Consider the following 57,671-nt stretch of genomic DNA (forward strand, 5'->3'; position numbering starts at 1 on the left):
CGGGTCAATCTGTAATAGTAGTAAATCCATCTTCTGCTCCTCTCAATATGTCATTCACATACTTTAGTTCACAACTGTTTAATCATCTAACTCATCATTAGATGAAATTACTTCATCTAAACGTCTTGAAAACTCCTCTGCTGCGTTTACGCCCATTCTCTTTAAGCGGTAATTCATCGCAGCCACTTCAATAATAACGGAAACATTCCGTCCTGGTCTTACAGGAATCGTTAGTTTGGTTAGTTCCGTATCAATTATTTTCATTTTCTCTTCTTCTAAGCCTAATCGATCATAAACTTTTTGCGGGTCCCAAATTTCCAGCTCAATAATGAGTGTAATCCGTTTATACGGACGCACTGCACTTGCACCAAATAGCGTCATAATGTCAATAATGCCGATTCCGCGTATTTCCAATAAATGCTCTAGTAAAGGTGGGGGACTACCAATTAAAAGGTTTTCTGATTCTTGACGAATTTCTACACAATCGTCTGCTACTAAACGATGACCCTTTTTAACAAGCTCAAGTGCTGTTTCACTCTTCCCAACGCCACTTTTACCAATAATAAGCACACCAATTCCATACACATCGACAAGCACGCCATGCGCTGCTGTCATTGGTGCTAAGCGTCCCTCTAAATAGTTTGTTAATCTACTCGAAAATTTGGTTGTCGTCATATGTGTTTTAAAGACAGGAACATGCTTTTCGTTGGAAGCCTGAATCAGCTCCTCGGGGACTTCTAAATCTCGAGAAATAATAATAGCAGGTGTATCTTGCGAACAAAGTAAACGCATACGCTCAAGCTTGACATCTGCTGGCAGCATTTCGAAAAAAGACAGTTCCGTTTTGCCAAGCAATTGGACGCGATTTGCCGGATAATGTGTAAAGTATCCTGCCATTTCAAGTCCTGGTCTTGAAATATCACTAGTGACGATCGTTCTTCCAATTCCTTCCTCGCCAGCTAATAACTCTAACTTAAATTTCTCCATAACATCTCTTGTTAATACTACGACCAATGAAAAAGCCTCCAATCAATGGATAAGGTTCTTCTTATTTTAGCATGTCTATGTCTAAAAGGAATGTATTTACTCTCAACACAGCGTTTACCTCCATAAAAAAACTAGCGGCTCTCCAGCCCGCTAGTTTTATAAATACTATTTTTGAGTTGCCAACCATTTGGCTACTGCCTCAGCATCTGCCCCTTTTACAACCCCTGGAGGCATACCGTTTTTACCATTATTGATAATATCTAAAATTTCTGATTCAGATAAACGAGCACCTACGTCATTTAATGCTGGACCACTTGCACCTTGTAACTCGCCACCATGGCAAGAAACACAAGATTTCATGGCAATCGCTTCACCATCTGGCTCTGTAGCACCTTCATTATTACTTGCAGTTTTATCTCCGCCACCACATGCAGCTAAGAAGATTGCTGATCCGAACACTAATGTTAACATTGCTTTTTTCATTAGTACCCCTCCTCATAATAAATACCTTACGCCGCCATTATACCAAAATTATGCACGTTTGAAACCTTCTCCTAATACCTCATAAGCATCAGAAACGATGACAAACGCTGATGGGTCAACGCTTTTAATGAGTTGTTTCAGCTTTGTGAATTCTGTTTGATAAACAACAACCATGAGAACTGGTCGTGCTTCTCCTGTATAGCCACCGATTGCTGGTAACTTAGTTATACCACGATTGATTTCAGCATAAATGGCTTCTCTTACCTCATCTTGTTTCAATGTAATAATATAGACCATTTTAGATTGGCTAAAACCTAACTGAATGATATCAATCGTTTTTGTTGTAACATAAAGTCCAATCAGAGCATACAAACCTTTTTCTAAATCAAAAACAACTGCTGCACTAATTGCGATGATTCCATCAATTAACAGTACACTTGTTCCAAGCGACAACCCAGTAAACTTCGTTATGATTTGCGCTAGTAAATCAGTGCCACCAGTTGAAGCATTCCCTTTAAAGACCAGTCCTATTCCTAAGCCAACAACAATTCCACCAAAAAGAGCTCCCAGTAAAGCATTATCAGTCCAAGGCTCCCAGCTATTCGTTAACAAGACAATAAAAGGTAACGTAATGGTACCGATAAATGATTTAATCCCAAATTTTTTGCCTAGCAATAATACACCAGCAATAAATAATGGTACATTAAATGCATATTGAACAATTCCCGGATTCCATCCAAACAAACCATGCAAAATCGTACTAATGCCACTTACCCCACCTGAAGCGACTTGATTTGGTAATAAAAAAACATTAAAACCAATAGCAATTACTGCCGCTCCAACAATCACATACACATACTCCACAATGTTATCTCTCACATCATGTCTCATTTCCCCACGCCCACTTCAACTATCAGAATTTTTTAAAGACGAGATGATTATAGCAAATACTCTTCATATTGAGAACTTCATCTTGATGAAGGGAATATGCCATTGTGGAAATATAAAAAAAGCTATCTTAAATGAAACGTTAAGATAGCTTTTGCACAGTTTAAAATGATTTTTCAGCCCATTCCATGGCTTCATAATATAAATGATCAATATCAACTAGTGGAATATTCAACTGTGTCGCTAGCTCTTCTAGACGTGGCCAATCTAACTTCCCTAGTGCGATACTAAACTCTAGATAGGGTGTCATATCCGTTTCAATGCCCAAAATGGTGCTCGTAATATCCTCTGAGAACGGTAATTGTTGTAAAATGACCTCTATAGGTCTTTGAAGCAACGTATCAATGAGTGAAAACATGCCTACTAAGAAATATTCTGAGAAATTCTTTTTGTAAGAAAGCTTCGCTAGCTTTTCACAAACCTTTGCTCGGAATAAAGATGTACACAGCACTTCTTTAAAAAGATCAGAATTGGCGTCTATATCGATTTCTCGCATGGCCAATAAATAGATCCATTTTCGTAAATTTGATACGCCCAGTAACACAATGGCTTGTTTAATGGAGCGTACCTTCGATTTAGATCGTTTAGATGAATTATTAATCATTTGTAATAATTTATACGTCAATGAAATATCTCGTTCGATATTTTCCGCTAATAATTGGATATTTGGCTCTTCTTCTTTTAATAAAGAGATGATGTGAATATATTGAATTGTATTCGCTGGAATGTCTGTTGCTCGTATTATTTGAGGTTGTTCAAAAAAATAACCTTGAAATAACACATAGCCAGAAGATTTAGCTACTTCAAACTGATGACGCGTTTCTACTTTCTCAGCGAGTAATTGAATGTTTGGAAACTTATCCTTTACTTTAACTTCAATTTCCATTCGTTTAACGATAGATGATGCTAAAAAATCAACCTTAATATAATCAATCTGCTCAAATAATTCATCATAAATTTCCACATGCTCATCCATAATAAAATCATCTAAAGCAATTTGGAACCCATGTTTTTTTAGCTCAATTACACGTTCCACTAACTGAGGAGTAAGCGGAACATCTTCTAGTATCTCAATCACAACCTGTGAAGGATTTAAAAATTCATGAATGGAGCTCATCAATAAGTTTTCAGTAAAATTAACAAAACCCGGTTTACCTTTTGTTACCTCTTCAAAACCAATTGAAAGAAATGAGTTCACAAGTACGTCAATCGTTGCTGCATCTGAATCGACCATTGGAAAGCCATTGACGTTTTTGCCACGATATAATAATTCATAAGCAACTACCTGCTCATGAAGATTAAAAATAGGCTGTCTGCCAATAAATACTTCCATTTCGCTGCCCCCATTTCTTCATATTCTAGTAATATATAGTATATCATTTTTACGACCTGTTGTTTATACTTCACACTAATTTAGTATGGTCACTATTAGACATATAACACAAGAAAGGACAGTCCTAGTGATGATCCATTGACCACTTTAGGACTGTCCTCATTATTTACCTACTCTAGATTTGATAGCACCAATAACTGCAGGCACAACTGATATAAAGATAATCAAAATAAGGACAACCGAGAAGTTATCTTTAATAATAGGAATATTACCAAAGAAATAACCTAGTAATGTACAGCTGAATACCCATAATATTGCACCAAAGATATTATAAAATAAGAAATAGCTATATTTCATTTTACTTGCACCCGCCACAAACGGGATAAATGTACGAATAAATGGCATGAAACGAGCTATAACAATCGTTTTCCCACCATGTGTATTAAAGAATTTTTCAGCTGCCTCCATACGTTCTTTTTTAACAACTCTTCCGAGGAGGCTCTTTGGAGGGATTGATGTTCCTACCTTATGACCAATATGATAGTTCATCGTATCTCCTAAAATAGCTGCTGCTAAAAATACAGGAATTAAAATCCACATATCAAAGGCACCCATTGCAGCTGCTAATGTTCCACTTGCAAATAGCAATGAATCACCAGGTAGGAATGGGAAAATGACAACGCCTGTCTCTACAAAAACAATCGCAAATAAAATCAGATAACTCCAATTGCCAAAATCACGAATAATTTCTTCTAAATGCACATCGATATGCACAATAAAGCTTATTAACTCCTTAATGAGTTCTAACATGTTTTTGTATGCTCTCTTTCAATAGTATTTTTACCTAAAAGCTTTGACGTAGCTTCACATCAAAGGGTTCCAGTTTTGTACGTCTTTTTACATTACTTCCTCACTATATGACAAGCTCTTGAAAAGTATGTAGAAGATTTCACATGTTTGATTTTATCACTTACAGACAACTACTCTCAACTGATTTTACTATTATACGAATAATGTACATAAAAAAAAGCTACCATTTTTCAATAGTAGCTATACTCGTTTAAACTTTTTCTTTTAATGAACGTCGTAATATTTTCCCTGTCGTGTTTTTCGGAAGTTCATCCAGTATCTCAATCATCTTTGGCACCTTGTATTTCACCATATGCTTGGCACAATAAGATAGCAGATCTTCTGTCGTAGTGGCTGCTACTTCTTTTAACACAACATATGCATGTACAGCTTCCCCTAAGTTAGGATCTGGAAAGCCTACCACCGCCGCCTCTACAATATTATTATGGGCAAACAGCACTTCCTCAACCTCACGAGGATAAACATTAAAGCCACCTACAATAATCATATCTTTTTTGCGATCGACAATGTAAAAATAGCCTTCTTCATCTACCCTAGCTAAATCCCCTGTATAGAGCCAGCCGTCGCGAATGGCCATGGCCGTTTCTTCAGGCATTTTATAGTAACCCTTCATCACATTAGGGCCACGTACAATCAGCTCGCCAACTTCGCCAACAGGTACTTCCTGACCGTTCACATCAACCACTCTATTCTCCACATTGCTTATCGATGTACCGATAGAGCCAGCTTTTCGATCACGATCAAGTGGATTAAAGCATGTAACAGGCGAAGCTTCCGATAAGCCGTATCCCTCTGACACACGCACATTAAATTTCTGTTCGAAATTATGTAAGAGTGCAACAGGTAAAGATGCCCCACCTGAAATGGCCAAACGAATTGTCGAGAAATCTTCAGGATCACCTTCAGGTAATTGATACAAGAAATTATACATGGTTGGAACACCAGCAAATACCGTTGCTTTTTGCTCTCTCGCTAAAGCAAAAATTTCAGTAGGGCTAAAGCGAGGTGTAAGTAAAACTGTTGCTCCGCTTAATAAAGGCGCATTGACCACAACCGTTAAGGCAAATACATGAAACACTGGTAATGTAGCAATGACGCGATCATCTGCCTTGATTCCTAAATAATGGGCAACATCACGAGCATTTGAATACACATTGCCATGTGTCAGCATAGCACCCTTTGGACTACCTGTAGTTCCTGAAGTGTATAAAATAATAGCATTGTCATTATCTGCAACTTCCACAGGCTCTAAAGATTCAGCAGCAGTGGCAATGACCTGTGTAAATAAATGCGTTTTTTCTTGTGCTTGCGGTGATAACGCTGCCATTTTTTCCGCTATATCTGGCGTGGTTTCACAAACTATAAATGTGCTTACTTGTGGAAATGCTTGTACACCCTTTTCAACTAATGGAAGCAAAGCGTCGAGTGCAATGACTGCTTTTACATCCCCGTTATGCAAAATATAAGAAATTTCATCTGGTGTATAGATTGGGTTAACTGGTATTGCTGTTGCCCCTAAACGCATTGTTGCATACAAGGCAATTAAATAGTGTGGCGTATTGCCGAGTAAAAACGCCACATGGTCCCCTTTTTCAACACCTAAATCTTGTAATCCCTTTGCAAAACGACCAACTGTATGCTCAAATTCCCCGTAAGTTGTATCTTTCCCCATAAAATGATACGCAACTTTTTCCGGCTGCTCTGTTGCCTGTTGGCGAACACGTGAAACTAAATTCAATTACACCATCCCCTTATCGTATAAAATGAATCGTTATTCAGTAATATTATATAAGAAATGTATCTAAAAGACAATGAATCTTTTTATTTCATGTCATAAATTACGTTAAATAATTCATTTTTTTCTCTTTTAAACAAAGACATCATGAGCGGATATGTGAGATGTAACGCCAACGAATTAAATAAAAGTAAACTACTTGTATTAACACAAAGAAGCCAAAAGCAAAGAATACTTCTTTTACAATCGAAATATTTGCTATGTCTCTCAAAATACCTTGTACCATTAGAAAAGCAAAGGCACTATGCATCATTGCAACACCCCAAGGCAAAAAGAATTGAGGAAATAAATGACGATTAACAAGCTTTTTCAGCTCCGCATCAGTTAAGCCCATGCGCTTTAACACATCAAATTTACGCTTTTCACGTTCAAGTGATGTATGCAATTTAAAATAGATAAAGCTCCCAGCCGCAAGTAAAAATACAGTGGCAACCAATACACCCACTAAAGTAAATAATGAGTAGGTAGCTAGTATATAAGAATAATTTAATCCTGCATTTTCAAAGTAAAATGGACTAAATTTATCCTTTTTAAGAAAATATAAATTGGATTCTAGATGGTCTATAGCCCTCCCGATATCTTTTGTTTCCATCCATTGTGGTATAACGAATGTAAATAGATGATAACTAGGTTGAATAATATCTTGATCAGAGATCGGATGAATCAGCTTTGCGAAGTCCTCATCACTAATGACAATTGAATTGACACTTACAATTGAACCTGGAAACACTATTTTTGGATAGACACTATCGATGGTAATCGGAATATTATTCTCTTCTAAAACGGTGTGCACAATTCTATTTTTTAATTTTTTTAACGAATCCTCTGAATAAGGGATAAATACTGCCTCACCAGCTCCCAGGTTCAGTAATGGATAACTATACGAAGAAAGCAAAACATTCATATCGGACTCTCGAAATACCTCCACTTCATTTCGAGTGAAAGAAGAGGTTTGCTTCACTACAATAAAACGGGACAGCTGATAAGATAAACCTTTCTCCTCTAATTGCAGTCGCAATGAATTGATATGCTCTCGCTCAAATGGATTATCCACATCTCCTTTATAAACCAGCCCTAATGGATTTAAGCGATCATATTGAGTTGTATAGGAGGACATAGTCGCTAAAACGCCCACAGACAAAAAGGCAAGTGTTGATACCATCGTAACAACGAAAAACATTTTCACATTATCCATCATAATATGGGTTTGTTCAGCTAGTGAGAGAAGACGGTAACGTTGCCAATGAAACTTGCGTTTTCCACGTGCTAAATCTAAAAAGCACGGGACGGAATCACTGAAAAAATAATATGTGCCGAATGTTGCTGAAAATGGTATTAATAAAGTTAGCCAGATGAATGCCGTATGTCCTACAACAAACGCTAAAATATACGTCGTTAAAATTAAAGCAATACCGTAAATAGCTCGGATTTTGGAATAGGTTGTTAAGCTATTTACATAATCACTGCCTTTAATAAGATCTCGTAATTTTCTCTCTCGTGTAAAATACACACTAATAAATGAAATGACGACAAACGCACTTGTAAAAACACCAATTGTTAGTAAAAACGGCTGCCAGGAAACATATAATGGTAATTCATCTAAATGCAAAATTTCTCGTACGATCATAAAAAAGAATTTTGAAAACGAGAAGCCAAACACGATACCTACAATAATAGAGCCTGACCCAATAATCATTGTCTCTAAAAAGACAAGTCTATTCATCTGGCGCTTTTCCATTCCTAAATGCAATAAAATGGCGAATTCATGGGATCTTGCCTCTAAAAAGGCACTCATGGAATAATACAAAAAGAATAATGTAAAGAGGACGAGAACAATTTCAGCACCCACCATCCCGATAAGTGATACCTCTCCTAATATCCCGCGCTCAATATCAGGATGAAACATTAGCATTGAATAGATAAAAAATACAGCCACAGAAAAAAAGCTTGCCATGAAAAAGGCACCATATATCCGGCTGTTCCGCACGACATTACGGTAAGCGAATTGTCGAAAGGTCACCTACTTGCCCTCCTCCTAGTAAGCTCAAAACATTTAATATACGTTGGAAAAACATTTGACGACGATCATCTCGATAAATTTCATTGAAAAATTCACCGTCTTTAATGAACAACACCCGATCACAATAGCTAGCTGCAATCGGATCATGTGTGACCATTACAATCGTCGTTTGTTTATCCTGATTGACTTTTGTTAGCAGTTCGAGCACATCACGTGAAGAATTCGAATCTAAATTACCCGTAGGCTCATCCGCTAAAATCAGACTCGGATTATGGATAAGTGCTCGACCAATAGCCGTTCTTTGTGCCTGTCCACCAGATATTTCATTTGGACGTCTATGAAGGAAAGAAGTTAAGTCGAGCTTTTCTACAATACTAGCTAGACGTTCCTCCATTACTTCTAAAGGCTGTTGGTCTAATGTTAGTGGCAGCACGATATTTTCCTCGACCGTTAGCATGTGCAAAAGATTGAAATCCTGAAACACAAAACCGAGCTGTCTTCTTCTGAAGTAAGCAAGCTCAGTTGCATTTAATTTATGTGGATTCATGCCATCCAGTATGATTTCACCGCTAGTAGGCTCATCAATTGTCGAGATAATATTCAGCAAGGTCGTTTTGCCACTTCCGGAAGGTCCCATAACAGCTAAAAACTCCCCTTCTTCTACATCAAAGCTCAACTGATTTAATGCCCTATGTGTCACTTTACCTTCATATACTTTTGTCACATCTTTAATTTGTAAAATAGGCATACGTCATTCACCTTATTTCTTCATTAATTCTAAGGATTGTGGTAAAAGCCACTGTAATACGACCTCAAAGCCGATTTGAAAATGAGGCTCTGTTAATGTCAGAACGGACTCTTCCTCTACTAAACTAAAGCAATGCTCCCCAACAATCACATCCCAAGCATCTATTTCTCCCTCTAGGATCTCACCGCACACAGTATAATACCCACTGTACATCATCTGTTGACCTTCGATAGGAAATGCATTCAATAATGTAGGTTGCTGTAAGTTTAACCCAAGCTTATTTGAAAAATGCAATAGTTCTTCATCGAGCCTCTCATTTGCCTTCAAGAAATTTTGATAAGCAAAATGATCCCCCTCTTGCATTTGTGTCATATAAAGAGCTTTTGTTTTCTCCTTATCAATAGTTAATACCCAATCTTCTATACGTACTTCTCCCATCCTAGCGCCCCCTAATTTGTAAATGTCACTGTCACAATTGTCCCTTTTCCTACCTCTGATGTAATAGCCAATTCATGTCCTAGCTTTTCACAGATTTCTTTGGCTAAATAAAGGCCCATCCCAGTAGATTCCCCTGTTTTCCGCCCATTTTCACCAGTAAAAAAGGCTTTTGTAACACGTGAAAGATCGGAAGCTGGAATCCCAATTCCCTCATCGCAAATGGCTAGCTGTACATAGTCATCCTTTTCAATGGCAGAAATCACAATTTTTTTATTGCTTTCAAACGTGTATTTCACCGCATTTGTAATAAATTGGCCAAGAATGAAGCGAAGCCATTTCGAATCACTGGCAACAATAAGATCATCCTCAATATGAATTTCTGGGAAAACTCTTTTCGTAATAAATAAACGTTTATTTTCATTAACAGTTGCAGTGACAATTGCTTTCAACGCAACCTGTTCCACTTGCATATCATCCTCAAAATTTTCTAAACGTGCATTAACAAGCACCATGTCCAAGCCTCTACGTAAACGATCAATTTCCTCCTGTACGTTCTTTTTATCAAGAGGTCGGTCATCCTGTAATAATAATTCAATGACTGAAATAGGTGTTTTCATTTGATGCACCCATTGGTTCATAAACTGATCATGTCTTTTTTGACTTGCATATAGCGCATGCAGCTCATGCTGATAAAGGCGATACAACTCGTGCATGTACTTTTCGGTTTGCATAGCTTCTGGCGTTTTTGCGTTTTTTTGTAGCACATCCTCCATTGCTGTTGGGAGATGAGTGATTTTCATCAAATAACGTTGGCGCATTAAATAACGCACAAGTAAAAATGAAGCTAATAAGACAAGGCTAATACAGAAGGAATAAATAGCTGTATCAATATTTCGAAAGCCATCTAGCATATAAATGACCATAATGAAGCCAACTAATAAGAGCTGGAACACAATAAATGATGCATAGTCACGTAAGAATAATTTCCAGCCCACTATAGCTCACCTGCGCTTAATATGAACCGATAGCCCGCACCACGTACAGTTTCAATTGTTGATGCTATGTGATAATCTGCTAACTTTTTTCGTACGCGCGTCATATTAACATTCAACGTGTTCTCATCGACAAATGCCTGATCGTCCCAGAGTTCCTCTAGTAGCTGTTCACGCGTCACGACTTTCGGTGCATTTCCCATAAGCAGCTCTAAAATGATGCATTCTTTTTTCTGAAGTGGAATTTCTAAATCATTTTTATGTAGCTCCATTCTTTCTAAATGAAGTACAAGCTGTCCTTGCTTGATTGTCCGTTCCTCTTGCCTTGCTGCATACTCACCATATGTACGGCGTAGATGACTACGGATTTTAGCCAAAACAATTTCATAGTTAAATGGCTTGGTAATGAAATCGTCGCCCCCATTTTCAAGCGCAAAAATTTGGTCCATTTCTCCAGAGCGAGCAGAAATGAAAATAATCGGGCATGTTGTAAGCTGGCGTAGCTGGCGACACCAATAATAGCCGTCATAAGCAGGTAAATTTATATCAAGCAGCACCATATGTGGATTAAATGCTGTAAATTCTTCGATGAGATGATCAAATTCTTGAATTGTTGCAACTTCGTATTGATATTTTCTAAGCGTTTCCGCTAGTAATGATGCAATCTTGACATCATCTTCTACTATGAATATTCGATGCTTTTCCATATCAACACTCCTTTCTTTCTATATTGTATCAAAAAAAGGTTCGACGACATAATTGTCAGCGAACCTTTAGGCTAAAACATTACACGAAACCGTATTTTCCTTAATAAATTAATTGTAAAAAGTCCTCAGTTGAAATTCCACCAAAATATGTAGGAATATCGATATCTGCTAATGCCTTAGCAATGGCAGCTCTATCATAGTTTGTCCCAACTAAAAGCTGTTCTATATCAGCCATATCCCCTACACCAAAGAAGTCACCAAAAATATGTGCCTCTTCAATCACACCATGATTAACTTCTAGGCGGATATCAATGCCACCTGTTGGGAAACGATGTGTTTTTTGAATATTAAAGCGTGGTGATTTCCCAAAATTCCACTCCCATGTTTGATAACGCTCTGCGGATAACTTGTGTATATTTGCCCAATCTTCCTCTGTTAACTCATAATAGCGAATATTTTCTTCCCCACCGAAAATGGATTTCAAAACTTCAAGACGGAATTCTTCTACTGTCATTTGTTCTTTTAAAAACTCCGAAATATTTGCTACTCGTGAACGGATGGATTTGATACCTTTTGATTCAATCTTATCTTTTTTGACTTTCAAAGCTGACACTACTGCATCAATTTCTGTATCAAACATTAATGTGCCGTGACTGAACATACGTCCTTTTGTAGAGAACTGAGCATTTCCAGAAACCTTTCGCCCTTCTGCTAGAATATCATTACGCCCTGAAAGCTCAGCATTGACACCCATTTTAGCTAGAGCATCTACTACTGGCTGTGTGAATTTTTTATAATTCATAAAGCTATTACCATCATCATTTGTAATAAAGCTGAAGTTAAGATTCCCTAAATCATGATAGACAGCACCACCACCTGATAAACGACGCACAACAATAATGCCATTGTCCTCTACGTAGTCTGTATTGATTTCTTCAACTGTATTTTGGTTTTTACCGATAATAATGGACGGTTGGTTAATATAAAAAAGAAGCACTGGCTCTTTCTCAACGTCCATTGTTTTTAATAAATACTCCTCAATAGCAAGGTTAATACGTGGATCATGGATCCCTTTATTATCAACGAAAATCATAGTTCACATTTCCTCCTTCACAAATTATCCATATTTATTTTAACGTAAATTAGGCATTTTGTGTTGACGAAAAGCATCTGTTATAATACACTAGGAAATATCAAAACAGTAATAGTACAGATGAACTTAAAGGAGGAGTCCACAATGTTAGAAAACGTAGTTGAATTTTTCAAGAATTTACCTGCAAAGCAATGTACTGAGTGCGGTGAAAAAATGGAAGAACAAAGCGAATGCTACAGCAACACTTGTGAAAAATGTAACCACCTATAAGCATTTGCCTATACTGTAATTTGTCATATACGTGCCCCACACGTAGCAATCATGACACACTTCATCACATTTTGATGAACCCTTAATTAAATCTCTTACACTTACAAAAACAACAGCTGATACGCTCACATCAGCTGTTGTTTTATGTTATTGAAAAAAGGTGGTGTCAAGGGCGAGGGATTACTTTCCGTTCCGTCAGCGTCCTTTCCAAGGGGTGTCCGATGAGCCGCTTCACTCACTGCGTTCGCTCCAATCAAGCATGTGGAGAAGTGCTGCGTGACAACACCCCTCTATAAAATGAGTAGTGAACATCTTCCCTTGAACCTTTGCTAAAAAGTTAACATTTTTATAGATTGGCGTGGAAGGCTACTTGACTCCCGTGGGATAGCGAGACAGGCGAGCCTCTAAACGGAGCGGTTGCGGAGGAAGCAGCTCGCCCACAGGAAAGCCAACGGAAATCTATTTTCACCTTTCACAACTATGCTATTGATGGTTTTGTTTTTATTTATATAGAGAGATATTGTGCATTTAGTGGAGACTCCAATAGGGCTAGCGTGCAAGGAAAACGCCAATTCATAGAGAAAACCAATAGTTGCCTATATATCCTTTTACCAAAAGAAGCACTCACCGAATAGTCGATGAGTGCTTCAAGTGTATTATTAGTTTTCTTCTGCTACTTTAGAGTAACGTTTGTTGTGAAGTAGCATGAAGTAACCGAATGTAATGGCTAAGAATGCTACTAAGAATCCAGCTAGAACACCATAGTTTTGCATTAAGAATGTCATATCGCCAGTTGAAATACTTGATTTAAATGCTTGAACCGTATATGTCATTGGTAAAAGCTTGTTAAATACTTGTAATGGTGATGGAATTAATTCTAGTGGGAACGTACCTGCACTTGTTGTTAATTGTAAAATTAACACAACAATTGCGATGAAACGTCCTGGATCACCAAAGATCGAAACAAGCATTTGAATTAAGGCTAAAAATACATAGCTTGTTAATAATGCCGTTATGATAAAGTAGCCCATGTTATTTACTTCAAGTCCTAGACCCCATTTTACAATACCTACTGTTAGTAATGTTTGCACTAAACCTACAACGGCTAATACAGTCACTTTACTTGTAAACCAAGCTGCACCATTTTTTGGTCGGATAGCTGGTTCAACAAATGGGAACACAATCGAAATTAATAATGCCCCTACGAATAAGCCAAGAGAAATGAAGTATGGTGCAAAACCTGTACCATAGTTTGGAACATGGTTTACAGACTCTTTTTCAACCTCTACTGGACTACCTACCATATCATACGTGTCTTGATTTGCTTTGACCTCATTTGCTTTTTCACTAGCCTCACCTAGTTTGCTAGATAACGTTGTCGTACCATCTGCAAGCTCTGTAGAACCATCTGCAAGTGTTGCGGAACCTTGTGCTAGCTCACCAGATTTCGAAGCAAGCGTAGAAGTACCTTGATTTAATGTTGTTGTACCATTTGCTAATTCATTTAATCCAGATGCTAATGTTTTTGAACCTGTTACAGCTGTATTCACACCTGCATGTAGTTCACCTAATTTTGTAGCTAATGTCGCATTACCTGCTTGTAGACCTTTTGCACCTTCCATTAAAGCATTGCTTTTAGCCGTTAATGCGTTTGCACCAGCTAATACTTCTGCCTGACCTGCTGCAATTTGACTTGCACCAGAGCTTACTTGATTAGCACCAGCCTGTAATTTTTCTGTACCAGCAGATAAAGATGTTAAGCCGTTATGCACGCTAGCACTACCAGCTTGCAGCTCTGCTAATGTTTGCTTTAATGCTGCTGCTTGTTCCTCAGGCATTGAAGCCATCATCGTTTGTAATTGGCTAGATAAGGCTGTAATGCCTGCCTCCACTTTCGCAGAACCAGCTGTTAATTGGTTGGCTGCACCATTTAATGCACCTGCATTTTCAGCAATAGAAGCTGCGCCTGCACTAATTTGTTGTTGTTTATCGTTTAAAGTGTTTAAACCTGCCCCAACTTTTGCAACACCTTGAGTATATTGTGATAACCCTTGTTCAAGACTAGTTGCACCATTTGCTGCTTGCTGTGCACCTTGTTGTAATTGGACAGTACCATCTTGTAGTTTGACTAAACCGCTTGATAAATCATTCGCACCTTTCGCAGCATCTCCAGCACCTTTTGTCAGTTTATCTGTCCCATTCGACAGTTCAACTGTGCTTGAAGCTAATTGCTCTAGATAGCCTTTTAAATCTTTTGCACCATTTGCTACTTTTTGTGCACCCTCATCTAACTTATTCGAGCCATCAGCTGCCTCTGTAAAGCCATCTCCAAGTGTTGCAATGGAATCAAATAATTTTTCAGCATACGTTGCTGATACTTGTGAATTTACTTCAGCACGGACACGATCCATTGCAGTCTCACCAATTTGAGCACCAAGGAAGTTAAGACCTTCATTTGGAATGTAGTTCATCACTAATTTCGAAGGTTTGTCATCTAATAATGTTGTAGCATGCTCAGAGAAATTTGTTGGAATTTCTAAAATCATATAATAATCACGACTATTTAAGCCTTTTTCAGCTTCATCTTTTGAAACCTCTATAAAGTTAAATTGTTCGCTATCTATCAATTTATCAACTAAGGTATCCCCCAAGTCTAATTTAACGCCATCCATCTCAGCACCAGTATCCTCATTAACTACAGCTACTGGGAGATTAGGAAGCCCTGCATAAGGATCCCAAAACGCCCATAAAAACATACCTGCATACATTACTGGAATAAATAATACAGCAATGATTGAAACAAGCATTTTTCTTGTTTTAAAGATCTTCAGCCACTCAGCTTTAATCATATAATATCCTCACTCCTAAACTATTTGACCGAAAACGTCATTTGGTCATTTTCATTCAAAAAAAATAGTCAACCTCGGCAATTTTGCAAAAAGACACTTGATTCGACACTTTTATATCTGTCTTTTACCGAATCAAGTTAGAATCAAACCTCGAAAGATTGTTTCCTTGAAAAGATTAAGAATCTTTTCTTCAGGGATTACATCACCGTGTAACTCATGCCAATCGACAACAAAAGCAAGATATGCCTTTAACAATAAGTAACCGACCAGTTCTGCATCGCAATCTCTAATTTCACCTTTTTTAATACGACGCTGTATTAACTCTGAAACATACGATAAGATTTCTGTTTCGATGCGAAGTAGCACCTGTTTAACAGCTGGTGTTCGTAATTCTTTTTCTTCCTCGATTAGCTTTGCAAATAAAAGATGTTTTTCACGGAACTGTAGCATTTTCATTAAAGCATTATGCGCATTATCCATAAAGCTTGCTGATGCATCCAACACTGCATCTGCTTCCGCCTTCATCTCTCGTACAAGTGACATAGCAATCTCTTGAAATAAAATTTCTTTATTTGCAAAGAATGTATAAATCGTACCTTTACCGACATTAGCGATTTTCGCCACTTGCTCCATCGTTGTTGCTTTGTAGCCAAACAATGTAAAAGATTTTGCAGCTGCTTCAAGAATTTCCTGCCTACGATCCATTAGTAACATCCTTTCTTGTTAGGTTATGTACCTCTAATGTACACTTCAATAAAAATGACCAGAAAACCATTTCGGTCATCTGGTCATTATCATATTCCTATTTTTAAAAAAATGCAAGCATTTAATGATGATTTTTTTCATCTTTTTCTTCGTCATCATGATCAGCATCATTTGACGTACCATTACCATGATTCATCATATTGTTATCCATGCTGTTATTAGATTTCTCATCCTCTGGTAAAACCTGTGTCATATCTGGGCTACCAGCAATAATTTGCTGCTTTGGCATATTATGAACACCATTAGCTGTAGTATGTGCATACATATAGTAAACACCGTCATGATCGAATGTAGTCGTTGCTTTATAGACGCCGTCTTTTTCTAATTTCCCATCAATCATTTGTCCTTCATCACGTTTCCCTGATTCCCAAACTTCGAATTCTACTACAGCATCATCAACGTTTTCTCCACCTTGTTCAACGTGTGCCGCCAGCTCAATTGTTTCATTGAGTACTACCTCTTTTGGTGTTAAAATCTCTACCTCTGGAATTTGAGGTACAACTGGTTCTGGTAAAGCCTCTTTTTTTTCTCCACATCCTACTAATAATGTAGGCACTGCAATTAGCGCGAATAACCACTTTTTCATCTTTTAATCCTCCATTAATGGCAACCGGATTTTAACGGTTGTGCCTTTTTCAACAACACTTTCAATTTCTAACGATCCCTGTAACTGCTTTAATAACTGTTCAACAATGGATAACCCTAATCCACTACCACCGTCTGCACGACTCCGTGCTTTGTTAACACGATAAAATCGCTCTGTGACATGTGATAAATCCTCGGATGGAATACCGATTCCATAATCCTTGATTGTAATTTGTGCACTGCCAGTCTTTTCAACAGCAACAATTTCCACCTTAGAATTTTCATACGAGTAATTAATTGCATTTTCAATAATATTAATAAAGATTTGCTTTAGCTTTACTTCATCCGCTTCAATAATGAGCGCATCATCTACATCTACATGTAATGTTATGTTCTTTTTATCTGCTTGATGTGTTAGGATTTTTTGAACCTCTCGCAATGTCTCTCCTAGTGGAATAGGGTATAAAACTAAATTGGTTTGTTCATTTTCTGTTCTTGCCAGTTGAAGTAATTCGTTTGTTAACCGCTCCATTCGATTCGCCTCACGGACGATCAACTGTATGGTATCTTCTTTTTGACTTTCTGTAATGATGCCATTTTGCATAGCCTCGCTATAGCCTTTTACATAGCTTATAGGTGTGCGTAATTCATGCGAAACGGTTGCTAGAAACGTTTTTTGTGCTTCATCCTCCTGCTGAATGGCCTCTGCCATTTTATTAAAGGTACTAGATAATTTACCAATTTCATCTCGTGAATTGACAGGCACACGTGTCTCATAATTCCCATAGGACATCTGTTCCACTGCAAGTTGTAAATCGTTTAATGGTCGCATAATGTGCCGGATACCTTTATAAATCAAATAGCTAGCCACTACTAAAAATATGAAAGCACTAATAAACAACAAAATCACGCCACTATTAGCTAACTCACTAATTTTGGCTAATGGGAAATAAATATAAATGATACCCTCTAATCGATTTTGATCAACGAGCGGTATAACTACGGAAATAAGTTGTCGATCAAACCGTGGCTCATATCCAATTTTTTGCACATATTTTCCTGCTAATAATTTCTGTCTTTCCTCAGGGCCAATCAGGGTCTCATAATCTATATCAAATGGAACACAGGCACTTAACTCACGTGGATTCCTTACCGCAAATATATTTAAATTTGAGTAATCATTAAATTGTTCAATATCTGCAATAAATTCATCCGTCACCTTCCCATTGTCATACATGGTCTGTAGCTTCAAGCCAACTTCGACCATTGTCTCTTCTGTATCTTGTACATATAAACGTTGATACAAAAAGTTTGTGAGAACATACATAAAGACAACGGTAATGATTAAAAATGCAAAAATTAACAACCAAATGCGAGTGGCAATCTTTTTCATTCGCCAGGATCAAAGCGATAGCCCACTCCCCAAACGGTTTGAATATGCGCAGCCGCATCCTTTCCAAGCTTAATTCGTAAAGTTTTAATATGTGTATCGACCGTGCGTGTGCCTCCTACATAATCAATATCCCAAATACGCTCTAGTAATTGCTCTCTCGTATAGGCATTTCCCGGATTTTTCATAAATAAGTGCAATAGCTCAAATTCCTTTAAGGTAAGCGGAATACTCTTTCCATCAACAGATACTTTACGTGCAATTTCGTCTATTTTAATAGGACCAATAATCACGTACTTTTGCTGTAGCTCTGTAATATTCGCGCCACTTCTTCTTAATACAGCATAAATTCTCGCCACTAGTTCGTCATGTGTAAAAGGCTTAACAATATAGTCATCTCCACCAAGTGTAAGACCTTTCACCTTGTCCTCATTGGCATCACGTGCTGTCAGGAAAATAATCGGTACATTGGACATAGCACGAATACTTTGACAAACGACAAAGCCATCTTCATGGGGCATCATCACATCAAGTAATACTAAATCAATATTTTCACGTACTATCACATCATAAGCCTCAGTACCACTTGCGGCAGTAAATGTCTCTATATCCGAATTATTTAGCATCATCTCAATTAAATTACGCATATCCTGCTCATCATCAACTATTAACACAGTTGTCATCATTGTTCCTCCCTTACTAACAGTTGAAAAGCACCTTTCCCTACATCAACTGTTTTTTCCTTCTGATCACCCTTTATAAAGTACAATGTGTGATCGTCATAACCAGCGACAACAATATAGTCTTTAAACTGGTTCACTACAAAGGGATTTGCACCAACCTCTTGGTGCCATTTAATATGGCCATCAAAATCAGCAACATACAACTCATTGTGACCATGACTTACAACAAGAACGGCATCCTTAGTCTTTTTTAACCCTACTGGCATTAAAGGCATATCAATCTCTCCGTTCAGATGGCCAGTAGTCAAATCATATTTTTTAACGGAGCTGTTGGGCTTACTTCCTTCCCCATGCCCACCTACCCATAGCTCATGTGTCTCTTCTAAAATAGCTATGCCATGTGCGGATTTTTGAATTGGCCACTCTTGTTCAATGGTCAAATCCTTCATGTTTAACACTGATAATTTTGTATCTTTAAAATTAATAACATACAGTTTATCTTTATACGATGCCATTGACATAGGATAATTGCCAAGTTGTTGTCTGACTAGTTCATCTCCCTTTTGATCAAAGCTTGTCACCGTATTCGTTTTACTATTCGTTATAAAAAATTGCTTAATGTTGTCATCATAGTACACATTCGTTGTACCGATCTCTACTTTTTTGGAATAGCGCTTTTCTCCGGTCGATAATGTATAGACGTCGATATTATTTAATTGGTGTCCATACAATAAGATTTGGTCATTCCCTAACAGTATTGCCCCAGAATAAGCTTTATCAAATGACCAAGTAGCAAATACATTGCCATCTTCATCAATAAAATCTAATGATGGTTCTTGTATGTTTAACGAAGCTATAAAATTCCGATCCCTTTCAATGGGTTCATATGATTTTTCAGTACAACCTGCTAACCATATAATTTGTAGTAACGAAAAAATGAAGAATGCCCATTTTTTCAACTTTATCACCTCTGCCCCTTTACTATACTTCACAATTGTGAAATTCGGGTGAAACTTGGAAGGTAAATTTATGACAAACCATAAAAATACTTTTCACATTTCAAACTCACGAACCTCCTCTCAGTTCAATCATCCAACCCATACTGTCAGCGTTACATATACTACAAAGATACTGGTAAGGAGGAATATAGCGTGATTTCCATTAGCTTATGTATGATTGTAAAAAATGAAGAAGATGTTATTGGTCGATGTCTTGAGTCCGTCAAAGATATAGTGGATGAAATTAATATTATTGACACCGGTTCAACCGATAGTACAAAACAAGTGGTTGCACAATTTACAGACCGAATTTTTGATTTTAAATGGATACATCATTTTGCAGCGGCACGAAACTTTTCCTTTCAACAAGCAACAAAGCAATACATCCTCTGGCTAGACGCAGATGATGTTTTTTTAGAGGAAGATCAAGAAAAATTGAAGTCGCTCAAAGCCTCTCTAACCTCTGATATAGATGCCGTGTCCATGAATTATCATCTAAGCTATGATCATGAGGGAAATGTGGACGCCTTAATAAGGAGATATCGCCTTGTAAAAAGAGAAAAGCATTTTCAATGGATCGGTGCAGTTCATGAATATTTAGAAGTAGGGGGCGTGCTGTTTGATAGTGATATAGCCGTTAGCCATTTACCATTAACACATGATCACTCACGTAATATTACGATTTATAAGCAACTTATTGAAGCAGGAGAAACACTAACACCGCGAGATACATTTTATTTTGCTAATGAATTACTAGATCATGGTCAGTTTGAGGATGCCATTTACTATTACGAATTATTTTTAACCTCAAAGTTAGGCTGGGTAGAAGATAATATTCGCGCCTGTTTTAAATTAGCAGATTGCTATTCCAATTTAGACGATAGAGAAAACAACTTCAGTGCTATTTTACGAAGCTTTGAATACGATGTCCCCCGCCCCGAAGCCTGCTGTCGCCTTGGCTACCACTTCATGGAACAATTCAGGAATTACGAAGCTATTTTTTGGTACGAACAAGCACTGGTAATTAAACAAAATCCAAACGCTCCTTTTCAAAATAAAAGCTTTTCAACATGGCTCCCACACTTGCAGCTATGTGTACTTTTCGACCGTTTACAGCAATACGAACTAGCAAATACCCATAATGAGCTAGCCAGCTCCTTCATTCCAAATGATCCAAAAATTTTACACAATAAAGAATATTTCAATCGTATTTTAACAATCGATCAAAATGACTCTTAGAAAATATCAATAACTAAATAAAAAGGATTTAGCCCCTATCGATATAGAAAACCTTCTACTATTTTAAGCGTAGTTGCAACGAATCTATAAATAACTTTAATAAGTAGATATGTGTCTACCTCCTCTATCATTGTGCAGAATACGATATTTGAGAGAGGAGGTGAGATTATGCATTTTGGAAAATTTATAGATAGAGTTTGCACTAAGTGTCATTCCTACCCTTGTTGTTGCAAAACTGGACCTATTCCCAGTTGTCCAATTTGGCCTGTAAAACCTACAGGACCTACTGGGGGGATAACTGGACCTACAGGTAGTACTGGGGTTACTGGCCCTACTGGCGTTACCGGGGCTACTGGCGTTACTGGGGCTACTGGCGCTACTGGAGATATCGGACCTACCGGGGTTACTGGGGCTACTGGGGCTACTGGCGTTACCGGCTCTACTGGAGATATCGGGCCTACCGGGGTTACTGGCGTTACCGGGCCTACCGGGGCTACTGGCGTTACTGGGGCTACTGGCGCTACTGGAGATATCGGACCTACCGGGGTTACTGGCGTTACTGGGGCTACTGGCGTTACCGGCTCTACTGGAGATATCGGGCCTACCGGGGTTACTGGGGTTACTGGGGCTACCGGGGTTACTGGGGCTACTGGGGCTACTGGGGCTACTGGGGCTACTGGGGCTACTGGGGATATTGGATCTACTGGTGTTACGGGTGCTACTGGAGTTACTGGCCCTACTGGAGATGTTGGACCTACTGGAGCTACGGGCATTACTGGCGCTACTGGCGTTACTGGTTCTACTGGCGTTACTGGTTCTACTGGGGTTACTGGTTCTACTGGGGTTACTGGTTCTACTGGGGTTACTGGCCCTACTGGAGATATCGGGCCTACCGGGGTTACTGGCTCTACTGGCGTTACCGGGGCTACTGGGGTGACCGGAGCTACGGGCATTACTGGCTCTACTGGAGATATCGGACCTACCGGGGTTACTGGGGTTACTGGGGTTACTGGCTCTACTGGCGTTACCGGGCCTACCGGGGTTACTGGTACTGCTGGCCCTACTGGCGTTACTGGTTCTACTGGGGTTACCGGGCCTACTGGAGATGTCGGACCTACCGGGGTTACCGGCTCTACTGGGGATATCGGACCTACTGGTATAACTGGAGCTACTGGCTCTACTGGCTCTACTGGCGTTACCGGAGCTACTGGCGTTACCGGAGCTACGGGCATTACTGGGGCTACTGGCTCTACTGGAGATATCGGACCTACCGGGGTTACTGGACCTACTGGTGCTACTGGGGATATCGGACCTACCGGGATTACTGGACCTACTGGTGCTACTGGGGATATCGGACCTACCGGGGTTACTGGACCTACTGGTGCTACTGGGGATATCGGACCTACCGGGATTACTGGACCTACTGGTGCTACTGGGGATATCGGACCTACCGGGATTACTGGACCTACTGGTGCTACTGGGGATATCGGACCTACCGGGGTTACTGGTGCTACTGGGGATGTCGGACCTACCGGGGTTACTGGCTCTACTGGGGTTACAGGGCCTACTGGAGATATCGGGCCTACCGGGGTTACCGGCGCTACTGGTACTGCTGGCGTTACTGGACCTACTGGTGCTACTGGAGATATTGGACCTACCGGTGTAACTGGACCTACTGGTGCTACTGGTGTTACTGGAGCTACTGGGGTTACCGGAGCTACGGGCGTTACTGGGGTTACTGGCACTACTGGCGCTACTGGCGTTACCGGAGCTACGGGCGTTACCGGAGCTACGGGCGCTACTGGCGTTACCGGAGCTACGGGCGCTACTGGCGTTACCGGTGTTACTGGACCTACTGGTGCTACTGGCGCTACTGGGGATATCGGACCTACTGGCGTTACTGGTTCTACTGGCGTTACTGGCTCTACTGGCGTTACTGGCTCTACTGGCGTTACCGGGCCTACCGGGGTTACTGGTACTGCTGGCGCTACTGGGGATATCGGGCCTACCGGGGTTACTGGCTCTACTGGCGTTACCGGAGCTACGGGCGCTACTGGCGTTACCGGCGTTACTGGACCTACTGGCGCTACTGGGGATATCGGGCCTACTGGTATAACTGGAGCTACTGGAGATATTGGACCTACCGGTGTAACTGGACCTACTGGTGTTACTGGGGTTACCGGACCTACTGGGGTTACCGGAGCTACTGGGGTTACTGGAGCTACTGGGGTTACCGGACCTACTGGGGTTACTGGACCTACTGGACCAGCGTTTACAGAAGGATTCTCTGCATTTAAAAATACTTTAGCTGTTAATGCTTCTACCTCCATCACTAACTGGAGTGTAGCATCACCTTACTTTACAACGCCTGCTTTCAATCCAACAACTGGAATATTCACTGTACCAACTACAGGTAGATATTCCTTTGAAGCGACCATTAACTACTCTACTACAGCGGCTATTAGTGTCACTTTAGGGGGTGGAATAAACCCTTCATTTGCAATACGACAAAATACTACTACGAATTTAATCAGTGGCTTATTCCCTGTATTAAACGTAAACGTCGCGCTCATATTAACATTGCGTGCGGTTCTTGGAAATGGAACGGTAACTTTGGCAGGAGAAGTACAATTAAACGCTGGAGACACTATCGATCTGTTCTATGAAGCCAATGGTTTGACAATCGGTCTTACACTAGGTGGTGCTAACTCTGGTGGTATCGTTTGGTCATGTCATCGAATTTCTTAGATTTAGATGGTCATCACTATTTGAAGCAAGTGGAAAAAGCAAACTACGAAATCGTGGTTTGCTTTTTCTTTTTCAAAAAACAAAAAATAGCACAAACATTTGTTATGCATGTTTGTACTATTTTTCATCTATTATTTAAACATTTCCATTAATACTTCATCTGCAACATGTTTACCTTGCTGCACACATTCTGGAATTGATATTCCCTCAAATGAGCTTCCTGCAAGCTTGACATTTGGAAAATGTTCTTGTAATTCCTGCTTTATACGTTGAACTTTCGCCTCATGTCCAACTGTATATTGAGGCATCGCATTTTTCCAACGTGTAACCACTGTCGTTAGAGGGTCCCCATCTATGCCAATCGTTTTCTTTAAATCCTGTAGCACCGTTTTTTCGATTTCAGTATCAGATAGTGCCACAATCGCTTCATCTCCCACTCGCCCAATATAACTACGTAATAGTACATAATCGTCTGGTGTGGTAGCTAGCCATTTTCTGTTCATCCATGTACAAGAAGTGATTGAAAAATCACTATTTCGAGAGACATAAAATGAAAGGGCATCTAGATCACCAAGTTGATCCTTTTTAAAGGCCATTGTAACGGTTGCAATCGTTGCAGCCTTCATTGTTCCCAATTCATGTAACAGATTATGCTTACTAAACATTTTTTCTGCCATATTAAAGGGAGTAGCAATAATAACAGCATCTGCTTTTATATGTGAGAAATTATTGAGCATTACTTGAACTGATCCATCTTTGCCATGCTCTATTTCTTCTACTTTGACACCCTTCATGACTGTCCCTGGAAGTAGTGATTCTTCTATACTTTCAATGAGTGTTTCAAGACCATTACTAAAGGTTTGAAAAATCCCTTTGTTTTCATCAATATGATGATTGCTTAAGAAATTTGTTCCTGACTTTTTCATGCCAATCAACAAACTCCGATATTTTTGCTCTAAACTATAAAGCTGCGGGAAAGTCGAGCTCATACTTAATTGCTCAATATCCCCTGCAAATGTTCCTGCTAGTAATGGTTCTACTAGATTTTCTACTATTTCAGAACCAAATCTTCTTCTAAAAAATGCGCCTAACGGCTGATCGTCATCTTGTGCAGAACGAGGGATGAAAAAATCCCCAGCCGCACGAACTTTACCGCTAAGTGAAAACAGACCTGATGCTATAAAGGATGAGATATGTGGTGTCTCTCCTGACAAGAGATGACTAGGTATTGGATATAACTGACTACCAACAGCAACATAAGTAGGCCCTGCATTGCTTGTCAATAATTTCTGTTCAATCCCGAGATCCTTTGCTAAATCATTAACATAATTTTCACGATCAAAAAAAGATTCTGGCCCACGCTCAATAATAAAACCATCTTTTCTTAAGGTCTGAATTTTTCCGCCAAGACGTAATGACGACTCGACAAGTACGATATCTAATGGCAATCCTTTTGCGCCTGCTTCTTTTTGCATATAGAATGCGGCTGTAAGGCCTGTAATGCCACCGCCTACGACAACTACCTTTCGTCTTTTCTGAGTCACCAACATCATCACTTTCTTTTCGCTTAGCTTAATTTTTTATGAATCGCATCTACCATCGCATCAATAAATAATGGGTGTGTATTTGGCATCGCTGGGCGATAGTATTTTGCGCCAAGTTCATCACAAACAACTTTACATTCAAAATCGTTGTCATATAACACTTCTAAATGTTCTGTTACAAAACCTACTGGTGTATAAACAAATGAACGGAAGCCTTTTTCTTCAAATAGCTCACGTGTTAAATCTTGAACATCTGGGCCAATCCAAGGCTCTGGTGTTTGGCCTGCTGATTGCCAGCCAACCTCTACATTTTTTAGACCTGTCGCAGCTTGAATAAGACGTGCTGTTTCAATTAATTGATCTTCATACGGATCGCCCAAGTTTTTAATTTTTTCAGGCAATGAATGTGCTGACACAATTAAACAAGCTGTTTCACGTTCTTCTTGTGGCATTGCATTAAATGTATCATTTACTTGTTGTTCCCAATACTCAATGAATTTCGGCTCATCATACCAAGATTCTACAGAAGTAATCGTTAAGCGACCTCCTGCTGCCTCTTCAGCACGACCGTTATAAGACTTAATAGAGAACGTAGAGAAATGAGGGGCTAGAACAATAGAAACCGCTTCTTTTATGCCCTCTGCCACCATTTGCTCTACTGCATCTTCAATAAATGGATGAATATGTTTTAAGCCAATAAACAATTTATATTCTACAGCATCCTGCACCTCATTTAAACGTGCACATAGGGCTTCAGCTTGTGCTTGTGTCGCCGCAGCTAATGGAGATAAACCACCGATAGCTTCATAGCGGCTACGTAAATCCTCTAAGTGCTCTGCCGAAGGTTTACGTCCATGACGAATATGCGTATAGTAAGGTTCGATATCTTCTTCTTTATAAGGTGTTCCGTATGCCATTACCAATAAGCCTTTAACTTCTTTCATTACCCTTTTCACCTCTAAAATTGTTTTATGTTTTCATACATTATGTGACAAAAAGAAGCTGCCCAATCTTTAATATTGGACAGCTCCCTTTCTATATGGAAAATAAAATTTCCTATGTAGAAAGGGACATATTTTTCACATTTGATTCACTTCTATTAAGAACGAGCTTGAATTTGTTGTGCACTGTATTCATGAATAAGTGTAGTGAGACGTTTTAAGATATCTGGGTTGACCTCTGGGAAAACACCATGTCCTAGGTTAAAGATATGACCTGGCATTTCTAAACCTTGTTCAATAATATCTTTTGTTCGTTTCTCAATGACTGACCAATCTGCTAATAAAAGGGATGGATCTAAGTTACCCTGTACCGGTTTTGTAATACCATTCGCACGCGCTTCTTTTATTGGCAAACGCCAGTCTAAGCCTACAACATCAATCGGTAAATCATTCCATTCCTTTGCTAAATGGCTCGCACCGACACCGAATTGAATGAGTGGCACATTTTCTTTTTGCAGCTCTGCAAAAATACGAGTCATAATTGGTTTAATAAATACACGATAATCCTCAACATTTAAGGCTCCTACCCACGAATCAAATACTTGGATTGCCTTTGCACCAGCTTTAATTTGAGCAGTTACATCTGCAATAATCATGTCAGCTAGTTTATCCATTAATGCAAACCAAGCTTGTGGCTCTGATACCATAAATGATTTTGTTTTATTATAGTTTCTTGAAGGGCCGCCTTCAATCATGTAGCTTGCAAGTGTAAATGGTGCTCCAGCAAAACCGATTAAAGGAACATTCAATTGCTCTTCTGCCAATATCTTGATTGTTTCTAATACAAACGGTGTATGCTCATTAGCATTGAATTCACCTAATTTTTCTACATCTGCTACTGATTGGATAGGGTTTGAAATAACAGGACCAACGCCTGCTTTGATCTTTACATCTACCCCAATCCCCGGAAGAGGTGTCACAATATCTTTGTATAGAATGGCTGCATCGACATTATAATTTTCTACAGGTAGACGAGTGACATATGCACATAGCTCAGGTTGATGTGTAATTTCCTCTAAGGAATATTTTTCTTTAATGGCACGGTATTCTGGCTGAGAACGTCCTGCCTGACGCATATACCATACTGGCGTGTGTGCTGTCCTTTCTCCACGTGCAGCACGCAGGAGTGTATCATTAAAAGTTGTCATGAATAGTTCCTTCCCCTCGATAAATTCATACTATAAAATTGTCTTAAAAAATGTTTTGTTTATTCCTTTATTATTGATATCCGTTTCCAATAGTAAACGCTTCCTCCGTAATTGTATAGTTTTCCTAGTGAAATGTCATAAAATTGTTCTTTCTCGGCAGATTCTTTTTGAACAGAGCGTTAGACTTACGCTGAAAAGGGTATAATCACGCTATAATTAGTAAGATCGTAAGGAGGATAAATTGATGTATATTTATTTAACTTCTGGCACTGGTGATTTTTTAGAACAGGTAAAAAATAAGTATCCAAATGAGCATATGATTTTAATTCATGGGGATGGAAACTCTGTACTGATTCATGAGACAGAAGGAAAGACAGTTTTTGCGACACCACGTAAATTTGAGGTACTGGATTCAGTAAATGAATTAGAGGAACGAGGCTTCTTTGTATTTAATAATATTCCTGTGACAGATGAAGGACGACCTGTTTTCGAACACCGCTTTTTAGAGCGTTCACGCGCCATTGAAAATGAGCCTGGCTTTGTGGCGTTCCGTTTATTACGTCCGATCAAGAGTGATACTTACATTGTCATGACGCAGTGGAATGGACCACATTCATTTGAAGCATGGAAGAGCTCTAGAGCCTTTGAATCTGCACATGCTAAAAGAGATGATTCATCAGGTGTAAGTCAGCAAAATATCTTTTCAGCAGCTTCTTATGTAACAACTTATAGTGCTATGCCAAATGAGGATACAGAATAGTAGATAAAATAAAAGCTCATTTTCCGAATACTAGCATTGGAAAATGAGCTTTTCAATTTATCAGCTACAATCTATTTATTTGGAAATTTTTGCTGTTAATTCGCTAATTACAATAACAATGACAATGGCTAAATAAAACATTGGCTGTGTGATAGCACATAAACCAACAATAATAGCTTGTGTAACCATTGCTAAACGGACAGTTTGCTTTACAGCTAATTGGCGGGCATGTTCTGGTAAAGGATAGAGCATGTCCATTCGAAATTCACCACTTGATAGTAAGGCTTGTTTTAACTGAATTGTGGTCGCAAAGCTGAGTGCACCAGCAACAATCCATGTCACTACAGGAATATCAACAAAAACTGCGATGACTCCCGAAATGGCCGTAAGACGAAGCCATAAATAGAAATGGTCATCTGTACGGACAAAGGTACGAAACACCAAATATTTTTGAGCATTCTCTTTACCATATGGCACAAATCTATACAGCCAGTCCATCCAGCGTCGACGTCGGATACTTCCGTGTAGATGAGGTACATCTGTAAAATAATTAGCAAAACGGTAAAAGCTCATCATACGATTCTGTTCAATTTTGACAAAATGTTCATAAGGCACAGGTTCGCCAACTGATTTTTTCCTAAAGATAATGATATAAACCACACTAATAACTGTCGCTATTACCGCTAGTATTAGCTGAGCATGAAGCCCCATGTATAAAACAGCCCCGAATATGACAGCTCGAATAAGCCTGTCCACCCAAACCATTTGACCTCGCTCACTGTATCGGTAGCTGAATTCTCCTTGCACACTTATATATTTCAATACAATGATAAGTAAAAAGATCGTCCATATTTCAGTTGTTGTTAATGCCGTTACGGCTTTCAATAATGGAATACATACAATATAAACAATCGCTACAATCCATACTTGGGACCAGAACGTCCAAGCCAATGCTTTGCTAAAATATTGAGACATTTTCGATTCTAAAGGTAATAAGTATACTTGATCTGGTTCTCTCAACAGCGTAGTAGGACGGCTAAAGGCCAATAAAATCCCTATCATAACAGCTATGACGATTTCTGCTGGAAAGTCTGTTTGGACAACTTTCAACCATTCGCTATATTGGTAGCCCCCTGCTCCAATAAGAAATACAAGTACAATTGCAATATGCCCTGTAAAAATAAATTGCATATACTTTTGTACTTCTCCTATATAATGCATGAAGCGAGAGGACCATACATCACGCAAATTCTTCATGGTCCCGCTCCTTTGTCATGGCAATATAAAGATCATCTAATGTCGCATTCGGCATAGCAAATGATTGACGCAATTCCGCCATCGTCCCCTGTGCTCGCACTCTTCCTTCGTGCAATAAAATAATTCGATCGCAATGCTTTTCAGCCGTCGATAGAATATGCGTAGACATTAATATAGACGCACCTTCTTTTTTCTTTTCATCCATCTGATCTAGTAATGATTGAATACCTAGTGGATCTAACCCCACAAAAGGCTCATCAATAATATATAGACTTGGATTCACTAAAAAAGCACACATAATCATGACTTTTTGACGCATCCCCTTTGAAAAGTGTGAAGGGAACCAATTTAATCTTTTCTCCATGCGAAACTCTTTTAATAGCACCTCAGAACGAGCATCGAGGGTTGCCCTATTAATCCCATAAGCCATCGCTGTCAATTCTAGATGCTCTCTTAATGTTAATTCATCGTATAATACAGGAGTTTCAGGAATATAGGAAAATGCTGTCCGATATTTGTCCGTATCTTCCTTCAATGTCACACCATTTAAACGAATGTCCCCTTCCTTTGGCAACATCGTTCCGATAATATGTTTAATCGTTGTACTTTTACCAGCTCCATTTAAGCCGATTAAGCCAACTAATTCTCCTTTTCCAATTGTAAAAGATAAATCTTTAATCACAGGCTTTCTTGTATAACCACCTGTCACATGCTGTACCTCTAATACTGACATATCCTCACTCCTCTTCTTGTTTTATATTTTATCAAAAATTAGCAAATGATACAGGTTTGAGTATGATAGAATGTACTTACATATACGTTAAGGGGGAAATTCTCATGAGCGATTGCCTATTTTGCAAAATTATTGACGGATCTATTCCAAGTACCAAAGTTTACGAGGACGATCATGTCTATGCATTTACAGACATCTCACCTGTTGCAAAAGGTCATACATTATTAATTCCAAAGCATCACTGTCAAGATCTATTTGAAATGCCAGAGGATGTAGCACGTAATCTATATGCAGTTGCACCAAAAATCGCTAATGCTATTAAAGCAGCATTTCAGCCAATAGGTATGAATACGATTAATAACAATGGTGCTGCCGCTGGACAAACTGTTTTCCACTACCACTTACATTTTATTCCGCGTTACGATGAAAAAGAAGGACTAGGCTTAATTTGGCAGACTCAAAAATATTCACCAGAGCAGTTAGCCGAAGTTGCAGAAAGTATTAAAGCCAATCTATAAGTCATTTGTAATATATTAACATTAAAATGTTCAGAAAACTGTATTGCAAATTGAAAAATTTTGGCGTACAATCACAAATAAGTTTCGCTAACGATCAAGAGGATACGTTAGGAGACAAATAGATTAGCTTAGTCGAGGAGAGATACAGATGAATACAAAAAATTTAGTATTAATGGCATTATTAGTAGGTGTTGGTGCAGCCCTTTATGTGGTGACACCAGGTATGGTGAATGGCATGAAACCTGATTTCATGTTAACAATGATGTTTATTGGCATTTTATTGTTCCCCACTGTGAAAGAAACGTTCTTACTTTCGCTTTCAACAGGCGTACTTTCAGGTTTATTTACAACATTCCCAGCAGGTCTTGTCCCAAATATTATTGATAAAGCAGTAACAGGCTTTGTCTTTTTAGCCGCTTTATTGATTCTCAAAAAACTAGCAAATCATTTCGCTGTATCAGCTATCTTAGTTGGATTAGGAACTATTCTTTCAGGAACTGTCTTTTTAGCCGTAGCACTTTTTGTGTTCAATGCAAATGTTGGTGCAACGTTTGCGATGTTATTTATTGGCGTTGTCCTGCCAGCTGTCGCATTTAATGTCGTTGCTTTTGCCGTCATTTATCCCATTGTCACAAAATTAGTGAAGCGTTCTAAATTCAATACAGCCATTTCTCAAATATCATAAACACTTACTTAAAATAATTAAAAGAAACTAAACGGTGGTGGTAAATCACTCGTCTAGTTTCTTTTTTCTTTTTGTATTTGTACAATTCATGGTTTAATAGTAGATAAACATGACTAGAAATGAGGTATCAATATGAAAGCAAAACCATTTTTACTTGGACTAACAACAGGCATTATCGGTGGAACAGTCGCTGTACTTTTTTCAACGCCACAATCAGGACAACAGCTACGTGCTTCTGTCAAACAAAATGTCGATCAGACAAAAGGAATGCTCCTTGATGTCAAACAACAAGTAGGGACTGTTAAACAATCTGTCAACACTTTAACAATTGAAGTAAAAAATAATATCCCACAAATAATAAATGATTTAAAACAAACAATTACAACTTTCACTAAAGAAATCGAACCAACTAAAAATAATTTGCAACAAGAATTAGATGCATTACAGAATTCGATTAGCGAAATCGAGAAAAACATTGCACAAATTACAGAAAATAAGAAAAAACCACAAGAAAAAGTTAGCGACTAAAGTCCTTTTCGAATGGTAAAAAATCTATTTTTTTATCAAAAATCATTACTATAATATTATTTTTTAACCACTTTTCAATTTTTTAATTTTTCTAACTTTAAACTTTTTTTCTTTACTGCTATAATATTTTTAAAAATGTGAAAGAAAGCAGTAGGTGATGGCTTTGTCAGAGGAATTATATACACAAAAAGAAGCGATGCTTTATAGTCAAAGAATCGCACAGTTATCTAAAGCGCTATGGAAAGCGGTAGAAAAAGATTGGCAACAATGGATTAAACCTTATGATCTAAATATTAATGAACACCATATTTTATGGATTTCATATCATTTAAAAGGAGCATCCATTTCAGATGTAGCAAAATTTGGCGTGATGCACGTTTCTACCGCATTTAATTTCTCCAAAAAGTTAGAAGAGCGTGGCTTCCTTAAATTTTCGAAGCGTGATGACGACAAACGTAATACTTACGTGGAGCTAACTGAAACTGGGACAGAACTCATTATAGAGATGAATAAAAACTACCATAATACGTATCATTCCGTATTAGAAGGATCACTAGCATTAAAAGATCTATATGGCCGTTTCCCAGATTTTTTAGATGTGATGGCTGTTATTCGTAATATTTATGGTGAGGATTTCATCGATATTTTCGAACGTTCCTTCCAACATTTCCGCGATTCCTTTGACACACTAGAAGAACGCACACCTGTAAAAGGATAAGACGAAGCTTCAAACTGCACAAAATTTTTCCTGCCCTTATTTATTAGTTGAACATAATGAGGTATACTACTGTTCATTCAGGAATAAATCATGTGAAAGGAGGTATTTCAGAAATATTTCTGAAATACCTCCTTTTTCTTGCATTCTAACATCATTCAATTTACATTAAATAGGACACTTCCTATTTCGGAGTTGATACTAAGCCATGCATTGTTGGAAAATTTTAAATCTAGAACATCATTACGGTACTACGCGTATTATTATAATGAGTGTTATTACCTTTTTGTCGGTCTTTTCTGTTTCGTATGTATTGTTTAATTTATTCAACGAGGAGCATTATACAGATCGTTTATTCTGGCTCTTTGTCATAGCAGCCTTAACACTTTATCCAGTTCATAAATTTTTACATTTTCTGGCACTATACGATTTACGCCAGCATTTAAAATTGCGTGTACGTACTCAATTTTATATAATTCCAGTTTTACACATGCGTATTCGTGAGCCTTTATCAAAAAATCGTTACATCTTAGCATTACTTACGCCTTTTATCATTCTAAACACAAGTATTATAATAGGAACTTGGCTTTTACCGGCATACACACATTATGGTACATTGCTGCTAGCCTATCATTGTAGTCTATGTTTGATTGATATCCTTTACGTGAAATACCTTTTGCACTCACCTAAAAATTCGCAAATAGAGGAAACACCTAAAGGTTATGAAATTTTAGTTCCACCAACCGTTCACTAAATGCTTGTACTTGTTTTTTAATGACGTTCTTTGTTATGCTATTACTATTGAAAGAGGGGAGGAATAGACTTGCTATTAATGATTGTAGTTCTATTCTCGGTATTCTATTTATTTCAAATTAACCGCATGACATATGCTCTATGCATGCGACGTGAAATTCCCGAAGAAAACCAACCAAAAATATTCCGAACTATAAATATACTTATTACCATATTACTTGTCTCATTCTATATTGAAATTTTATATGCAGTATAACAGTACATCCGCGCCCGTCCGCACGCTCGAAGAATAAGTCGAGCCCCCCATGCAACAACTTTTTCTAACCAAGAAGATTGGTAGTATCTAAGGCATGCGGCGCGAATGTCTAACATTGTTAAGAAAAGCTAAGAGTTAGAGCTCTTAGCTTTTCGCTGTTTTATTAATTAGTATAGGAACGCTGCACCAACGATAATTAATAAAATAAATAACACAACTAATAAAGCAAAGCCTGAGCCGTAGCCACCGCCACCGTATCCTCCGTTGCCCATAACTTCACCCCCTTTCTTTTCTATATCCTATGCGCTTCAAAATTTGAAATATAGGCAATACTCAAGGGGGAACCATTTTGTTTTTAAAACGTTTATGTTATAGTAAAAAATGGACGAAACCATGTTAGGAGAGAATATCCACTATGAAAAAGACAGTTTTATCTTTAACTCTAGCTGCATCTGTATTAGCGCTTGGTGCTTGTAGCGGCGGAGACAGCAAAGCCATCGTTACTTCTAAAGTGGGCGATATTTCAGTAGCTGATTTTAATGAAAAGGCAAAAGCTTTAACAGGCTCATATGTAATGCAACAATTGGTGACTGAAAAAGTTTTAGCTGACAAATATGAAGTAACAGATAAAGAAATTAAAGAAGCTTATGACACAACAGCTTCACAATTTGGTGAAGGCTTTACACAAGCACTTGCTGAAAGTGGCTTAACAGAACAGGGCTTTAAAGATTCTTTACGTGTTCAACTTCTTCAAGAGAAAGCTTTAAAAGATCAAGCAATTAAAGAAGAAGATGTGAAAAAATACTACGAGCAAATGAAAACAGAACTTAATGGTCGTCATATTTTAGTAGCAGATGAAAAAACAGCTAAAGAAGTCATTGAAAAAATTAAGGGCGGCGCTAAGTTTGAGGATGTAGCAAAAGAGTACTCAACAGATACAGGTTCTGCTCAAAAAGGTGGAGAGCTTGGATGGTTCTCTGTTGGTGCAATGGTAGATGAATTTAACGATGCTGCTTACGCTCTTGAATTAAATACATTGAGTGAGCCAGTAAAATCTAGCTTTGGTTATCATGTAATTGAAATTACGGAGAAGCGTGATGTAAAAGATGTCGGTGCATTTAAAGATGAAGAAGAAAACATTCGTTCAACAATGTTAAATAAACTAAACCAAACAGGTGAAGCTCAAGCTATTCTAAAAGATATCATTGCAAAAATGGCTAAAGATGCGAATGTTAAAACATCTGATAAAGATTTAAAAGATTCACTAGAATTCTTCACAACAACAAGTGAAGAACAGGCAAAAGCAGCTGAAGAAGCAGCTAAAAAAGCAGAAGACAAAGCTGCTAAAGAAGATTCTGAAGACAAAGCAGAAGATACGGACAAGGAATCTAAATAATCGAGGGAATATTGTTTATCAATTGAACAATATCCACAACCAAAAGGAGCATCTGACAAATCAGATGCTCCTTTTTCCTTCTCTATTTCACTTTAAATTGGCTAATTTCAGCTTGTAAGTCATTTGACATCGTTTGAAGGACATTTGCCGCGCTCGCAATTTCCTCATTAGAAGTACTTTGTTGCTCTATGGATAAAGCAATATGCTGCATACCTGAAGATGTGCCATTCGCCATACCTACAATTTCTTTTACAGCAGAATCTGTTTGGCTTGCCTTCTCATTAACGCGCCATACGATATCCGTAACTTCCGTTGTACGTTGGCTAATCTGTTGTACATATTCCACAATATTTTTAAAGGCATCACCTGTCTGTTCAACAGCCTCTCGTCCTTCATCTACATATTGTGTGCCACTATTAATAGCGAAAACAGCACCGGAAGTTTGGTTTAATATATCATCCACTAGTGTTCGAATATTGTCAGCAGCTTTCCCAGATTCCTCTGCCAATTTTCTAACTTCATCCGCAACAACCGCGAAGCCTTTTCCAGCCTCTCCTGCTCGAGCCGCCTCAATAGATGCATTCAATGCAAGCAGGTTTGTTTGATCGGTAATGCTTGTAATTAACGAGACAATCGTACTAATTTCCTTTGATTTTTCACCTAAAGCATTTACAACTTCTGTTGATTGGTGAACAGAATCATTAATCGTATTCATTTTATCAATCGTTTGCTCAATTAGCTGTAAACCTAAATCAGCCTTTTGATTTGTTTCATTCGCTATATCTGCAACAGCCTGTACAGCAGAAGATGCATGGTCCATATCTTTGGAAATTAGATTAGCGGATTCAGATAAAAGGTCCATTTGCTTCAATTGTCCTTCCGCACTGGAAACAATATCTCCAATAGCATCAGAAATGGTTTCAACCGTGTGACTACTTTGCTCTGTAATCGCTGTAAATTCCTTTGTATAAGTCGAGACATCCGCAGATGCTTTATTCGTCTTTTCAATAACCGTGCCAATTTGCTCTAACATATGATTAAATTCAGTGGATAATTGTCCAATTTCATCTTTGAAACGGTCGTCAATGCGTACCGTTAAATCACCATCAGCCGCCTGTGTCATAGCCTTTAATACACGCTTTACACGTTTTAGGACGATATATCTCGTACATAACGAAATAATGACTGTACCAATAAATAACGAAATAAACGTATTAATGGCAACACCTGCACTGCCGTTTAAATGTACTACTTTTTCAAATTGATGACTAACAAATTCTGAGATATGCGAGCTAATAAATAAACTTATACCTATAGCTAGTATCATTTTGAAAATTAAACTTTTCCAAAACTTAATTTCCCGTGAAAAAAGTCCCTCTGTTTCCATTGCTCTTCCCCATTCCTATCATTTCTCTCTTTATTCTAAAATAAATACTAGCATTGGTACAATAGTTAGGTACTAAAATTACACATATGCATATTTAGACTTATCGAAATCAGTATAGGTTAGTTAATAAGCAACATCAATTATCAATTTCTCAACAGGTTAGGGGCTTAATCATATTACTTTTTAAATAGTAGGCTTATAGAATGAACGATTATCAAGTGGGAAAAGCCGCTCAGTAAATTCACCTGGTGTCGTTTTCCCTAATGCTCTTGTTAGCATGTTCATCTTCGCGTCTATATTATCAATATAATGTAAGATTTCCGCTTCTTGAAGCATCGGTTTTTTCGGACTCCCCCACTCTTCTTTCCCATGGTGAGACAATACCATATGCTGCAACAGCATAACTTCTTCGCCTTCAATTTCTAGCTCACTTGCAATTTTGGCAATTTCATTCACCATAATGGTAATGTGACCTAATAAATTGCCCTCCACTGTATACATCGTGGCAACAGGCCCAGACAACTCCACAACCTTGCCAATATCATGCAAAATAATGCCTGCATATAACAGGTCACGATTAAGTGTTGGATATAAATCAGCAATGGCTTTTCCTAGTTTGAGCATGGACACCATATGATCTAATAAACCAGACGCATAGTCATGATGGTTTTTAGTTGCTGCCGGAAAAACTAAGATGGCATCATAATGTTTTTTAATAGCCGCTCTTGTAATACGTGAGATATTTGGATTTTTAATATCAAAGAAAAATTGTGTCAATTCTTCATACAATTGTTCTTTTGGTGTTGCAGAGGATGGTACTAAATCATCGATCGCAATACCTTCCTCTGGCTTGGCAACACGAATAGATTTGATACGCAATTGATTCTTTCCTCTATAGTCGTGAATCTCTCCACCTACACGTACAATGGCCTCAGCATGATACATTTTTTCATGATCCTCATTTGTATCCCAGAGCTTTGCCTCAATATCTCCACTTTTATCTTGTAGTAATAGCGACATAAATGGCTTTCCAACGGTTGTAACACCTTTTGTCGCTTGTTTTATTAATAAAAATTGATCAACTGCTTCTCCAACTTGGAGCGTCGTAATCCCTTTCATGTTGACGCCACTCCCCTTTCATTTGCTAATGCTCCTATATCGACAATTTGCTCTTTCTGCCAATGTTTGAGCATTGTATCATGACAAGTAAAATATAAAATTTGACGTTCATATCCTACTTCTTTCATTAATTGTACCATTTTGTTTGTACGGTTTCGATCAAAATGGACAAATGGATCGTCCATAATAATTGGAAATGGAGCAGTGCTCACTAGTGTTTTTGCAAGGGCCAGACGTAATGCAATATAGGCTTGTTCTTTGGTAGCCTGAGATAATTCAGCCATTTGATAACGTAATCCTGCTACATCTTGTGCAACAAAATAACCTTCATCATGAATCGAAAGTTTATCGTATCTTCCCCCTGTTAGTAAACGGAAAATCGCATTCACCTCCACAAGGACATGAGGTAATTTTTCTTCACGTAGGCGGAATAATGTTTCGTGAATGGCTGTCGCAACAGCTTTTTTAGTTGCCCATTGCTCAATCAGCTGCTGCAATTCTGCTTTCTCCTGCTCAAACTGTTGTAGCAATTGCCCATACTTTTCATCATTTAATAGCTGATCTTTTTCAATGAGCAAAGCAGCACGTTGCGCAAGACATTGGTCGATCGCTAGCTGCGTTGAATTTTGCTCTTGTTCTAAAACATGTATGTCCTCGTTAACAGTGTCCTCCACTAGACTCTCTCGCTGTGGAAGATTGAGTGAGGCGAGTTGAGCCTGAACCGTTTGTAACTCTGTCATGATGTTTTTTTGCTGCTCAAATTGCTCATACATTTCATAATAAGCCTGCTCGTTTGGAACTTGTGCTTCATTCAATAGCTCAGCCATTTCAGTTGTATAACGGTCCAGTTTTGATTGCCCACCATCCATTTTTATCTTCAGGCCAGCTAGCTGTTCTTTTGTTTGCTGTACTTGCTGTTGATGTTGTTGTGCTTCAAGGTAGGCTGTCCGTAAATACATATATATTTCCTGTTCATTATAGGCTCCCTCTAAAACCTGTTGAAGCTGTTTATAAATATGCTGCTTTTCTTTTTGAACTTCTTGCATAAGGCTTAGGGTACTATTTTTTTTAGCTGCTAGCTCTTGCACACTCCGAATACGCATAAATAATTCGGGCATTAACGTTCTGGCGATTGTTCCCTGTAATCGATAACGTTTTAAAAAATGCTGGAGTGTGTGAGTGGCTTCTTCACTCTCTATCTCAGCCTGTTGAATTTTATATTCAAGAGAAGCGTATTGCTGCTCCTTCTCCTTTTGCTGTTCATTGACGTGTACCCAACGATCTTCATATCTTTGCTTCTTTAATAGCACCGCTTGTACCGTCATTTCCTCCTGCTCTAACTCTCGAAGAAGGGAACTATGCTCTTTACTAGTAGGCTCATCCGCTTGTTTAACATATCGGATAAATAACAGAGTCAGCAATGATAAAACAGCTCCGATAATGGTCGCAACTATGTTTTTTTCAAATACACCATAAATCAATGACAATAAACCGATTAGCAGTACAAGCCAGCTAAAATAATGAGGTTGCTTTTGTTTACTACGTTGCGATTTGGCCGCACGTAATTGCTCAAGCTTACGCTTTTGTTGGGGCCACTGTGCTAAAATATGTTCTTCTTCATTTGTTAATGACTCTTGCATGAGCCGTTGCTTTTGTTTGGCAATTGTCTCTAATTCTAGATGGACTTGCTCTAGTGAGCGTAGATGAAACTTTAGCTCGTCCTCTGCCTCCTCCAATTTACTTAATTGAAGCTGAAATTGTTGTTCCTGCTGGAGTGAAACCGTTTCTTCGAGAAGATTCTCCTGTGCCTCTGTCTCGAGTACGCCTAATAAACGAAACTGTGCTTTTATTTCTTGCTCAAACATAAAGAGATCATCATGTAAATTTTGCTCCTTCACCATCAGCTGATGCCACGTTGCCTCTTTTTGCATAAGACGAGCCATTTCATTGACTGTATGCTCATCCGCTATGGTAAGTACTTGATCTTGTAATGTTTGATATTGCTCCTTTAATTGCATTAGCTGCTGGCTTTCGTGTAATAGACGATCCTTTAATTGCTCATAGCGTCTTATACCTTCTGGCGGAAACTGTACATGTTGATAATTGACCAGTGTCTGCTGTAAAATCTGTTGCTGTTTGAGGAGAGGTAGTGCCTGCTTTTGAATCGTTAACTGCTGCCATTGTTGTTGCAGCAGTTTTTGCGTACTATAAAGCTTTTCTAGATTATGCTCAAGTAGTTGTAATTGCTTTAATTTGTCCTCAAATGTTAGAATCTTTCCCTGCTCCTGTTTAATCGTACGCTCAAGCTGCTTTAATTGCTCAACCTTTTGATTAATCACGGGTACTTTACCTGTTTTTTTAAACAGCTCATTTGCCTCTTTCTCCATCTTCTTTTCAAGAGCTGATAAATGTTGAACCCCTGTTGTGCCAGAGGCTAGTAGCAAATGGGTTAGCTCCTCCTCTGACATTTTTTCAATGCCCTGTAGCTCATGCAATGAAAATGAAAAAATGGATTCAAAGGACGTTCTAGAATACCCATATAAAAGCTTAGTTAATAGTTCCTCGTGTCCCGTTGTTCCATCCTCTAGATAAACAGAAACATCGCCCGCTGCCTTTCCTTTCACACGTTCAATAGTGCACTGGCCATAAATAGGATGCACGAGTGTGAGCTGACCACCATATTTCGTCGAAACTTTTGGTTCATATTTGCGCTGTGTCTGCTGCCGTATGGGGAAACCAAAGAGCATTTGTAGTATAAACTGCTGAATCGTCGTCTTTCCTGCTTCATTTAATCCATAAAAAATAGTGACATCCTCATTTAAGGAAATGGTGATGTTTTCATGCTTACCAAAGCCATATATTTGGATTTTTTGTATAGTCAGCATGTGATCACGCCCTTTGAATTTCTTCTGCCAATAATGCCTGTGCATTTTGCGTTAAGTTTTCAATATCCTTGTCACTTAGTGGCTCTATCAGCCTTGCACCACCAGCATATTGGTATAAATCTTTTAGAATATCTTTCCATTCATTACTGTCCCACTGCTCCATTAAGCTGACAACGGATTGAGTTGCTGCTGTCTGCTCATAAAGACTTGCTGTCTTCTGCAATACCAACTTTTGTACCCAACACATCGGCTCAATGCCTTCCTCCGTCTCTCGCACAGTATCTAACCATGCATCTACAGTTGCGTGTGCAAATAAAGCTTCCGTTTGTTCATCAATGTTTTGCAGGTGAAGCTCAACTACTGATGCCCCGTACTTCGTCCTATTCGTTGTGATCGCTTCCGAACATCTTTTTAGTAATTCATTGGCATGTACAACATTCGTACAATCCACTTCTATCGTGTTATAAACGACAGTAGATGTAGGGATAAAATCTAGCTCATTCGATGTTTGGGATAACGTCACGTCATAAAAGCCTTTCAGTCCTTGTTCTTTACGATGTCGACTTTGAATATTGCCTGGATAAACAATGGGAGGGTTTTGATGTAAAAGCTGTCGTTTATGAATATGTCCCAAAGCCCAATAATGATAGTTCTTTTCTATCAACTGCTGCTTAGTGAAAGGGGCGTAAACATCATGGGTCGTGTTGCCTGCCTCACTGCCGTGTAGCATACCAATATGAATGGCATGCTGATCCTGTGCAATTGGATAACTTTCAATAACTGATTCCTTTAAATGGCGTTCATGATAGCTGAAACCATATATATTTACTTGCTGGCCTCGGATTTTTAATTGAACCACGGTCGTTTCCGCTGGTAGTTCATAGACATTGCTTGGCAAAGCAAAGCGTGTCCAAGTGCCATTTAAATGATCGTGGTTACCATAGCTCACAATTACAGGGATGTTGTGTTGGAAGAGCTTTTCCATTGCATCCTGAAATCTTCGTTGTGCTTGCAAGCTACGATTTTCACCATCATAAATATCTCCAACAATTAATATAAAATCAGGTTTCTCTTGAATTGCTTTATGGATCATTTTATCGAATGCTTCAAAAGTACTCGACCTAATGTTCTTTAAAATGTGCTCAGGTAATCCAAATAAACCTTTAAATGGACTATCTAAATGTAAATCTGCCAAATGAAAAAAACGAATTGCTGTCATCCAATCACCTCAAATAGTAGATAATTATCGCCTCTGTACCGTAATATGTTCACTAAACAAAACCGAATATTTGTTCTATTTTATCATAGTTCACGTTTTATGAAAAATGGTATTACATAAAAAACAGCATTGCCTTACTTTTTCCACAATTTTCGTAATTTATCAAAAAATTCACTAGTTTTACCGTGAAGTTTATAAATCTTCTATGTATAATAGAAATATATTTAAGTAAAAGGGTGGGGTTTGTATGGAGAATTATCGTTTTACAGCTTTTGAAAAAACAGGGGAAACATTATTTGATGAAACTTGGACATTTGAAAATGATGAGGCTGCTAAACTAAACGGACAACAACAAATTGAGGAAAAAGGTGTTGCCGACAAAACTCATCGTCTTGTAAACGCTTCGGGTAAATTAATTTTATTCCATGTTTAGTGGCTAAAAGGCACGTAGTCAATGTTGCTACGCGCCTTTTATGATTGTTATTTTCCTACAAAGACAGGCATTCTTTTCTCTACAAATGCATGAATGCCTTCTAGATGATCTGTTGTTTTACGCATAGCGGATTGCCCCTCTGCTTCTAAAGCTAGGATATTTTCTAGCTGAGGCAAATTTTGAGCATGTAGAATTTTTTTCGTTGTAATCATGGAAGAAATAGGTGACGCAAGCATTTTACCAACAAGCTGATCTGCCATGGCAAATACAGTACCCTCTGGTGCAATAAAGTCAATAAGCCCTTCATCTAATGCTTCTTTTGCTGTTAATACCTTCCCCTCCCAAATCATCTGTTTCGCTTTAACAGTCCCCACACGTTCCTTCATGAAGAAATGACCACCTCCATCTGGGATTAGTCCTATTCCAATGAAATTCATAGCTAGCTTACTATTTTCACAAGCCACAACTATATCTGCCCCAAGTGTTAGACTAAACCCTAGACCTGCCGATGCACCATGAACAGCCGCAATCACAATCATTGGTAACTGATAATACGCTTTCACAATACGTGAAAGATAGACCATTGCCTCATCAATATTTAATGGTTTATTTTCATCTAACATAGCCTTGATATCGCCACCCGCAGAAAAGACTTTTCCTTCTCCACGAATAACAAGCACCTGTATATTTTGTTCCTGTTGGAGAGCCTCAAAGCATTCTGCGAGTTCTCGCATCATAACATCATCCATAGCATTCATCGCCTGCGGACGATTCAATGTTAACGTTGCACGACGTTCTAATTTTTCTAAAGTAATCGTTGAAAATTCCATCTCTATTACCCCCAAATATGAATAGTCATTCACTATGTACTATTCGTGTTTTTTTAGCAAACTCCTTCTACTCTAAGCAAAATTGCTCTTGTTATGCTATATTAAAGGACGAATATTGAGTTAAAGGTGGTAACGTATTTTGATACAGAAGGACTATCGTGTATTACTTTATTATAAATATATTACAATTGAAGACCCTGTAGCATTTGCAGAAGAACATTTAGCATTATGTAAAGAAATTGGACTTCTTGGACGGATTTTAGTAGGCTCTGAAGGCATTAATGGCACCGTTTCTGGTACCGTTGAGCAAACAGATGCTTATAGGAATCATATGAAGGCAGATGCTCGTTTTAGTGATATTATGTGGAAAATCGATGAGGTGGAAGGACATACCTTTAAGAAAATGCATGTACGTCCTCGTCAGGAAATTGTCCATTTAGGTTTGGAGCATGATATTAATCCTTTGGAAATCACAGGCGATTATTTATCGCCTAAAGAATTTATGGAACAAATGCAAGAAGAGAACACTGTGATTATCGACGCCCGAAATGACTATGAATATGATATTGGTCATTTCAAAGGTGCTGTACGACCTGATATTGAAACCTTCCGTGACCTTCCAGCTTGGATGGAAGCACATAAAGAAGATTTTGCAGATAAAAAGATTTTAACTTACTGCACAGGTGGTATTCGCTGTGAAAAATTCTCTGGTTGGCTAAAACGTGAAGGCTATGGTAAAAGTGTTGGTCAATTACACGGTGGTATTGCAACCTATGCAATAGATCCTGAAGTAAAGGGCCAGCTATGGGATGGTCAGATGTTTGTTTTTGACCGTCGTCGAAGTGTACCGATTAATCAGGTTGAGCATGTCATCGTTGGGAAGGATTACTTCACAGGTGAACCTTCTGAACGTTATACAAACTGTGCAAACCCTGAATGTCATAAATTAATGTTATGTGAGGAAAAACACGAAGCATTTTATATGCGTAGCTGTTCAGATGATTGCCGCCGTGCAGAACGCAATTTCTTTGTCGAAGAGAATGGTTGGACGAAGGAGCAGGTTGAGGAGCAAATTGCTAAGATTGCAGAGATTCAAAACGCAAATTGTTAATACTTGGTGAGATAGGGTTTAGCCGTGTGCGTAAATGGTCTAAACCTTAAAATAGTAAGCCATCTACTAGCCCATCCAAAAAGAGCATCGTCCTGATGAACGATGCTCTTTTTCTTATTATTCCTGCGCTAAATAGCGCCCAACCTGCCGTCCACTAAATAAACAGCCTCCGACAAATGTCCCTTCTAAAGCACGATAGCCATGAACACCCCCGCCACCGAAGCCACTTACTTCACCAGCAGCAAATAAACCTGGCATAGGTTGACCATCCATACCCAACACCGCACCATTTAAATTTGTTTGTAAGCCACCCAAGGTTTTCCTAGTTAGAATGTTTAAACGTACGGCAATTAATGGCCAATTTTTAGTATCTAGAATTTTATGTGGTTTGGCAACACGCACTAATTTATCTCCAATATAATGCCTTGCCCCATGAATAGCGTTAACCTGTAAATCCTTCGTAAACTTATTGTCCATTTCTCGATCCCTTGCCAAGATTTGCTCTTTCACTTTCATGAAATCCAGTAGCTCATTCCCTGCTAGTTTATTCATGCCTTCTACTAGTTCTTTTAAATCATGTGCAATCACAAAATCTTCGCCATGATTTTTAAAAGCTTGGATAGGGGCTGGTGGACCTGGCATTATACGCTTAAGCACATCACTAATGCTTTTGTTTGTTAAATCTGGGTTTTGTTCTGAACCAGATAGTGCAAATTCCTTCTCAATAATTTTTTCCGTTAAAATAAACCAAGAGTAATCATAACCTGTTTTTTGAATTGCCTCTAACGTACTGAGCGTATCAAAGCCTGGGAAGTTGGGTGCATGGAATCGATTACCTTCTGCATCAAACCATAAGGAGGAAGGCCCTGGTAAAATACGAATGCCATGGTTGGGCCAAATTGGATCCCAATTTCTTAATCCCTCTGTGTAATGCCACATGCGATCACGATTTACAATACGTCCTCCAGCATGTTCTGTGATTTCTAGCATTCTCCCATCAACGTAAGCTGGCACACCACATACCATATTTTTAGGAGGAGTCCCAAGTCGTGCAGGCCAATTTTTTCTTATTAAATCAAAATTAGCCCCAATACCGCCACTTGCTACAATCACGGCATCGGCTTCGTAGGAAAATTCGCCAATCCCCAATCTCGAACTTTTTTCACCTCGATTAATAAAGGTTTCTGCTAGCACTGTTCCACTGATTCCTGTAATTGTTCCATCATGTTGTATAAATTCATCCACACGATGTCTTGGTCTAAAATCGATAAATCCATCTTTCATAGCTTGCTTTACTTTATTTACAAATGGCTTTACTATGCCAGGACCAGTTCCCCATACAATATGAAATCTTGGTACAGAATTGCCATGTCCTCCCGCTAAAGAGCCTCCCCGTTCTGCCCATCCAACCACAGGGAAAAATTTGATACCTTTTGACTTTAACCAGTCATATTTTTCACCTGCAGCAAAATCAACATAGGCTCTGGCCCATTTATAAGCCCACGAATCCTCATCTTCTAAACGATCAAAGCCTGCAGTTCCTTGCCAATCTTGCCACGCCAGTTCTTTACTATCTTTAATTCCAAGCCTTCGCTGCTCTGGAGAATTTACTAAAAATATCCCACCAAAAGACCAATATGCCTGTCCCCCTATTGAATTTTCAGACTCTTGATCTACTAAAAGAACTTTTTTCTTTGCATCGATTAACTCACAAGCAGCAACTAAACCCGCAAGTCCAGCACCAACTATTGCAACATCGTACTGCATTTTTACACCCCCAAATCAAATCATCCTTATCTAACATTCTTCTCTCACAGCCTGTTTACCTTCTAAAATCTAATTTTTTGTCTAAAATGTGACAAGCGAAAATGTTCGCTTTCTTACACTAAAATCATCAAGGAATAGCATAAATCATCTAATTCATTCCATTTAATTACCATATAATTTTTTAACCGTAAACTACATGGAACACTGATACTATCGCACTTTTCAAATATCGTTAACGCTTTCATTGTATCCTCCAAAAAGACGAATATTAAACACTAATAAAACAAACAATGTTCGTTTTTAGTTATTATTCAGACTTTTGAAGTCTATATTTTTTAAGTTTTTCAGAAATATCGTTGACAAAGGTGAACAATAGGGATTATGATGTTAACAAATTTAATCACACAAAATATAACGACGGAGACATACTAGTCACAAGAAAATCCAAAGAGAGCTGATGGTTGGTGTAAATCAGTGATTTCTACGATAATAGTTCCACTCCAGAATAGATAAGCCGAACAACTTAACAGTAAGCTTATCCGTCCCATGCGCGTTACGCATATAGCTAAGACTGCCAGAATAAATTTTCCAGCAGTGATTAAGGGTGGTACCGCGAACCAATGTTTATTCAGCCTTTCGCCCCTTACAACACAATAACTGTGTCTGTAAGGCGTGGAAGGCTTTTTATATTGTTTTCGATTTAGAAAGGAGATCGTTTGCATGCTGTAAGATGTTCGAATTTTACAAATTTCAGACTGTCGTAGATAAATCCACAACCCATATTTATTAAAAAGGAGCTAATTATAATGACTACTGCAACAAAAAACATTAACGTATTTATCGCTGATCCACTAAGTGAGGATGGTATTTTCCCATTACGTCAGGAGCAAGATTTAGATTTAAACATTATTGTAGACACTGGTCTTGCACCAGAACAATTAATCGCTAAAATTGCAGATGTGGATGTATTACTTGTTCGTTCTCAAACAACTGTGACACGTGAAGTGATCGAAGCAGCTAAAAACTTAAAATTAATTGGTCGTGCTGGTGTGGGTGTCGATAATATTGACCTTGCTGCTGCTACTGAACATGGCATTATCGTTGTCAACGCACCAGATGGTAACACAAACTCAGCTGCTGAGCATACAATCGCGATGATGACTTCACTTGCTCGTCATATTCCACAAGCTTTTAATACATTAAAAAATGGAAAATGGGATCGCAAATCTTATGTTGGTGTTGAGCTAAAAAATAAAACGTTGGGTGTTGTAGGCTTTGGACGAATCGGTGTTGAAGTAGCTTATCGTGCCAAAGGTCAACGTATGAATGTTATGGCATACGATCCTTTCCTAACAGATGAACGTGCAAAAGAATTAGGTGTAACAAAAGCAACAGTTGAAGAAATTTGCGAAGCAGCAGATTTCATTACAGTTCATACACCACTTCTTCCTGAAACACGTAATCTTATTAATAAAGAAAAATTTGCGATGATGAAAGATGGCGTGCGTATCATTAACTGTGCACGTGGTGGAATTATCAATGAAGATGATTTATATGATGCAATCGTAGCAGGAAAAGTAGCTGGTGCTGCCCTAGATGTATTTGTTTCTGAACCAGCAACAGATCATAAGCTACTGACATTACCACAGGTAATCGCAACGCCTCACTTAGGTGCATCGACAATTGAAGCACAAGAATCTGTTGCGGTTGATGTATCAAACGACATCATTAAATTTTATAAAACAGGTACCGTAACAAACCCTGTAAACATGCCATCTATTCCGAAAGAGCTTCTTGCACAAGTTGAGCCTTTCTTTGAATTAGCTGAAAAGCTTGGTTCATTCCTATCACAATTAACAACAGAGCCTGTAAAAGAAATCAACCTATCTTATGCTGGTGAAGTAGCAAACTATGATGTACGTCCATTAACTTCAAATGCACTAAAAGGCTTATTAGCAAAAAATCATGGTAATCATGTAAATGATGTCAATGCCCGTTACTTATCTGAACGTATCGGCATGAAAATTAATGAGCACAAAACAACAACTGCTAAAGGCTTTACAAGCTTAATTACGATTGAAATTATTACTGCTAATGAAACACATACAGTAGCTGGTACATTATTAAACGGTTTAGGTGCACGTATCGTAAAAGTAGAAGACTATGTTGTGGACGTCATTCCACAAGGTCACCTTCTTTACATTAAAAATACGGACAAACCAGGTGCAATTGGCCGTGTAGCAACAAAGCTTGCAGAAAAAGAAATCAATATCGCAACAATGCAAGTTGGCCGTGCACAGGTTGGTGGTACAGCGGTTATGATGCTAACGGTTGATAATGTTGTAACTGAAGAAGATTTAGTTTTTGTAGCACAGCTTGAAAACATTGATGAGGTAAAAGCCATTAACCTATAATTAATCATAACAAGAAGCAGGGAGTCTCTACTCTCTGCTTTTTATTTTGGTAAAATGATACTTTTCTAAGGGTTCTTCGTCTTTAAAGAAAAGGAGGTGTACAGCTTGAAGATAGAAGAAATATTTTACTTACATAACCACACCATTTTTAAATACTTATATTACTTACTAAATGATGAAAAATTAGCGGAGGATTATACACAGGAAACCTTTGTCCGTTATTTGAAACATCACCAAACAATAAAAGAAGGAGCCGATCTCGCTTGGTTGCGGTGCACTGCACGTAACCTTGCCTATGATCATTATCGTCGAAAAAGGATAATTCAGTTTGTCCCTTTTTTACAACAGCATGAAGAACAAGCGTCACCTTCTCCTCATCAATGGCTGATGCAACAAGAAGATGCCAAGATGCTATATCTTGCTATTCGTAAACTAAAAATCACCTATCGTGATGTAATCATTCTGCGCAAAATAGAGGGACTATCCATCGAGGAAACCTGCACTATCCTTGGCTGGAATGAGGGAAAAGTAAAAAACACATTAAAACGAGCACTCATCGCATTAAAAAAACAGTTAGGAGGTGAGATGGATGAAGAATGATAAGAAGACATGGCAACACTTAGATGATTTAATGTTATCTGATCAGCAGCAAAAAAAATTATTACGCAATATGACAGAGCCCTCAGTAATTAATAAACAAAAGACTAAAAATAAATGGAAAATTCCTTCTGTGTCATTGCTATTTATAGTAGTTCTTTCTATATTACTATTATCTTTTGTTCAAAGTCCTACTAATTCTCCTACAACAATGGATTCCTCCAAAGCAATCCAACGAATCTATTTAAAGGAGAATATGAACAAGGAAACCTTTATAGCACAGGATTCTTGCCTTTATGTTCCTCAGCAATGCTATGCTCATGCAAAGGCTATCACACAGCTACAACAAAACTGGGACAACGCTTCTCCTGTAACAATATCCGCTAGTCAGTGGAAAAGTGGTACTATCTATGATATTTTGATTCTCTATAATGACCGTACACAAGAGAAATGGAAGGTACTCAATAACAAGATTTTCTTCAATGTTGAAACACAGCAAGCCTTTCTGATTGAAGAGTCATTTGACTCACTACGCTATTTTTATGATGAGAAGCGGTCGACGAAACTTATTATTGGGAACATTTTCATCCTACTTATGCATTTTATACTATGGATTGCTAAAAAAAGAATGCCTTATACAGAACGTCGCTTTTTTGCAGCGACAGTTGAGCATGCCATTGCCAATGCCATCATGCTCGTGTTGTTTGGAGGTATTTCATTTGGTATCTATCTTGTACACCATACTATTCATGCAGTAATTATTTATGGCCTTTTCTCACTCTACTCCTTTATGCAAATCTATTATCGTAAAAAGGCTGGTGAACCTCAGGGTTACTTAATAGCTAGTGCTCTTGTTCAGCTTTGTCTAGCTATAGCTTTTACATGTTTATATCTTGGACTAAATGTCTATTTTTAACAAAAAATGTACTGACTCCATGAGGGATCAGTACATTTTTATATTATAGCTTATTTACAAGCTCCATCAATGCTGTCAAAGAGTCTACCTCATAGGAAGGTATCACAGCACCATCAGCAATATGGTTTTCACGATTAATCCATACATTGCGCATACCCACACGTGATGAGCCTAAAATATCGGTATTCAAATTATCGCCAACCATAATGGCCTCATCAGCGGTAATTCCTACTTTTTCCATAACATATTCAAAAATGGACGCATCCGGCTTCCCTTTACCAAAGTCTCCCGAAATAATAATGTGATCAAAATAGGGGGCAATTTCTGGAGTGATTTCTAGTTTTAAGTTTTGCAGACTTGGTGCACCATTTGTTAGCAAGACAAGCTGATATTTTCCTTTTAATTCATCTAACACCGCAAAAGTATCTTCGTATAAAAATGGCGCTACTTTACGCTCGGCTACAAAGCGCTCTCCTAGCTCGGCTCCAAACGCTGTATCCTCAATACCAAGAGCAGCTAACCCTTTTGTCCAAGCCGCTGCACGATAACTAGGAACAATTTCTTTCATTTTTTTGAAAGAATCTGTAGCGTCATCAAAAGTTCCCCAAAGACCTTCAAACGGATTAATACCAATTAAAACGGTATAATCATATGTTTCATAACCTTCATATAAAGCACGTGCCTCTCGACGAACCGCTTCCTCTAGCTCAGCAGGGTTCACATGATGTACTGTTGCAGCATAGTCACATGTTTTTTCAAATGCTGTTTTGACCGATTTTTTATCCCATAGTAATGTATCATCTAAATCAAAAATAATTGTATTTATCGACATTTTGTCCGCTCCTAGCTCACGATTAATACTACTATTTTAGCATATTTTCAAAATATTTAGGATAACAAATTATGTACAATTCCTCTATCTAAAAACAAGCTGTGCGTCAAATCTTCACAGCTTGTCATTTATTAATTATGTTTATTACGCAAACGGTTCATTAAACTTTGAATGTCTGCCCTTTTTTGTTGTGTTTCATCTTGTAAAATTTCAATATAGTAAATGCCATCTTTTTCTTCTATCTGCACACGATCACCTACTTGCACTGGCTTGTTCATGGCTGACTGTGAAATAATGAGTTGTTCCTCTTCCTCTGGAAACATTAAGAAAATCGCATAGCCATCTTCAATACGGTCTAATGTGTATTTACTCGAGCTCACTGACAAGTTCCCCTTTCTCATTGCGTAATTGCGCAGCATCTCCATCATTTAACCAAATCTGTTTAGTTGTCCATTTCAAATAATTTTGCCCTTCTCTTGCATTAGCTCCACTTGTAATATAAATTATTTTCCCTGGCTGTAAAGTGAGATTTGGAAAATTAAACACTTGATTCCCTTCAATTGAAACAAGCTGCCAATCCTTTAAAGAAACAGCTTGTTGTCCATTATTTTTAATGCCTACAATTTCAGTAACTAAATCCTTGCTGACGATCTCAATAGCTGGAGCGGATACTTCTATTTCGGTAGTTTTTTTGCTAGTTTCCACTTTAGAAGTTTCCTTCCCATTCACTGTATAGTTTACCCCATCTGTGGATACCGTAATCGTTCCTAAATCCGCTGTGGCATAGATTTTACTACCAATAGCCTGCAAACGATCTACTACTTCTGCATGTGGATGGCCATATTTATTATCTTCCCCGTAACTTAATATCGTGACTTCTGGTTTTACAGCCCGAATGAATTCCTGTGAGCTACTTGTGTTAGAGCCATGATGCCCTGCCTTCAGAACAGTTGCTGTTACATCATACTGCAGCATTTCTTTTTCTAATGCTACTCCAGCATCTCCTGTTAATAAAAAAGAGACATTGCTATAAGTCATTTTTAAAACAATGGAAGCATCATTATTATCTGATGCCTGCTCATTCGCATTCAATACTTTCACAGTTACATCCTTATCAAACTCAATAGTTTCACCTGTTTTTGGCACATAATAAGGGATATTTTTTTCATCAATTAGTGTCAGCATTTCTTCAAAGGTTTGGGATGTATGTACTTTACCCGAATCATAAAATTGCTCAATCGTAAGTGAATTTAACACAGGAATGAGACCGCCAATATGATCTGCATCTGGGTGTGTCGCTACAACTACATCGAGCTTGCTCACTCCAAGTTCCTTTAAATAAGAGACAATCTGCTGCCCTGCACCTTTCACTCCTCCATCCACAAGCATTGTTTTACCATTTGGTGATTCAATCAATATGGAATCCCCTTGACCCACATCAATAAAATGAACGCGCATATCATGACCAGCCGTTACAGCCATTTTCTCTGGCTTGATTGCCTCAGTACAGCCTGCTATTAAAAAAATACAAAAGAGCAATACTATTATCTTTTTCATCAACTAACTTCCTTTCTCTTTTTCTATTATACAAAAAGAGAGCTAGCCATGGGCCGCTCTCCTTCTTCTTTAAACGAATATCCACCATAAAATCATCGTAATTGTAATTGTGACAAGACCCTGCAATAAAGTTGCGACCGTTTGTGCTTTATAGGCCTGTGTGACTTCCATGCCACTATACTGTGTAATTACCCAGAAAAAGCTGTCGTTCACATGACTAACTGTCATTGCTCCAGCACCAATTGCCATCACCACTAATGCTAACGGTACCGCTCCCTCAATTCCTAATGTTACAAGCATTGGCGCTACTAAAGTAGAGGTGATCACAAGTGCCGTTGTGGAAGAACCTTGAGCTGTTTTCAATGCTGCCGCTACAATAAATGGCACAAGAAGGAATAATGTACCTGATGCAAACATGCCTAAATCCATTTCCTGAAGCATTTCTCCAACACCAGCATTTTTAATAACAGTTCCAAATGAACCGCCAGCTCCTGTAATAAGTAAAATAGGAGCCGCTTCTTTTAAGCTTTCACCAATCCAGCCCGTTAATGTCGTTTCACTAATTTCAGGTAATAATAAAAATGCCGATGCTACACCTAAAAATAAAGCTACTGTTGGTGAACCTAAAAATTTAAAGATTGTATTGAATGTCGATTCTGTATCACCAACTAATGCTGCTATAGAACCTAGACCAATTAACACAATTGGTAAAACGATTGGCAAAAAGGCTTTAAATGTTGACGGCATTTTGCCAAAAGATTTAATCACTTCCTCATAATCTAATGTCTCTACCTCATCTTCGGGTACTCGAATCTTTGTCGCCACTTTCACCGACCATAGATAACCTACAAATGTCGCTGGTATCGCTACTAATAAACCAATGACAATGACCGTTCCTAAATAATCCGCAGCACCAATATTCCCTGCTGCTGCAATAGGTCCTGGAGTTGGTGGCACTAATACATGTGTAGCAAATAAGCCCGTTGCTAAAGCTACTGCCATTGAAGCAATTGTGACATTTGCTCGCTTTGCCAATGATTTTTGTAAGCTGGATAAAATAATAAAGCCTGAATCACAAAACACTGGAATGGACACGATATAGCCAATTAAAGACATCGCTAATTGAGGACGCTTTGGCCCTACAATTCTTAACACGACTTCCGCCATTCGATAGGCAGCACCTGACTTTTCTAATATTAAGCCTATAATCGTACCAGCGATAATAACTAAGCCAATGCTTGTCATCAAGCCACCAAATCCAGTATTAATACTTTCAACGACTGATAATAATGGCATCCCTGATGCCATTCCAACAAAGAAAGCACTAATTAATAGCGCTAAAAACGGGTGAAGCTTTAACTTAGCCGTCCCCAGTACAACAAATAATACCCCTATTAAAATAATGATGAACAACATCTAGTCATCCCCCTTTTGTATGGTACGCTCAATCAATCTCTTAGTTTTTAAGCGAATATAGTGCGTAGGATCTTGCATCGCCTGCTGCACACTAGTCTCCTCATCTACTAAAGATTCGATAACTGTAAAATACTCTTGCAGAGCTGTCTTCGCCTTTCCATCGATTCCTCCCGATAATAACAATGCCTCTACCTTAGCAAGTCTAGCAGCCTTTGCCACACCCAATGGTGCCTTACCATGTAATGTTTGTAGATCGGATTTACCTTCTCCTGTTATCACAAACTGTGCCTCTACTAAATGTGCCTGAAGCTGTACAGCATCTAATACAATATCAATCCCTGCATGGAATGTTCCATTTAAAAATGCGATTAAAGCACCACCCATTCCCCCAGCAGCTCCCGCACCTTTATAATCATGCAGCCGAATGGAAAATTGAGCTTCAACAATATCTGCAAAATGCTTTAAACAGCGATCAAATTCGGCAATCTGCTGTTTTCGGACACCTTTTTGTGGACCAAAAATGGCTGTTGCCCCTCGTTCACCAATGAGCGGATTATCAACATCACAGGCTATTGTAAATGTCGCCTCGGCTAATCTAGCATCTAGCTGGCTAATATCTATAACATTTAATTTCACTAAATTAGAAACTCCAGCCTCTAGCTCTGAACCATCCTCCGTCATTAATCGAACGCCTAATGCCTGTAACATTCCAATCCCAGCATCATTCGTGGCACTTCCACCAATGCCGATAATAAACTTTCTATAGCCTTGATCGAGTGCGGCTTTAATTAACTGGCCAGTGCCATAAGATGTAGCTAGCTCTGGATTTTTCTCATTATCTTGTAGCAGCATAATGCCAGATGCTTGGGCCATTTCTATAACACATGTTACTTGATCCCCCAACACTCCATATTGAGCCTGAATTGCCCTTCCCAATGGATCTAGGACGTTTACAGAAAAATATTGACCTTCTGTAGAGGCAATCAGTGATTGTAGCGTGCCTTCTCCCCCATCTGCAACTGGTAATACGATTGTTTCAATCGATTGATCCGCATCCAGGATTCCTTCCTGCATTGATTTTGCTACTTCAACTGCTGACAGAGTACCCTTGTAGGAATCTGGACTAATGATGACCTTCATGCTATACCTCCACTTATGTCGTCCATTGACATTTACGTAAATTTTCATATCCTAAGTTAAGCGCTTACAATTTATTATAATGACAATAAATTCAGAAAACATTATAATGGGTGTACAATTTAACTGTCCTATAACAGGCTGTTTTTTATGCGAGGTGTATAAACATGTTGACGAAAAAATTAGCAGAAGAAATCGTACATCAAACGATGCTACGTTTGCGCCACAATATTAACGTCATTAGCCCAAGTGGCGTGATTTTAGCCTCTGGCGATAAAATGAGGGTGGAAAATATTCATGAAGGTGCCCTTCATGTGACACAAACAAAAGAGACATTAATTATTAACGAAGAAAATATCGAGCAGTATCCGAACACAAAACCAGGCATTAATATGCCAATCATGTATCAGGATGAAGTAGTAGGGGTTATTGGCATCACAGGAGAGTCTGAGGATATGTTTGAAATTGCCAATCTTGTACAACTCACAACAGAAATTATGACACACCAAGCCATTGTTGAATCTAAAAGTGAATGGCAACGAAAAAATAATGATTATATATTTGAAGCACTTGTTCATGGTAGTAAGTTAGATGCAGCCTTAAATGAACGAATTCAAAAATTACCCTTTGCTCTAAAAGCTCCCTTTCAAGTGATTTTAGTGAGCTTTAATGAGACATCTTACGTAGAAAATTCAATTCCCCTTTTTTTTGAGGATTTATTTTATAAACAGCCTATTCTTGCCGGTCATAGCCAATTGCAAGAATACTATATTCTGCTGACAAATTGTGAAGATCAGAGTTGTCGTCCCATTATCAAAGCACTACGCAAACAGAAACAGAAGCTGCCTTCTCTTCAAATAGGTATTGGTCCTGTTGTGCAACATGTATCACAGCTTCCCTATAGCTACCAAGGCGCTAGAACAGCCCTAGAATTTGCAACAGTCCAGAATGAATTAACCTTTTTTGAAGATGTCGAGTTATTTTCTCTTTTTAAGCCTCGAGAATCAGAAGAAGTACAAGCATTTCATCATCGTATACTGAAAAATATGGACGCTAAACAGTTGGAAACATTACAATCATTTTTTGACTGTAATTTACAATTAAAGCTTTGTGCACAACAACTGGCTATTCATCGTCATACGCTTACCTACCGATTAAATAAAATAAGAGAAATGACAGGCTATGACCCACAATATTTCGAGGATGCCGTTATTTTAAAAATGGCCTGTACATTGCGAACACTACAAATAATGAAGGCAACCTGAACAACGCAGATTGCCTTTACCTTTATGCTTTATATAATTCATCTAAAAACTCTATTTTTTTCCCAATAGCCTCTTCAAAGGTCATAATATAGGCTGCTGGATCTTTCGGATTGTGGAATTGCGTAATTCTTCCTGTCTCAGGATGAACAAATTTAGAGGATGCTCCACAGCCAATCCCTAAGATTGTCTGCACCTCTTCCATAATCACAATATTGTAGATACTTTCTTCACCAGCCTTACTATAGCCGACATTTTCTAAATTACCTAAAATATTTTTTTGACGGTATAAATAATATGGAACATAGTCATTTTCTTTAGTCCAAACCTGTGCCATTTCCATCATTTCGGCCACTGTATCGCGATCCGCTACTTTGTATTTATCCTTATTACGTGTCATCTCTGACGCTCGTTTAAATGATAGCGTATGAACCGTTAATGATTCTGGCTGCATCTTAGCAGATTCTTCTAAAGAATGCTGGAACTCGTCTACCCCTTCATTCGGTAATCCAATAATGAGATCCATATTAATATTGTTCATACCTGATTCTCGTGCAAGCCAAAATTTATCAATGGTTTCCTGAACCGTATGATGACGACCAATTGCTTTTAATGTTTCATCTGTATATGATTGCGGGTTAACGCTAATACGATCAATGCCCCATTTTTTTAGTACCTCTAATTTTTCAGGTGTGATTGTATCTGGTCTGCCGGCTTCAACAGTCACCTCTCGAATTGTTTCGGGATTCGGGAAAGACTCATACATTGTTTGATATAAGGCGTCCATTTCATCTGCCTCAATTGAAGTTGGTGTGCCGCCGCCCCAATAGATAGAGGTGATTTTCATATTATTGTCCTTTAACCATTTGCCCATTTCGCGCAACTCAATATGCAAGCCATCTAAAAAGGTTGCCACACGACCTTGCTTACGGTTACTACCAATCGCATAGGCTGGGAAAGTACAATACGCGCACTTCGTCGGACAGAATGGAATGCCAATATAAACACTAATCTCTTGCCCAATCTCATCTATATCAGGAATGGTTACTAATTGTCGTTCCACAATTTCCTTTAATAGTGCCACCTTGTCCTCTGATAAACGGAAATCTCGAATCAAAAGATCAGCAATCTCTTGTTCACTTTTCCCTCCTTTTCTAAATTTATGATAAAGCTTTGTTGGGCGCACACCTGTTAAAATCCCCCATTGCTGATGCATCCTCGTATGCTGCTCAAGCACATTTAAAAATACATGTGATAATGCACGTTTCATACGAATATTTAGCTCACGATCAGTCGCTGCTGATTCATATTGAATGCTATATTCATTTGTATATTGCTGCCCATCTACAGTCAATACGGCTTTTGTAGAAATGGAAAAATCGTCCCCAGTCTGATAATCAAATGATGCAGACATATCTGCTCCCTCTGGTTCTACCTTCAGCTTGGAGTCCTCAAAAAATAAATTCGCTATATGATTTAATACCCTTATCCAATCCTCAGGATATTTTTGATCTATGTGAATAATTTTCATCTTATTTCGCTCTCTTCTTTTCT

54 protein-coding genes (1 of these 54 only partly in view) are annotated in these 57,671 nt (G+C 38.4%); 17 read left to right on the plus strand and 37 right to left on the minus strand.

Annotation, left to right across the window (positions count from 1 at the left end; all coding sequences use genetic code 11):
• From lgt to CRI88_RS10335, 13 genes are all read right to left on the minus strand, one after another.
• On the minus strand, positions 1-30 hold the start of the coding sequence (lgt, locus tag CRI88_RS10275) for a prolipoprotein diacylglyceryl transferase (protein WP_036126751.1). Its footprint begins 792 nt before the window's first position; 30 of the gene's 822 nt are visible here — the first part of the coding sequence; it begins with the start codon at positions 28-30; its stop codon lies beyond the left edge, outside the window.
• Positions 31-78: 48 nt separating this feature from the next.
• Positions 79-987, minus strand: a complete 909-nt coding sequence (hprK, locus tag CRI88_RS10280; RefSeq protein WP_369802774.1) for an HPr(Ser) kinase/phosphatase — start codon at positions 985-987, stop codon at positions 79-81.
• 165 nt (positions 988-1,152) lie between these two features.
• Positions 1,153-1,470 carry a cytochrome c551 gene (gene cccB / locus CRI88_RS10285; protein ID WP_036126754.1) on the minus strand — a complete coding sequence of 106 codons (318 nt, stop codon included), beginning with the start codon at positions 1,468-1,470 and terminating at the stop codon, positions 1,153-1,155.
• A gap of 48 nt (positions 1,471-1,518) precedes the next feature.
• Positions 1,519-2,361 (minus strand): YitT family protein, encoded by an 843-nt coding sequence (locus CRI88_RS10290; RefSeq protein ID WP_036128012.1) that lies wholly within the window; start codon positions 2,359-2,361, stop codon positions 1,519-1,521.
• 160 nt (positions 2,362-2,521) lie between these two features.
• Positions 2,522-3,751, minus strand: coding sequence for an EAL and HDOD domain-containing protein (locus CRI88_RS10295; protein ID WP_101966576.1), 1,230 nt, complete (start codon positions 3,749-3,751; stop codon positions 2,522-2,524).
• Between the two features lie 162 nt (positions 3,752-3,913).
• A complete protein-coding gene (locus CRI88_RS10300) occupies positions 3,914-4,561 on the minus strand; it encodes a VTT domain-containing protein (RefSeq protein WP_036128018.1) in 648 nt (215 codons plus the stop codon).
• 250 nt (positions 4,562-4,811) lie between these two features.
• Positions 4,812-6,359, minus strand: coding sequence for a fatty acid--CoA ligase family protein (locus CRI88_RS10305; protein ID WP_089933886.1), 1,548 nt, complete (start codon positions 6,357-6,359; stop codon positions 4,812-4,814).
• Between the two features lie 142 nt (positions 6,360-6,501).
• A complete protein-coding gene (locus CRI88_RS10310) occupies positions 6,502-8,436 on the minus strand; it encodes an FtsX-like permease family protein (protein ID WP_036128024.1) in 1,935 nt (644 codons plus the stop codon).
• Positions 8,408-9,184, minus strand: a complete 777-nt coding sequence (locus CRI88_RS10315; protein ID WP_036128027.1) for an ABC transporter ATP-binding protein — start codon at positions 9,182-9,184, stop codon at positions 8,408-8,410. Before CRI88_RS10315 ends, CRI88_RS10310 begins: the two co-directional genes overlap by 29 nt.
• A 12-nt stretch (positions 9,185-9,196) precedes the next feature.
• Positions 9,197-9,622 carry a hypothetical protein gene (locus CRI88_RS10320; RefSeq protein ID WP_036128029.1) on the minus strand — a complete coding sequence of 142 codons (426 nt, stop codon included), beginning with the start codon at positions 9,620-9,622 and terminating at the stop codon, positions 9,197-9,199.
• Between the two features lie 11 nt (positions 9,623-9,633).
• Positions 9,634-10,617 (minus strand): sensor histidine kinase, encoded by a 984-nt coding sequence (locus CRI88_RS10325; protein WP_036128032.1) that lies wholly within the window; start codon positions 10,615-10,617, stop codon positions 9,634-9,636.
• Positions 10,617-11,321, minus strand: a complete 705-nt coding sequence (locus tag CRI88_RS10330; protein WP_036128035.1) for a response regulator transcription factor — start codon at positions 11,319-11,321, stop codon at positions 10,617-10,619. The genes CRI88_RS10325 and CRI88_RS10330 overlap by 1 nt, the downstream gene beginning before the upstream one ends.
• Positions 11,322-11,421: 100 nt before the next feature.
• Positions 11,422-12,414, minus strand: a complete 993-nt coding sequence (locus CRI88_RS10335) for a lipoate--protein ligase (protein WP_036128038.1) — start codon at positions 12,412-12,414, stop codon at positions 11,422-11,424.
• A gap of 144 nt (positions 12,415-12,558) precedes the next feature.
• Between CRI88_RS10335 and yhfH the strand changes: the two genes are divergently transcribed.
• Positions 12,559-12,684 (plus strand): protein YhfH, encoded by a 126-nt coding sequence (gene yhfH / locus CRI88_RS10340; RefSeq protein WP_004230455.1) that lies wholly within the window; start codon positions 12,559-12,561, stop codon positions 12,682-12,684.
• A 659-nt stretch (positions 12,685-13,343) separates the two neighbouring features.
• On the opposite strand, the gene CRI88_RS10345 is transcribed toward yhfH, so the two are convergent.
• The 6 genes from CRI88_RS10345 to CRI88_RS10370 form a co-directional block, all read right to left on the minus strand.
• Positions 13,344-15,533 (minus strand): YhgE/Pip domain-containing protein, encoded by a 2,190-nt coding sequence (locus tag CRI88_RS10345; RefSeq protein WP_058845222.1) that lies wholly within the window; start codon positions 15,531-15,533, stop codon positions 13,344-13,346.
• 132 nt (positions 15,534-15,665) lie between these two features.
• A complete protein-coding gene (locus CRI88_RS10350) occupies positions 15,666-16,238 on the minus strand; it encodes a TetR/AcrR family transcriptional regulator (protein WP_036128535.1) in 573 nt (190 codons plus the stop codon).
• A gap of 121 nt (positions 16,239-16,359) precedes the next feature.
• Positions 16,360-16,884, minus strand: a complete 525-nt coding sequence (locus CRI88_RS10355; RefSeq protein ID WP_036128538.1) for a FixH family protein — start codon at positions 16,882-16,884, stop codon at positions 16,360-16,362.
• A gap of 3 nt (positions 16,885-16,887) precedes the next feature.
• Positions 16,888-18,276 (minus strand): sensor histidine kinase, encoded by a 1,389-nt coding sequence (locus CRI88_RS10360; RefSeq protein ID WP_036128540.1) that lies wholly within the window; start codon positions 18,274-18,276, stop codon positions 16,888-16,890.
• Positions 18,273-18,956: a response regulator transcription factor gene (locus CRI88_RS10365; RefSeq protein ID WP_036128542.1), complete on the minus strand. Its 684-nt coding sequence runs from the start codon at positions 18,954-18,956 to the stop codon at positions 18,273-18,275. The genes CRI88_RS10360 and CRI88_RS10365 overlap by 4 nt, the downstream gene beginning before the upstream one ends.
• The gene (locus CRI88_RS10370) at positions 18,956-19,924 is read right to left on the minus strand and encodes a YncE family protein (protein ID WP_230593975.1); all 969 of its coding nucleotides are present in this window, start codon (positions 19,922-19,924) and stop codon (positions 18,956-18,958) included. Before CRI88_RS10370 ends, CRI88_RS10365 begins: the two co-directional genes overlap by 1 nt.
• Positions 19,925-20,107: 183 nt before the next feature.
• Here CRI88_RS10370 and CRI88_RS10375 point away from each other — a divergent pair, with 183 nt between their 5' ends.
• Complete coding sequence (locus CRI88_RS10375; RefSeq protein ID WP_036128547.1) at positions 20,108-21,193, plus strand: glycosyltransferase family 2 protein; 1,086 nt, start codon at positions 20,108-20,110, stop codon at positions 21,191-21,193.
• A gap of 168 nt (positions 21,194-21,361) precedes the next feature.
• Positions 21,362-23,941 (plus strand): beta strand repeat-containing protein, encoded by a 2,580-nt coding sequence (locus CRI88_RS10380; protein ID WP_101966577.1) that lies wholly within the window; start codon positions 21,362-21,364, stop codon positions 23,939-23,941.
• A gap of 131 nt (positions 23,942-24,072) precedes the next feature.
• Here CRI88_RS10380 and hemY read toward each other — a convergent pair whose 3' ends face one another.
• From hemY to hemE, 3 genes are all read right to left on the minus strand, one after another.
• A complete protein-coding gene (gene hemY / locus CRI88_RS10385; RefSeq protein WP_058843262.1) occupies positions 24,073-25,494 on the minus strand; it encodes a protoporphyrinogen oxidase in 1,422 nt (473 codons plus the stop codon).
• A 14-nt stretch (positions 25,495-25,508) separates the two neighbouring features.
• Positions 25,509-26,429 carry a ferrochelatase gene (gene hemH, locus CRI88_RS10390; RefSeq protein ID WP_058843261.1) on the minus strand — a complete coding sequence of 307 codons (921 nt, stop codon included), beginning with the start codon at positions 26,427-26,429 and terminating at the stop codon, positions 25,509-25,511.
• 155 nt (positions 26,430-26,584) lie between these two features.
• A complete protein-coding gene (gene hemE / locus CRI88_RS10395; protein WP_036117406.1) occupies positions 26,585-27,634 on the minus strand; it encodes a uroporphyrinogen decarboxylase in 1,050 nt (349 codons plus the stop codon).
• Positions 27,635-27,878: 244 nt separating this feature from the next.
• Here hemE and CRI88_RS10400 point away from each other — a divergent pair, with 244 nt between their 5' ends.
• Complete coding sequence (locus tag CRI88_RS10400; protein WP_036117408.1) at positions 27,879-28,394, plus strand: antibiotic biosynthesis monooxygenase family protein; 516 nt, start codon at positions 27,879-27,881, stop codon at positions 28,392-28,394.
• 75 nt (positions 28,395-28,469) lie between these two features.
• Here the strand turns inward: CRI88_RS10400 and CRI88_RS10405 are convergent, their stop codons facing one another.
• Both CRI88_RS10405 and CRI88_RS10410 read right to left on the minus strand, forming a co-directional pair.
• Positions 28,470-29,651, minus strand: a complete 1,182-nt coding sequence (locus tag CRI88_RS10405) for an ABC transporter permease (RefSeq protein WP_058843259.1) — start codon at positions 29,649-29,651, stop codon at positions 28,470-28,472.
• On the minus strand, positions 29,635-30,384 hold the full coding sequence (locus CRI88_RS10410) for an ABC transporter ATP-binding protein (RefSeq protein ID WP_036117411.1): 750 nt from the start codon (positions 30,382-30,384) through the stop codon (positions 29,635-29,637). Before CRI88_RS10410 ends, CRI88_RS10405 begins: the two co-directional genes overlap by 17 nt.
• A 104-nt stretch (positions 30,385-30,488) precedes the next feature.
• Between CRI88_RS10410 and CRI88_RS10415 the strand changes: the two genes are divergently transcribed.
• The 6 genes from CRI88_RS10415 (at position 30,489) to CRI88_RS23270 (ending at position 33,839) form a co-directional block, all read left to right on the plus strand.
• The gene (locus tag CRI88_RS10415) at positions 30,489-30,902 is read left to right on the plus strand and encodes an HIT family protein (RefSeq protein ID WP_036117412.1); all 414 of its coding nucleotides are present in this window, start codon (positions 30,489-30,491) and stop codon (positions 30,900-30,902) included.
• Between the two features lie 148 nt (positions 30,903-31,050).
• Positions 31,051-31,587, plus strand: coding sequence for a tryptophan transporter (locus tag CRI88_RS10420; RefSeq protein WP_036117414.1), 537 nt, complete (start codon positions 31,051-31,053; stop codon positions 31,585-31,587).
• Between the two features lie 132 nt (positions 31,588-31,719).
• On the plus strand, positions 31,720-32,115 hold the full coding sequence (locus CRI88_RS10425; protein WP_101966578.1) for a YtxH domain-containing protein: 396 nt from the start codon (positions 31,720-31,722) through the stop codon (positions 32,113-32,115).
• Positions 32,116-32,272: 157 nt separating this feature from the next.
• Positions 32,273-32,833: an HTH-type transcriptional regulator Hpr gene (locus CRI88_RS10430; protein ID WP_036117418.1), complete on the plus strand. Its 561-nt coding sequence runs from the start codon at positions 32,273-32,275 to the stop codon at positions 32,831-32,833.
• A 205-nt stretch (positions 32,834-33,038) separates the two neighbouring features.
• Positions 33,039-33,584, plus strand: coding sequence for a DUF3267 domain-containing protein (locus CRI88_RS10435; RefSeq protein WP_036118042.1), 546 nt, complete (start codon positions 33,039-33,041; stop codon positions 33,582-33,584).
• 69 nt (positions 33,585-33,653) lie between these two features.
• Positions 33,654-33,839: a hypothetical protein gene (locus CRI88_RS23270; RefSeq protein WP_008173337.1), complete on the plus strand. Its 186-nt coding sequence runs from the start codon at positions 33,654-33,656 to the stop codon at positions 33,837-33,839.
• 167 nt (positions 33,840-34,006) lie between these two features.
• Here CRI88_RS23270 and CRI88_RS10445 read toward each other — a convergent pair whose 3' ends face one another.
• The gene (locus CRI88_RS10445) at positions 34,007-34,111 is read right to left on the minus strand and encodes a YjcZ family sporulation protein (protein ID WP_004230765.1); all 105 of its coding nucleotides are present in this window, start codon (positions 34,109-34,111) and stop codon (positions 34,007-34,009) included.
• A gap of 143 nt (positions 34,112-34,254) precedes the next feature.
• Here CRI88_RS10445 and CRI88_RS10450 point away from each other — a divergent pair, with 143 nt between their 5' ends.
• Entirely contained in the window at positions 34,255-35,235 is a 981-nt protein-coding gene (locus tag CRI88_RS10450; protein WP_089933897.1) for a peptidylprolyl isomerase, read from the plus strand.
• Between the two features lie 82 nt (positions 35,236-35,317).
• On the opposite strand, the gene CRI88_RS10455 is transcribed toward CRI88_RS10450, so the two are convergent.
• The 4 genes from CRI88_RS10455 to CRI88_RS10470 form a co-directional block, all read right to left on the minus strand.
• Complete coding sequence (locus CRI88_RS10455) at positions 35,318-36,622, minus strand: methyl-accepting chemotaxis protein (RefSeq protein ID WP_101966579.1); 1,305 nt, start codon at positions 36,620-36,622, stop codon at positions 35,318-35,320.
• A 183-nt stretch (positions 36,623-36,805) separates the two neighbouring features.
• Positions 36,806-37,741 carry a 3'-5' exoribonuclease YhaM gene (yhaM, locus tag CRI88_RS10460; protein WP_058843256.1) on the minus strand — a complete coding sequence of 312 codons (936 nt, stop codon included), beginning with the start codon at positions 37,739-37,741 and terminating at the stop codon, positions 36,806-36,808.
• The gene (locus CRI88_RS10465; protein ID WP_101966580.1) at positions 37,738-40,626 is read right to left on the minus strand and encodes an ATP-binding protein; all 2,889 of its coding nucleotides are present in this window, start codon (positions 40,624-40,626) and stop codon (positions 37,738-37,740) included. The genes yhaM and CRI88_RS10465 overlap by 4 nt, the downstream gene beginning before the upstream one ends.
• Positions 40,627-40,630: 4 nt before the next feature.
• Entirely contained in the window at positions 40,631-41,845 is a 1,215-nt protein-coding gene (locus tag CRI88_RS10470) for a metallophosphoesterase family protein (RefSeq protein WP_089933905.1), read from the minus strand.
• 247 nt (positions 41,846-42,092) lie between these two features.
• Here CRI88_RS10470 and CRI88_RS10475 point away from each other — a divergent pair, with 247 nt between their 5' ends.
• Positions 42,093-42,278, plus strand: a complete 186-nt coding sequence (locus CRI88_RS10475) for a YhzD family protein (RefSeq protein WP_036075853.1) — start codon at positions 42,093-42,095, stop codon at positions 42,276-42,278.
• 47 nt (positions 42,279-42,325) lie between these two features.
• Here the strand turns inward: CRI88_RS10475 and CRI88_RS10480 are convergent, their stop codons facing one another.
• Positions 42,326-43,108 (minus strand): enoyl-CoA hydratase, encoded by a 783-nt coding sequence (locus tag CRI88_RS10480; RefSeq protein ID WP_036118062.1) that lies wholly within the window; start codon positions 43,106-43,108, stop codon positions 42,326-42,328.
• 139 nt (positions 43,109-43,247) lie between these two features.
• Here CRI88_RS10480 and trhO point away from each other — a divergent pair, with 139 nt between their 5' ends.
• A complete protein-coding gene (gene trhO, locus CRI88_RS10485) occupies positions 43,248-44,219 on the plus strand; it encodes an oxygen-dependent tRNA uridine(34) hydroxylase TrhO (RefSeq protein ID WP_089933907.1) in 972 nt (323 codons plus the stop codon).
• A gap of 117 nt (positions 44,220-44,336) precedes the next feature.
• Here trhO and CRI88_RS10490 read toward each other — a convergent pair whose 3' ends face one another.
• A complete protein-coding gene (locus tag CRI88_RS10490) occupies positions 44,337-45,986 on the minus strand; it encodes an FAD-binding dehydrogenase (RefSeq protein WP_058843252.1) in 1,650 nt (549 codons plus the stop codon).
• A gap of 806 nt (positions 45,987-46,792) precedes the next feature.
• Between CRI88_RS10490 and serA the strand changes: the two genes are divergently transcribed.
• The 3 genes from serA to CRI88_RS10505 all read left to right on the plus strand — a co-directional run bounded on the left by serA (position 46,793) and on the right by CRI88_RS10505 (position 49,913).
• Entirely contained in the window at positions 46,793-48,400 is a 1,608-nt protein-coding gene (gene serA, locus CRI88_RS10495) for a phosphoglycerate dehydrogenase (RefSeq protein ID WP_036118072.1), read from the plus strand.
• A 96-nt stretch (positions 48,401-48,496) separates the two neighbouring features.
• Positions 48,497-49,000 carry an RNA polymerase sigma factor gene (locus tag CRI88_RS10500; RefSeq protein WP_230593750.1) on the plus strand — a complete coding sequence of 168 codons (504 nt, stop codon included), beginning with the start codon at positions 48,497-48,499 and terminating at the stop codon, positions 48,998-49,000.
• Positions 48,990-49,913, plus strand: coding sequence for a hypothetical protein (locus CRI88_RS10505; protein WP_058843251.1), 924 nt, complete (start codon positions 48,990-48,992; stop codon positions 49,911-49,913). Before CRI88_RS10500 ends, CRI88_RS10505 begins: the two co-directional genes overlap by 11 nt.
• 43 nt (positions 49,914-49,956) lie before the next feature.
• Here the strand turns inward: CRI88_RS10505 and CRI88_RS10510 are convergent, their stop codons facing one another.
• The 5 genes from CRI88_RS10510 to CRI88_RS10530 form a co-directional block, all read right to left on the minus strand.
• A complete protein-coding gene (locus CRI88_RS10510; RefSeq protein WP_036118079.1) occupies positions 49,957-50,745 on the minus strand; it encodes an HAD family hydrolase in 789 nt (262 codons plus the stop codon).
• Positions 50,746-50,876: 131 nt separating this feature from the next.
• Positions 50,877-51,125, minus strand: a complete 249-nt coding sequence (locus tag CRI88_RS10515) for a DUF3006 domain-containing protein (protein WP_036118080.1) — start codon at positions 51,123-51,125, stop codon at positions 50,877-50,879.
• On the minus strand, positions 51,112-52,302 hold the full coding sequence (locus tag CRI88_RS10520) for an MBL fold metallo-hydrolase (RefSeq protein ID WP_058843250.1): 1,191 nt from the start codon (positions 52,300-52,302) through the stop codon (positions 51,112-51,114). Before CRI88_RS10520 ends, CRI88_RS10515 begins: the two co-directional genes overlap by 14 nt.
• A gap of 69 nt (positions 52,303-52,371) precedes the next feature.
• Positions 52,372-53,718: a GntP family permease gene (locus tag CRI88_RS10525; RefSeq protein WP_058843249.1), complete on the minus strand. Its 1,347-nt coding sequence runs from the start codon at positions 53,716-53,718 to the stop codon at positions 52,372-52,374.
• Positions 53,719-54,858 (minus strand): glycerate kinase, encoded by a 1,140-nt coding sequence (locus CRI88_RS10530; RefSeq protein WP_058843248.1) that lies wholly within the window; start codon positions 54,856-54,858, stop codon positions 53,719-53,721. It abuts the gene before it with no gap.
• Positions 54,859-55,022: 164 nt separating this feature from the next.
• Here CRI88_RS10530 and CRI88_RS10535 point away from each other — a divergent pair, with 164 nt between their 5' ends.
• Positions 55,023-56,120: a CdaR family transcriptional regulator gene (locus tag CRI88_RS10535; protein ID WP_101966581.1), complete on the plus strand. Its 1,098-nt coding sequence runs from the start codon at positions 55,023-55,025 to the stop codon at positions 56,118-56,120.
• 22 nt (positions 56,121-56,142) lie between these two features.
• On the opposite strand, the gene CRI88_RS10540 is transcribed toward CRI88_RS10535, so the two are convergent.
• Positions 56,143-57,648: a coproporphyrinogen III oxidase gene (locus CRI88_RS10540; protein WP_101966582.1), complete on the minus strand. Its 1,506-nt coding sequence runs from the start codon at positions 57,646-57,648 to the stop codon at positions 56,143-56,145.
• Positions 57,649-57,671: the final 23 nt, after the last annotated feature.

It is taken from the genome of Lysinibacillus fusiformis, from assembly GCF_002845985.1.
In the GTDB taxonomy this organism is placed as follows: Bacteria; Bacillota; Bacilli; order Bacillales_A; family Planococcaceae; genus Lysinibacillus; species Lysinibacillus fusiformis_D.

Coding starts and splice junctions, on each gene's coding strand:
- hprK (WP_369802774.1), bottom strand. CDS start 987: ATGGAGAAATTTAAGTTAGAGTTATTAGCTGGCGAGGAAGGAATTGGA.
- cccB (WP_036126754.1), bottom strand. CDS start 1,470: ATGAAAAAAGCAATGTTAACATTAGTGTTCGGATCAGCAATCTTCTTA.
- CRI88_RS10290 (WP_036128012.1), bottom strand. CDS start 2,361: ATGAGACATGATGTGAGAGATAACATTGTGGAGTATGTGTATGTGATT.
- CRI88_RS10295 (WP_101966576.1), bottom strand. CDS start 3,751: ATGGAAGTATTTATTGGCAGACAGCCTATTTTTAATCTTCATGAGCAG.
- CRI88_RS10300 (WP_036128018.1), bottom strand. CDS start 4,561: ATGTTAGAACTCATTAAGGAGTTAATAAGCTTTATTGTGCATATCGAT.
- CRI88_RS10315 (WP_036128027.1), bottom strand. CDS start 9,184: ATGCCTATTTTACAAATTAAAGATGTGACAAAAGTATATGAAGGTAAA.
- CRI88_RS10320 (WP_036128029.1), bottom strand. CDS start 9,622: ATGGGAGAAGTACGTATAGAAGATTGGGTATTAACTATTGATAAGGAG.
- CRI88_RS10330 (WP_036128035.1), bottom strand. CDS start 11,321: ATGGAAAAGCATCGAATATTCATAGTAGAAGATGATGTCAAGATTGCA.
- CRI88_RS10335 (WP_036128038.1), bottom strand. CDS start 12,414: ATGATTTTCGTTGATAATAAAGGGATCCATGATCCACGTATTAACCTT.
- yhfH (WP_004230455.1), top strand. CDS start 12,559: ATGTTAGAAAACGTAGTTGAATTTTTCAAGAATTTACCTGCAAAGCAA.
- CRI88_RS10345 (WP_058845222.1), bottom strand. CDS start 15,533: ATGATTAAAGCTGAGTGGCTGAAGATCTTTAAAACAAGAAAAATGCTT.
- CRI88_RS10350 (WP_036128535.1), bottom strand. CDS start 16,238: ATGGATCGTAGGCAGGAAATTCTTGAAGCAGCTGCAAAATCTTTTACA.
- CRI88_RS10355 (WP_036128538.1), bottom strand. CDS start 16,884: ATGAAAAAGTGGTTATTCGCGCTAATTGCAGTGCCTACATTATTAGTA.
- CRI88_RS10360 (WP_036128540.1), bottom strand. CDS start 18,276: ATGAAAAAGATTGCCACTCGCATTTGGTTGTTAATTTTTGCATTTTTA.
- CRI88_RS10365 (WP_036128542.1), bottom strand. CDS start 18,956: ATGACAACTGTGTTAATAGTTGATGATGAGCAGGATATGCGTAATTTA.
- CRI88_RS10380 (WP_101966577.1), top strand. CDS start 21,362: ATGCATTTTGGAAAATTTATAGATAGAGTTTGCACTAAGTGTCATTCC.
- hemY (WP_058843262.1), bottom strand. CDS start 25,494: ATGATGTTGGTGACTCAGAAAAGACGAAAGGTAGTTGTCGTAGGCGGT.
- hemH (WP_058843261.1), bottom strand. CDS start 26,429: ATGAAAGAAGTTAAAGGCTTATTGGTAATGGCATACGGAACACCTTAT.
- hemE (WP_036117406.1), bottom strand. CDS start 27,634: ATGACAACTTTTAATGATACACTCCTGCGTGCTGCACGTGGAGAAAGG.
- CRI88_RS10400 (WP_036117408.1), top strand. CDS start 27,879: ATGTATATTTATTTAACTTCTGGCACTGGTGATTTTTTAGAACAGGTA.
- CRI88_RS10405 (WP_058843259.1), bottom strand. CDS start 29,651: ATGAAGAATTTGCGTGATGTATGGTCCTCTCGCTTCATGCATTATATA.
- CRI88_RS10410 (WP_036117411.1), bottom strand. CDS start 30,384: ATGTCAGTATTAGAGGTACAGCATGTGACAGGTGGTTATACAAGAAAG.
- CRI88_RS10415 (WP_036117412.1), top strand. CDS start 30,489: ATGAGCGATTGCCTATTTTGCAAAATTATTGACGGATCTATTCCAAGT.
- CRI88_RS10420 (WP_036117414.1), top strand. CDS start 31,051: ATGAATACAAAAAATTTAGTATTAATGGCATTATTAGTAGGTGTTGGT.
- CRI88_RS10425 (WP_101966578.1), top strand. CDS start 31,720: ATGAAAGCAAAACCATTTTTACTTGGACTAACAACAGGCATTATCGGT.
- CRI88_RS10430 (WP_036117418.1), top strand. CDS start 32,273: ATGGCTTTGTCAGAGGAATTATATACACAAAAAGAAGCGATGCTTTAT.
- CRI88_RS10435 (WP_036118042.1), top strand. CDS start 33,039: ATGCATTGTTGGAAAATTTTAAATCTAGAACATCATTACGGTACTACG.
- CRI88_RS10445 (WP_004230765.1), bottom strand. CDS start 34,111: ATGGGCAACGGAGGATACGGTGGCGGTGGCTACGGCTCAGGCTTTGCT.
- CRI88_RS10450 (WP_089933897.1), top strand. CDS start 34,255: ATGAAAAAGACAGTTTTATCTTTAACTCTAGCTGCATCTGTATTAGCG.
- CRI88_RS10455 (WP_101966579.1), bottom strand. CDS start 36,622: ATGGAAACAGAGGGACTTTTTTCACGGGAAATTAAGTTTTGGAAAAGT.
- yhaM (WP_058843256.1), bottom strand. CDS start 37,741: ATGAAAGGGATTACGACGCTCCAAGTTGGAGAAGCAGTTGATCAATTT.
- CRI88_RS10465 (WP_101966580.1), bottom strand. CDS start 40,626: ATGCTGACTATACAAAAAATCCAAATATATGGCTTTGGTAAGCATGAA.
- CRI88_RS10470 (WP_089933905.1), bottom strand. CDS start 41,845: ATGACAGCAATTCGTTTTTTTCATTTGGCAGATTTACATTTAGATAGT.
- CRI88_RS10475 (WP_036075853.1), top strand. CDS start 42,093: ATGGAGAATTATCGTTTTACAGCTTTTGAAAAAACAGGGGAAACATTA.
- CRI88_RS10480 (WP_036118062.1), bottom strand. CDS start 43,108: ATGGAATTTTCAACGATTACTTTAGAAAAATTAGAACGTCGTGCAACG.
- CRI88_RS10490 (WP_058843252.1), bottom strand. CDS start 45,986: ATGCAGTACGATGTTGCAATAGTTGGTGCTGGACTTGCGGGTTTAGTT.
- serA (WP_036118072.1), top strand. CDS start 46,793: ATGACTACTGCAACAAAAAACATTAACGTATTTATCGCTGATCCACTA.
- CRI88_RS10505 (WP_058843251.1), top strand. CDS start 48,990: ATGAAGAATGATAAGAAGACATGGCAACACTTAGATGATTTAATGTTA.
- CRI88_RS10510 (WP_036118079.1), bottom strand. CDS start 50,745: ATGTCGATAAATACAATTATTTTTGATTTAGATGATACATTACTATGG.
- CRI88_RS10520 (WP_058843250.1), bottom strand. CDS start 52,302: ATGAAAAAGATAATAGTATTGCTCTTTTGTATTTTTTTAATAGCAGGC.
- CRI88_RS10525 (WP_058843249.1), bottom strand. CDS start 53,718: ATGTTGTTCATCATTATTTTAATAGGGGTATTATTTGTTGTACTGGGG.
- CRI88_RS10530 (WP_058843248.1), bottom strand. CDS start 54,858: ATGAAGGTCATCATTAGTCCAGATTCCTACAAGGGTACTCTGTCAGCA.
- CRI88_RS10535 (WP_101966581.1), top strand. CDS start 55,023: ATGTTGACGAAAAAATTAGCAGAAGAAATCGTACATCAAACGATGCTA.
- CRI88_RS10540 (WP_101966582.1), bottom strand. CDS start 57,648: ATGAAAATTATTCACATAGATCAAAAATATCCTGAGGATTGGATAAGG.